The organism is Weissella sp. MSCH1 (genome assembly GCF_045799135.1).
In the GTDB taxonomy this organism is placed as follows: Bacteria; Bacillota; Bacilli; order Lactobacillales; family Lactobacillaceae; genus Weissella.
The window spans coordinates 1-57,671 of sequence record NZ_JBJMBA010000032.1 but is presented as its reverse complement, the minus strand read 5'-3'; the positions used below and the strand labels follow the sequence as shown (position 1 = coordinate 57,671).

The following is a 57,671-nucleotide window of genomic DNA, read 5'->3' as shown; positions in this document are numbered from 1 at the left end:
ATCAACCATATGAATTTCGCCATAAACCTGTGTCATATAGTCTTGCAAATCAGCGCGTAGCTCGCCATACCCATTCAAGCGGTACATGCTGTCGGCAGAAAAGGCAATAATACCGTCCTTTGGTGAAACATCCACCAAAATTTGTTCCAACTCAGTTAGTGTGGCTGGGTCAATCGTGCGCAATGTCGTCGTTTCCGTCCCACGCACGTGCCATGCAGCACCGTTATTGGTCACCAGATGAACACGGTCAGCTAAAGCACCAAACTTTGTGCGCACCCACTTCGCTTCTCGCCCAGTAGCAATGGCAAATTGGTCGCCTTGCGCATCCAACTTATCCAAAATAGTCGTAAAACGATCAGCATCAAACGTCTTATCCTCGTGTAAGAAAGTTTGATCTAAGTCAGTTACGTACAATCGTGTCATCTATGTTCACCTCTACTTATCATTTGTCACTTACAGTGTATCAAAGGTATTTGGGGATAGATACCCAAAAGTACAAAAGACAGCCAACTTCATTGCACAGTTAGCTGTCTCAACAACATCTATTATTTATTTTTAGTCACACCAAGATTATCGCACCAAGCCGTGCGCATTATACGCGTCTTGCGATGGTCGAAGCATGAACAGGCTGATTAACAAAAGTGGTCCAAAATACATTACCAACTCATGCCAGGGCATCATTGTAGCCGTACCACCACTATAATCACCTGTAAAATCAGTTAGGATGTGCAGGATAATTCCTGGCCACATTGAGCCCGTACGATAATAAAGCGCCGCAAACGCCAAACCGATGATAAAAGCGTAAATAACTTGCTGGATTGTTGCTTCCAGTGTTTGTCCACCGGCTAAGTTAATGAAGTGCAGACTACCAAACACAAGGCTTGAGATAACCGCCGCTTTCAGCGCTCTTGTTCCCGAGGCGTTTAAAGCATACAGTAAAATTGCAAGTAGGCCACCTCGAATTAAGATTTCCTCAAAAGTTCCGGGTAAAATACCATTCAGTAAGTGTCCAAAATTTCTAGAAAGACTTTCATGCCCCACTGACTTAAACGTATCAACTGTCTGATCAAAAAGCACCCAGCCATATGCTAAAACTAGGGGGATTAACGCCACCCAGCGTACATCCTCTCGTAAGGTAAACCGAATTCGGAAAGGTACCCATCGCTTGACTAGCCATACGGTTAACACAGCCAACAGAATTCCCCACACATTATATACAACGCCGCCCCAAACTGTTGCCACGTTACCATGCACTAAGTGAAGGGCCTTACCGGCAACAGAAAACACACCCTCTCGCGCAACTACAACAATTACAATAATCAAGTATGCCAGGATACTAATTCCTGTTAACTTCAAAAAGTGTTTCATGTGACCTTCTCCAATCTCTATGGTTATGTCAGTATAGACAATGCGATTGTAGCCCTTATGTAAAAAATGACGATGCTTGTCAAAATTTACTTTCCAATCAGCTAAACAACAAAAAAGGCGATTGCTTTCGCAATCGCCTTTTTAATCAGTATAGCTCATCAGGGAGTCGAACCCTGGATGCCGGTGTGAAAAACCGGAGTCTTAACCGCTTGACCAATGAGCCATTATGTCGCTTCGTTGCCTCAACAACATAATATATATTACCAGGATAATTATCTCTTGGCAACCCTTTTTTTAAATTAATTTTCGCCCCATGTACGTGCCGTTTTATTGATCACTAAAACACCCCGCCCTGGTACTGTGATTGTTGACAGTTGATCACAATCTTCAAATTGTGACAGAGCCGTCACCCAAATTGCCGCATCTGTTAAGTCTGGCAGCATCACTGCCGCTACCCCATCGATTAATTCATGCGTTGCAATGGCCCCCGAATGAATCGGTACTTCTAGATACGGATCGACATCATCCGTCTTATCAAAAACTTCAAACGTCCAAAACCAATCTTGATCCTCCGGCTTCGTCTCAACGCGACGCATGCCGCCACCTTCCAATGAGACGGCCGTGACTTCGGGTAGCGCCAGCAACGGTCGCAAATGTTGTTCAAACGCCTGCTCAACTGCCCAGCCCTGCACTAATGCACCTGGATGATAATTTGGCATTTCACCAGCAGCATATAACTGATTAGTCATCTGCTCCCCATAAGTTGCCGCTGCTAATACCGTCCGAAATTGGGGCGACACCTCATGAATCGACAGTTCACCTGCATTGAATCGATTCAAAGTCGACATTGGTCGCTTTTCTGAAAACTCACGAAAGACCCAGTCAAACCAATACTGCATTTGCACTTCGGCCAAATTGCCGTGCTCAGCAATCGCTTGTCGGGCCGGTTCACCACCTTTAAACGCTATCTTCGCCTCATACATGACACCGTCTTTTTCCACTGACAAACCCGCAAGCCAATACTTTGCATTAATTGGTTGTACAAACATTTGGTAGCCCCCTTCATTTGGTTACTAAAAGTTTAGCTGTTCAGGCTTAACCCCACCTTGATTTAAACTTACCGGTTCTTCACGTATAATGAAATAGACAAGAGGATAAACAATATGACAACTAAACAATTAGCTCATCCGAAGCTACTGCTATTCTTTGAGACGTTGACGGCTATCGGGGTCGTCGTTGCACTATTACGTTTTCTCGCCAGTATCATTAATGCGATTTATAAGCATACAACTGGCAATGAATTAACGTTTGTCACAACTATTCGTGATAATGCCTGGCAAAATTATTTAACGCTAGCGCTATTAATCATTGGTATTATTGGCACTCGCATCTTAAAGCGCCGTTTCAAGTAAAATAAAGCCGCAACCTCATCTGAAGTTGCGGCTTTGTTTTATTCAAATTCAGCATTCTTTTTCATGGTTGCTTGAATAGCGTCAGCCACCAACCCATTTAAGTTGCCTTGTTCAAGTGTTTCCCAACCAGCTGCTGTAGAACCACCCGGTGTCATCACTTCATGGGCCAAGGTCATGGGATCCTTCTTTAAATCACCCATGTGACGAGCCGTACCAACAACCGTTTGTTCTGCCAAACGTGCGGCTGTATCCGGTGCGATACCAGCCTGAATACCCGCTTGCGTCATTGCTTCCGCAAACGCTGCAACAAAGGCTGGTCCCGAACCTGCTAATGCGCTAACAGCGCCAAACTGTTCTTCTGGCAATTCGTCTGTCCGACCCAACTCCAGGAACAACGCTGCGATTGCGCCCTTCACATCTTGATCCATATCCGTATCAAAGGCCAACGCTGTGTAGCCATACTTCAATGCCACATTCACATTTGGTAACGTGCGTGCGACCATAACGTGCTCACCAAAGGCTGCATGCAAGGTTGCCAATGACACACCACCCAACACAGATGCCACAATCACACTTGGCTTCATCATAATCCCAAGTTGCAACTCTTTTGCGACAGATTCAAGTTGCGCAGGCGGTATAGCCAACACGACCATATCTGATTCAGCCCAGACATCTAAGGCCGATTGTTTCGCTTCCAAGCCTAATTCCGCAGCCACTTGGGCACCGGAATTAGGTGAATAAACTACTTGACGAATATCTGCATTGCCTGACCAGCCTTGCATCATCGCTTTGGCCATATTACCTGCGCCAATAAAACCGATTGTTAACATCTCACACCTCATTTATCACATTGTTATTAGTCATATCATAACATAGCCAAATCACTCGCATCGGCTCAAAATAGTTTTAAAATTTCGGATAAAGAAAAAGGTCTAGCAATTGCCAGACCTTTATTATTGACTCTATGAGAAACCTTGTCGTTCTGATAATGAGAATGACCGGTTATGATAACGCATCGACATTATCAGACCGATACCAATCATATTTCCGACTAACGCCGAACCACCTTGCGAAATGAATGGCAATGGAATACCCGTCAATGGTACCAATCCAATGTTCATCCCAATATTTTCGAAAATGTGGAAGAGTAGCATCATCACAACACCAGCTGCAATATAAGCATAGAATTGGTTTGATGTATCGTAAACAACTTGGAAGATTTGGTAAATCAACAAGAAGTACAAAATCAATAACAAGATGCTTCCCACGAAACCGAAGTTTTCTCCAATAACTGAGAAAATCATATCAGATTCACGCACTGGCACAGCCACGTGTGATACGTTAAAACCTGTACCACTCAAGCCACCCGAACCAATTGCTTTCATTGATTGCCACAACTGATAAGCGCTGTTTGATGTATCGCCAGATGGCTTCAACCAAGCATCGACACGTGCAAACTGGTACGCTTCAAATCCTACCTTTTCCAGAATATGGCGTCCCCAGGTTTGGGTAACGAACAAAATTGCTGTCGTTCCCAACGCTCCAGCAACCCCGATGATTGGTCCAAGGATTTTCCAACTCAAACCAGATACAAGCGTCATACCAAAAACGATTGCCAAGAACACCATCATGGTTCCAAAGTCGTGTTGGGCAAGCACCAAAACAACTACCGGTGCCGACCAAGCAATGATTTTTAAGAGCAACATCTTATCTGAACGCCAATCGTGAACTGGATTATTCAGATTGTGTTGCGAAATAACGCGGGCCAACATCACGATGAAGGCCGGCTTCATAAATTCAGCTGGTTGAAAAGTTAACGGTCCAAAGGCGAACCACATACCACCAGTCCTTGCATAATACGCACGTGAATAAAACACCAACACGGCCAACATCAAGAAAACACCAAATCCAAAGATGTAAGGTGCTACTCGCCATAGCTGTTCCGAGTCAAAGCGCATAATAATCATGACGACAACAATACCTGCAAAATAGTAGGCCGCCTGCATAATCACCATTCGCGTCACGTTCACACCAACTGTATCGTGTGTTCCCGCCACATATAAGGATGCCAAACCAATCAACGCTAGCATCATGACAACGAAGATGATCGACCAGTCGACCTCACCTTCGTGTGCAAAAAAGCGTTTGATCATGTTTTACCTCTTAACCTGCAATTAGTGGTGCAAATTGAATTCTGCAATCAACATTTCCATTGCATCATCAAAGTCCTTAGCCGTTACTGAACGGTTATCAGAAAAACGCACCGTCAATGGCGTCGTTGATTCATCAATCGTTCCCAAACGAACCTTGTTAATCTTTACTTCTGAGAGGTTATCTCCCATATCGTTAATTTCTACTGAAACTGGCTTATTATTCCGTGACATAATTACTTCCCTTGTGATCCGTGCATGTGTTCTAGCAACTTTCCAGCACCCTTGGCAACATTATCCAATGGGCTTTCTGAAATCATAACGGGTACGCCTAAGTGATCTGAAATCAACTTATCCATCCCGCGTAGGAGGGCACCACCACCAGTTAGCACGATACCACGATCAATGATATCAGAAGCTAATTCTGGTTGAATGCGAGCCAATACTTGGTGTGCCGCATCGACGATTTGCGCCAATGCATCGTGCATCGCCGCCTCAACTTCATTAGCATTCAACGTAATCGTACGTGGCATACCTGAGAAGTTATCACGTCCACGGACTTCCATCTCTTCTGGCTCGTCTAATGGTGTTGCCGTCCCAATCTTAATCTTAATTGTTTCAGCTGTACGCTCACCGATTTGCAAACCGTGGTCTCGCTTGACCATGTTGGCAATGTCTGCGTTCATCTTATCACCGGCAACGCGAATTGATTCAGATGCCACGATATCACCAAGTGACAACACGGCAATATCAGACGTACCACCACCCATGTCGATAACCATTGACGCAATTGGTGAGAAGATATCCAAACCAGCACCAACCGCCGCAACCTTTGGCTCGTACTCTAGGTAGACCTTACCACCACCAGACTTTTCGGCAGCACCGATAATCGCCTTACGCTCAATTTCTGTGATATTCGTTGGGGCGCACACCATAATGTTTGGTCGTGACATGATGCCCTTTGCGTTCAACTTTGACATAAAGTATGACAACATCGCTTCCGTCATATCGAAGTCTGAAATAACACCATCCTTCAATGGACGAACTGCGCGAATGTTACCTGGCGTACGACCAACCATTTGGTAGGCTTCAGTTCCCACAGCCAAAACCTTATCTGTTTTGGTATCAATTGCGACAACAGAAGGTTCGTTAAGGACGATTCCTTCACCCTCAACATAAATTAGGACGTTTGCCGTTCCTAAATCAACGCCGATTTCCTTGGCCATGATTTTCCACCTCTTATTTTACTTGCGCATACTCGCTTTAATTCTTAAATATGTATCTTTAATAGTATACAACAAAATCCGCCTTAAATTGACCCCAGTTTGCTTTCCAGCGTAAAATAGGGGTGACAAAAAATAAAGGACATTATTACCTATGAAACTGACATTGCAAGAAATGGCAACGGCCATCAACGCGGAAATTATCAACGCGGCCGATGTCGCTGTTACCAGTACCACATTCGACTCACGTAAAGCTGAGGCCGGTAGTTTATTCGTCCCCCTTGTTGCTGCAAATGACGGTCACGATTACGTTGCTAGCGCTGTTGCTAATGGTGCCACAGTTACCTTATGGCAAGCTGACCACCCTAACGTACCAACTGACGTGCCAACATTGGTCGTGGCCGATACCCTCGTGGCCTTCCAACAATTAGCCGTCTACTACTTAAAGCAAGTTCAACCAAAAGTTGTTGCGATTTCAGGTTCAAACGGTAAGACAACGACAAAAGATTTTGTTGCTGCAATCGGCGCCTCGACATTCAAAACCGTCAAAACGCCAGCCAACTTCAACAACGAAATCGGCGTCCCTACGACCATCCTATCGATGCCCGCAGATACTGAATTGTTAGTCATCGAATTTGGGATGGATCGTCCGGGCGACTTAACCTTCCTTTCTGAAATGGTCCACCCCGACATCGCCGTCTTGACGATGATTGGTGAGGCCCACATTGAATTCTTCAAAACACGTGAACGCATCGCTGACGGTAAGATGGAAATCATTGCTGGGTTGCAATCTAATGGCGTCCTTGTGTACAACGGTGACGAACCATTGCTTCGTGAGCGTGCAGGTCAGCATGCCTTCTTACACACCGCCACCTTTGGCCTCAATACTGACAACGATTTGTATGCGTCAACAATTGCTATGAATCCCGTCGGTGCAACTTTCCAAACGGATAAATCAGCAATGACTTATCACATTCCATTGACAGGTCGCTACAACGTTTCTAACGCCTTGGCCGCCATTTCAGTCGGCATCTTGTTGGGAATTTCAGACGACAAGATTGCACAAGCCCTTGCCGAAGCCCCAATCACTGAAAACCGTACTGAATGGTTAGCTGGTAATTTTGGCGGTAAGATTTTGTCTGATGTTTACAACTCAAATCCAACTGCTGCTAAGGAGGTCTTGCACTTCTTTGCTGAGACACCTGTCGCAGGCCGCCGTATTGCTGTTTTGGGTGATATGCTCGAACTTGGTGAAGCTGGTCCGGACTTACATGCCAGTCTCGCTGAAAAGCTTGATCCAACAACGATTCAACACGTTTACCTCGTGGGTGACATCATGGCCAGCCTCGAAGATGCCTTAAAGACTAACTACCCAGCTGGTACCGTTAAACGCTACAGCAAAGATGACAAAGCAACCCTGATTGCTGATCTCCAAGCTGATTTAACGGCTGATGATGCGGTCCTGCTGAAAGGGTCACATGGCATTCACCTTGAAGAAGTGGTAACTGCCTTGGTTTAATCCAACAATAATAAAAAGCGATGCAGACATTCGAATGTCGCATCGCTTTTTATTATTGTCATTAGACTGACTTAATATAGTTCACACCGTCTGCCGCTGGGGCCTTTGACTTGGCGAAGAAGACAACCAAAATCAAAACCGTGAAGACGTATGGCGCAACTTGTAGGTAAACCGCTGGCACTTGGTTCAACAATGGCAATTGTGCACCGACGATCGCCATTGATTGTGAGAAGCCGAAGAACAACGCGGCCGCCATGGCACCAACTGGATTCCAACGACCAAAAATCATGGCCGCCATCGACATAAATCCTTGTCCAACAATTGTTGATGCTGAGAAGTTACCCGCGATTGATTGGGCGAACAACGCCCCACCAATTCCACCAAGGACACCTGAAATCAGCACACCGGTATAACGCAAAGCATAAACATTCAAACCAAGCGTATCCGCAGCTTGTGGGTTTTCACCAACTGAACGCAAGCGCAACCCAAAGCGGGTCTTAAACAATACCCATGAAGCTACAAAGGCTACGATAATCGCAACCCACGCTGTGGCAGAAGTCTTCGTGAAGAAGATTGTGCCGATAACTGGGATCTTTGCCAAACCAGGTACATTCCAGTAACCAAAGTTTTCAGCAATCATTGATGTTTGACCCTTACCGTACATCAACTTAATCAAGTAAACACCCAAAGCTGGGGCCATCAAGTTCATCACCGTACCTGACACAATGTGGTCAGCACGCAAAGTCACCGTTGCGACCGCGTGTAGCAATGAGAAAATCAAGCCAATGACTGCACCAGCAATCAAACCAAGCCATGGCGTCAAAGCCCCAAATTGGCTTGCAAACGTTAAATTAAAGACAACGCCGGCAAAAGCGCCCATAATCATGGTTCCTTCTAACCCAACGTTAACAACTCCAGCACGTTCTGAGAACGTACCCCCTAATGCAGTGAAAATCAAAGGCGCTGAGTAAACCAACGTACTTGAAATCACCAATTGCAAGATCGTTTCCAAACTCATGGTTACTCTGCCTCCTTCTCTACTTTCTTGTCTTTACGACCCTTTTTCTGAGGGCCGGCCAATTTCTTGGCTTTTTGCTTTGCATCATCTTCATCGATCTTAACCAAAATCAAACGAATCAAGTAGTTCGCACCGATAAAGAAGATAATTGATGCTGTCACAACAGAAACCAATTCAGTTGGGACACCAGAAGCCAATGGCATTCCTAATCCACCAACAGACAAAATAGAGAACAACAAGGCAGCAAAGAAGATACCCAAGAATGAACCTGATGCCAACAAGGCAACCGCCATACCATCGTATCCAACTTGTGGTGCACCAGTTTGCGAGAAGATGTTCAAGTACGTTCCCAAACCTTCAGTTGCACCAGCTAACCCAGCTAACAAGCCGGAAATCGTCATGGCTGTCACTGCTGTGCGCTTTGCCGACATCCCCGCATAACGAGCTGCGTCGGGGTTCAAACCAACCGCACGGATTTCAAAACCAAGCGTTGTCCGCTTCATAATGAACCAAATGGCTACCAGCGCCACAATCGCAATGATAAACCCAATGTTCAAACGTGACCCACCCGTTAAGTTCGCAAGCAAGTCCCAACGTAGTGAATCTTCCGTTGGTAACGTAACTGTCATATCAGTTGTCGTCATCAACTTCTTAGGCAACCCTTGCACAAAGGCGTTTCCACCATATAAAGCAATGTAATTCAACATGATTGTTGTAATAACTTCCGATGCACCAAACTGGGCTCGCAGCCACCCTGGCAAGGCACCCATCAAAGCACCAGCAAGGGCTCCGATGATAACTGCCAACGGAATTGACAACCATGGTGTCATTGATTGGTTAACCAACACAAACCACGTTGATGCAATCCAACCAACCCAAACTTGACCAGCAAGTCCGATGTTGAAGAAACCAGCTGATTGCGCAACCAAGAAACCAGCTGCCGTTAGAATCAGCGGTGTCATTGATCGCAACACTTCACCGATATTCAATGATGACCCAAGTGCGGATTGCACCAAGCTCACATAACCAGTCACTGGATTAAACCCAGAGACCAACATGATGATCGCACCGACCATCAATCCAAAGAAGACAGCCAGGCCTGCAACGAGACCTGTACCGTATGAATTAATTTTATTCACCAGTCTACTCCCCCGCTAATTGCGCACGCGCTTCAGCCAATGACATTCCTGCCATCAACAATCCAAGCTCATTCTTTGACGTTTCATTTGCGTCAACGACACCTGTAATCTCACCATGTGAAATAACGGCGATGCGGTCAGCGACATTCAAAATTTCGTCCAATTCAAAGCTAACCAACATGACAGCTTTACCAGCATCACGTTGATTAATGAGTTGCTGGTGAATATATTCAATTGCACCAACGTCCAAACCACGCGTTGGCTGAGCCGCGATTACGAAATCAGCATCACGGTCCAACTCACGAGCGATAATTGCCTTTTGTTGGTTACCACCTGACAAAGCACTAGCCGGCACTAATTCGTTCACTGTACGAACGTCGAACTTTTCAATCAACTCACGAGCGTGGGCATTGATTTTGTCATAATCCAGCACACCCGCCTTTGACATCGGTGCCTTGTAGTACGTTTGTAGCGCAATGTTCTCAGCCAGCGTCATATCCAATTCCAACCCAAAACGGTGACGGTCTTCTGGAATGTGACCAACACCACTCTCGGTGATTTGGCGAGGCTTCTTATTGGTAATATCCTTACCCTTAAGTGTCACTTTACCTGACGCTGATGGCATTAATCCAGTCAAAGCAGAAATAAATTCTGATTGTCCGTTACCATCAATACCCGCGATACCCACAACTTCACCAGCGCGGAAATCCAAGCTCAAGTTTTTCACAACTTCAACACCACGAGCGTCCTTAACCGTCAAATCCGACACAGACAAAATCGTGTCAGTTGGGTGAGCAGGCTCCTTTTCAGTTGAGAAGAGTGATACTGAGCGACCAACCATGATATCAGCCAGTTCTTGTGATGACACACCAGCAACAGGGAATGAGTCAATTGACTTTCCTCGACGGATAACCGTCACTTGGTCAGCCACCGCCTTGATTTCATCAAGCTTGTGCGTAATCAAAATGACTGACTTACCTTCAGCGGCTAAGCCCTTCAAAATCGTCATCAACTCATCAATTTCTTGGGGCGTCAACACGGCTGTTGGCTCATCAAAAATCAAAATATCAGCGCCACGGTACAACGTCTTCAAAATTTCTACACGTTGTTGCATACCGACCGAAATGTCCCCTGCCAAGGCGTTCGGATCAACATCCAGCCCATATTGTTCAGATAACTTTTTAATTTCAGTCGCGGCAGCTTTCGTATTTAACTTCAACCCATTAACGGGCTCTGAGCCCAAAATAATGTTTTCTGTAACTGTAAATGCATCAATCAACATAAAGTGTTGGTGCACCATTCCGATTCCTAATTCAGCGGCTTTGGAAGGGCTATCAACAATAACCTTTTGACCGTTAATCAAAATATCGCCGGCAGTCGGTTGTAGTAACCCTGACAATTGATTCATCAGCGTTGACTTTCCAGCTCCGTTTTCCCCTAACAAGGCATGAATTTGGCCTCGCTTCACTTGCAAATTAATTTGATCATTCGCACGGAATTCACCAAATTGCTTCACAATGTCGCGCATTTCTAGCACGATTGGCTGATCTGCCATAGCACATTTCTCCCAGACATTTTTCTCGTCACATCTTCATCAAGACTATGACGTAATAGGTATATTTTACCTACTTTTTACTAAATTTTCTAGTCTATGCAATCGTTATTATTCGTCTATTAACATGGTTGTAATACAAAAATCGATTAACTAGAATTTTTCAACACATAAAAACAGGACGTTCGTTCAAATGTCCTGTTTTAAGTTCGTTTTTTAAACGTTTTACTTCATTGTGCTTGGCACAGTCACATCACCAGACTTGATTGCCTTTTCGGCCTTCTCAACTGCAGACTTCTCTTCAGCATCCAAGTTCTTCTTTGTGATTGCGACACCGCCATCCTTCAAACCGTAAGTCGTCGTCTTACCACCAGGGAACTTACCGTCCATTGATTGGTTAGCAACCTTTTCGATTGAGCTAGCAATTTCCTTAATTGCTGACGTCAATGTGAAGTTGTCGCTCTTGCCATCCTTCGTCTTGTAGTTACCTTGGTCGTTTTGATCCATATCAACACCGATGACCCAAGCCTTATCCTTTGAACCAGCATTCAATCCCGTGTTAATGTCCTTGGCAGCCGTAAACACAGCGTTACCTGCAGGGCCAGCAGCTTGGAAGATAACGTGTGCGCCTGACGTGTAAATGGCGCTAGCGATTGTCTTAGCCTTAGCCGTATCAGTAAATGACTCCGCAAATTGGGCATCAACCTTCATATTTGGGTCAACTGACTTTACACCGGCGATGTAACCCGCCTCAAATGATTGAATAACCGCTGAATTCATACCACCGATGAACCCAACCTTGCTGTCACCCAACTCCTTGGCCTTCGTTGCCGCAGCAACACCAGCTAGATATGATGCTTCTTGTTGCTTAAACGTCAATGAAGCGATGTTCTTATATTGCTTTGATGCCACGTCGTCGACCAACACGTAGTCAGTCTTTGGGTTTTGCTTAGCTGATGCAACCAATGCATCATTCGTCGCGTAGCCCACACCAATCAACATGCTGTACTTTGCTGATACACCTTGTTGGAAATTCGTCGCAAAATCAGCATTTGTCTTTGATGCAAAGTAGTCATAACCATTTGCACCCTTCTTCAAATCGTGTGACTTTCCCCAAGCTTTCACACCATTCCAAGCTGACTCGTTAAATGACTTATCGTCGACACCACCAACGTCAGTAACCATCGCTACTGAGAAATTCTTCTTGTTTGAATCTGATCCGTTGTTTCCGGCGACTGCGGCCCCAATACCCACAGCAGCAACAACAACGACACCACCAATAATCAAATTACGACGTGAAACCATTTCTCATATCCTCCAAAGTAACAAACTGTATGTTCCTAGTTTAATCGCTTGGTTAACAAAACGTTTAACTGTTAACCTGACTTGCTGTGATTAGTATATAAGGTTCTTTTAATAAAAACAATGAACAAAGTGTGAATTTCGTTCGTTTACACCCCAAAAAGTTAAACGTTTTACCTCATTTCGGGACCATTATACACAAAATACACGAACGATAAATCCAAAAATTAATAAAACGTTTTTGGTAAAAACGTTTTACTTTTAAATTATCCATTGGTTAAATGACTTATTTTCGTCACAATTTCTTCTTTACAATTTAATTACAAAAAAACTATCTCACGTATACGCAACGCGAGATAGCTTTTTATCGTTAATGTTATTTGAAGTTCACTTTACTGAAACCCATTCAAGTTATCGTCACCATCAACAGTGTTATGATCGATAGCTTTACCAGCCGCACGCTTGGCTTCAGCGATTACACCCATCTCACCCAATCGGTTTGCCACTGAGTATGGCAAATTGATTTCTGATTCGAAGTACGTGTCCAGGAATGCTAATTCTGTAACCGTTAGCCCTGAAGAAACTGCGTGTGACAATGTGGTAATCACTTCAGCTGCCGCTGGCGCGTTAGTTGAAATTTGCGCACCATACACGATGCCTGACTCATAGTCATAAATCAGCGATGCCACAATGTCCGTTTGTTCACCCAACGCATGAATTGTGGCGGGCGTGTGAATATCGAGACGCTCGATGTGATCACCGATACGCTCCTTCGCTGCTTCAACGGTCAACCCTGTCTTATAGAAGAAGCGATCAAAAACCGAGAATCCGATTGTACGCAAGATTGGTTGGATCTTAACGTCCAAGCCAGCCACCGCATAACCAGCCACGCGGCCCATCTTCAATGCAGCTGACATCAATGGGAAGTATTGATCAAACTTACCATCAACCACAGCCGAATCACCGATAGCGTAAATATCAGGGTTTGATGACTTCATTGTGTCGTCGACCACAATCGCGCCGTTTTCACGCATATCGACCTGACCAGCTAACAACATCGTATTAGGCTGCAAACCGGCCGCGATGGCCATGAAGTCGAACACTTCCGACGTACCATTGTTAAAGTTAACTTCAATCTTCTTACCTTGATTATCAACTGAAACGACTTCTTGGCCCTTGCGCAAGACAACCTTGTTATCAGTCAACGTCTTTTCCAAGTCCTCTTGAATTGCTTGGTCAAAGTAGCGCGTCATTAAACGCTTTGAGCGGGTCACAAATGTGACATGAACCCCTGAATGCGCCAACGCGGCCGCCAATTCAGTTGAAACTGGTCCACCACCGTAAACCAAGGCCCGCTTGCGGAAACCCTTAGCAAACTTATTGATATCCACGGCATCTTGCTCGTCTTTCACGAAGACAACCCGGTCCAAATCAGCCCCCACAAATGATGGTACGCGTGCTGATGACCCCAAGGCATAAATCAACTTATCGTATTATTCCTCGATAATTGAACCATTATCAATGGTACGAGCATAAACTTTCTTAGTTGCGGCATCAACTCGTTCAACTAAAACGCCTGAGCGATATGTTGTATTGGGTTGACCCTCAAAATGCTCAAAATTCACTTGTTCAGCACTTGTCACGCGGCCATTCAACGCCAACTTGATTCCCGCCGAAATAAATGGTCGTTCGCGTAAATTCTTTTCTAAGATGACAACTTCATCTGTTTCATTCACTTGACGGAACGCATTGACGGCCGATAAGCCAGCGTGCGCGCCTCCAATCACAACAATTTTCATACTTAATATCTTCCCTTTTAACCAATTCTACCTATTAACTTAAACACGCTTTTCGGGGAAACTTGCCCCAAACAATCGGAACCACTCTGACGCAAACAATGATTGACGACGTGTACGTTGCAACATCAATTGCGTATCCAAGCGACGTTCAATCTCAACCCATGAAATTTCAGGTTCAGCCACAACCATCTCGTGCGCTTCTGCCAATAATTGCTTATCAATTAAGCGCGCGTCCAATGGTATCGCGTCCAAAAATGGCGCTGATAATAATGACCGAATTTCTGTATCCATGCGTGAAATTTTCGTATCAACCGGTTGTAACCGCTTTTTGACCCACTTCTGTCGTGAAAAACGATCACGATTCAAAATTGAGTAATAAATCAATAAGTACAGCGTCGTAAAGAACGCCACCGCAGTTCCCACAACATAGGCTATAATCTTATCAATTGGCAAGAATGGCAAGCCAAAAAATGCCAAAACAGCTGCAAGCGCCGTCAACACGAATGAGAGAATAAACGTCACTGTATTCTTGAGTTGGCCCAAACGAACGCGACGTTCAGCACGCAGCCGTCGGCGCCGTGCTGACAATCGGGTAAGCGTATCATTCAGCTGGCGCAAGTGCTCCAGCAAAACAAGCTTTTCGTTATTGCCATCCATAACTCAAACAATCCTCATCTCACTATAATTCAACATACTATAAGGTAGTATAGCGGGTTTATTTAACAAAAACCACCATAACGGCTTCTTTCGCTTACTTTTAATGTGTGCATTTTTACGAACGAATGCGGTAAACTATGAAGTATGGAATTATCAGAAGAAATATTTTTAAAAGAGCAAGAGGCTCTCAAAATCGCCAAACTCCTCGCCAATGATTTGCGTCTGCAAATTCTTTGCCTATTGCAGGAAAACGGTGCTGCTACTGTCACTGAAATCATGACTGCTTTGCATGCTGAACAATCCCGGGTGTCACACCAATTATCAGCTTTACGTGAGTATCAGATGATTTCTGCCACTCGAGAAGGTCGCACTATCACATACGCTTTAACTGACCCGCACATGATGGAATTGCTCCAAGATTTGCTTGATCACGCTAATCACGTGCGCCTTCACCGCAATCATAATGACATTTAAAGCGTAGCCATGGGTTGCGCTTTTTTTGTGATTTGTGACTATAATAGTAGAAACCACAAAAAGGAAGTAACAATGAAAGAAGTCAAAGCGTTTATTTTGCGCAATGATGTCCAGCGGTATATCGCCCTGGCCTTTATCGTGCTCTTATTGTTTATTGTCCATGACCTTATCAGCATCTTGTTGCTAACCGCCATTCTCGGCTATCTCGCTGTCAAGGGTGCTAATAACGTCCAACGGTGGACTAAAATCCCCTACGGATTCTCAGTGTTAATCGTGTACCTATTGAGTATCTTCGTGGTTGTGATGGCATTTGTCTACATCGTACCAGCTTTGGTCGATCAATTTGCCGTCATCCCCAACGAGGTCAACAAGCTCATCAAAGAGTATCCCGTCATTAAGCAGTACTTCAATGAAACCTATCAAAAGCTAGACCTGCTGAGTGAATTTTCAAAAAATTGGAAATCCCTTTTGGCTAGCGGATGGGATACTATCAGCACTGTCGTGACCGCATTCTCACAAATCATCCTATCGATTTTCTTGAGCTTCGTGCTGGCATTGACTTGGCAACGCCTACGCGTCTTTGGATCACAATTTCTCCACTCAAGCTACCCTAAGTTTTTCAAGAATGTCTATGAACTTGGTAGCACGTTCGTTCTCATTTTAGGTAGCGTCATCGAGGTCCAATTACTAATCGCCTTCATCAACACAATCTTAATGATGATCGGTTTGAGCATTCTGGGCGTGCCAAGTGTCTTGGTAATGGGGTTGATGATTTTCATCCTAGGCTTAATTCCAATTGCCGGTGTGATTATCTCACTACTACCGCTCAGTGTTATGGCTTTCGCAGCTCTCGGCTGGATCGGCATGATTGAGGTCTGGATTCTAATCGCTGTTATTCACATGTTTGAATCTTATTTTTTACACCCACGTTTGATGGCTAGCCGAACAGAGTTACCAGTGTTCTTCACATTTGCAACAATCATCGTGATGGAGCATCTGCTTGGCGCCTGGGGCTTGATTATTGGTGTCCCAATCGTCGCCTTTATCTTGAGCGTCCTTGGCGTGCAAGATGCTAACATTACCCGTAGTGCAAAATCTGAATAATCAAAAAAGCAGCGCATCAATTTGCGCTGCTTTTTTGATTAGTTATGATTAAATACCAAATGTGCCACCATGAACCTCGTGGACATTGGTCGTCACAATAAACGCATTCTGGTCAATATCATGCACGCGGCGTAACATACGACCGTAATTCGCGTTATCCACCATTACCATAAGCATTTCTTTGTTGTTATCAGTGTAGCCACCACGTACATCAAAGACGGTTAAACTCTGATCTTCTTGGAGCAACATCGTTTGAATGTCAGCCAATCGTTCATTACTCATAATCGTTACCTGGTGCTTTAAATCAAGCCCAGTCTCAATATAACGCATCACAATCGACGTAATGACCAATGAAAAGGCAGCCAAAAAGAACGCATTGGTGCCTGAAACCAACAAATTAAACAAAGTCACTACCATATCAATAGCTAACAATGACAAAGCGGAATTAATTTTAAAATACTTTTTCAAAATCATTGGCGGTACGGTTGTACCACCACTTGACGCTTCAAGCCGGTATAAAATGGCGATGCCCGATGCAAAAACAGCGCCACCAATAATGACCGCTAGTACCGCATCTTCAACAAGCCGATGACTAGGCGTAATGTACATTAATACCGGTAATAAAAAGCTACCAAATGCAATATTTCGCACCGTACTTTTATCTAAGAAAATCGCGGCTAAAATAATCATGGCAATATTAATGACCAACACCGTTAGCGCTCGGTTAATACCAAACGCAGCATCCAGCAAAATGGCGACCCCGGTTGCGCCACCAGCAGCAACGTTAATCGGGGCATAGAAAAAGTTAATAGATAGTGCAATAATTTCAAGCGTAATCACAAGCATGAGCACTCGAAACCAGCCCTGTTGACTCAGTCTTCTCGGCATATGGGTCTCCTTTGGGTTGGAAATGTATATCTGTTACCTTTCTAGCATACCATTTAACGATATTTCATGTATGACACTTGTGTGAATTCATTCCGTTTCGGCATACCATTCATCTACCAGTTGCGTTCGGAGCGGCAAAAAATGCGCTTCATCACGTTGCCCAACTGACTCACCGTCGATAGAGACAACCCGACCAGCCATCATCGTTGAACTCGTGATGAACACCTCGTCAGCCGTTTTTAACTCCGCCACCGTGAAGGCGCGTTCCTCAACTGGCATCCCCAATGAACGGGCGGCCTGCAATAAATGTTGCCGAGCAATGCCCGGTAAAATCAACTTATCCGTTGGTGCCGTAATTAGCTTGCCCGCCTTAATCATATGGACATTCGTTTTAGAACCTTCAGTCACTCGGGTGTCACCGTCCTCAGTCATCCGGTAAAAAACAGTTTCATCAACCGATTCTTGCATCGCCCGCTGCGCGGCAAGCACATTCGGTAGTAAGTTAATCGTCTTCACATGCGTTAGCCCTGAGCGAATATCCAATTCGGTCCGTAAACGGTATGGACGTTCTTGTTTGCCCCGATCTAACGACATAGGCGTTATCATCACTGCCAAATTAGGCGTCGCATCCAGTGGGAAACTATGGCTACGTCGCCCCGTTCCTCGGGTTACCTGCCAATAAATCATATAAGCTTCCCCTGTCACGTTGGTGAGTAAATCATTCAAAATGTTGGTTAACTCTTCACGCGTAAAGTTAGGCGTTATCATCACTGCAGTCATACTCCGCCAAAAACGATATAAGTGCTCATCTAACGCAAAAATCTTTTGATTGCGCGCCATGGTCGCATCGTAAACACCATCACCAAACGTAAAACCACGGTCAGTCATCGGAATCATCATGTCATCGATTTCCGATATCTTACCGTTATAGTAAGCTACAGTTTCCATACTATCCCCACCGTTCCTAATCTTTTACTCATAATAGCACCTTTTTGCGCACAAAAAACGCCCGAAGTGCAATTAGCATTCGGACGTTCATTAACTATTTCTTTTGCAACTTAACAGCCGTACCGTAAGCAGCCACCATGTTCATATCAGCACCCATTGATCCTGAATCAAAACGCATCATAATCACTGCATCGGCACCCATTTTAGCCGCGTTATCACGTAACCGTTCCAAAGATGAATTACGTGTCTCTTCAAGCAATGACGTATAGGCTTTGATTTCACCACCCACGATGGTCTTTAAACCCGCTCCAATATCTGCAACAACGTTCTTTGAACGTGTCGTTAGGCCGAAGACCTCACCTAGTGTTTCCACCACTTCATAACCCGCAATATTTTCTGTCGTCGCAATGATAATATCATTTGCATTTGCCATGTTTGTTTATCCCCCTTGGTGTCATGACTTGATTATACCCGAAATGTTATGTTTTAACTGGTAATAGCTATTTACTTTGTAGCCGCGAGCGCACGTTCAATATCCTTAACCATCTTGCTTGGCGCTGTCGTCGGCGCATAGCGTGCGATGAGTTGGCCATCGCGTCCAACCAAAAATTTCGTGTAATTCCACTTGATACGACCGTGACCAGACTCAGCCTTCAAGTAGTCGAACAACGGTGCTGTCTCATCCCCGTTAACTGCCATCATTTCTGTCATTGGAAATGTGACGCCATAATTTTTTTGGCAAAATGCGCCAATTTCAGAAGCATCATCCAATTCTTGTTTGAATTGATTAGATGGGCAACCAATAATCGTAAAGCCTTCATCCTGATATTGATCATACAGCGCTTGGAGCTCTGTTAATTGCGGTGCTAGTCCACACTTGCTTGCCGTATTAACAATCACCATCACGTCCCCTGCAAATTGTTGCAAGTCTAGTTCTTGGCCCCCTTGGGTACGTTCTTTAAAATCGTAAACAGTCGTCATATTATTTCCCCCATATAATCATTCCTGTGCAATCGCTTCTACAATTATTGTAACCGTTTTCCTTTGGCAGATTTATTATATTTTTGGCGCCATTATTAAATAATGTAGATTAAAAAAAGACGCCATCAACATCACTGTCGATAGCGTCTTTTTCAATTACTTATTAAGCTTCTGGCTTCAAAACCTTCTTTGAAACAACTGACAAACCATCTGCCAAGTCGTATACCAAAGGCTCACCGTTAGCGATTTCAACACCCAAGATATCATCATCTGAGATACCTTCGATGTGCTTTACCAAGGCACGCAATGAGTTACCGTGGGCGGCAATCACAACGTTCTTACCTGCTGCCAAGTCCTTTGAGATGTTTGACTCCCAGAATGGCAATACACGTTCCAAAGTAACCTTTAAGTTTTCGCCGAATGGCAATTCACCTTCAGGTACATCAGCGTAACGACGGTCGAAGGCTGGGTATTCCTTACCCAAAACTTCAACAGTCTCCGTTTGCTCTTCTAGCAATGGAGGCAAAACGTCGTATGAACGACGCCATTGCAAAACTTGCTCGTCGCCCCACTTTTCAGCGGCGTCGGCCTTGTTCAAACCTTGCAAAGCACCGTAGTGACGCTCGTTCAAACGCCATGACTTCATTTCAGGAATCCACAATTGACCAGCTTCTTCCAAAGCGTAGTGCAATGTCGTGATCGCACGCGTCAAAACTGACGTGTATGCTTGGTCGAATTGGATGCCTTCCTTAGCCAACAATTCACCTGCAGTACGAGCTTGGGCAATACCCTTGTCGCTCAACTTCGTGTCTACCCAACCATTGAACAAGTTCAATGCGTTCCATTCACTTTGACCGTGACGGATCAAAACCAACTTTGCCATTGGTGATACCTCTTTTGTATTAGAATATTTCGTTACTATTGTAACAAAATTTCAGCATAATTAGTAGTGATTAATTAGTCCCCACCAGAATCTTGACTAGCATAAACATCATAGGCACCGCATACACACCGGCAATCCACATCATCACGCGCATTGACTTATCGACACTTTTACTCAACGAATCTACCTTGTCAGTCAGGTGATCAATTCGCAAATTAACCGCCTTTAATTCACCTCGAACTTCTTCACGAAAACTGACAAACTCTACTTGCAACTCACGCACATCGACTTGGAGTTCACGTACATCGACCTGTAGCTCACGAACATCCGAGCGTAGTGCTTCAAACTCACCATCGCGAAATGCTTGAAACTCTAATTTTGTGACGTACTTTTCATCCATTTTGATTCCTCCGTTAATTGGTTAACATTGGTAACATTTCCCCTAATACGACAACAGAGGTACCGCATAGTTGCGATACCTCTGTTAAAAATCGTTTTAATTGTTACGTCCAATATACCGGATTACAGACCAATTAACAAGCTTTTAGCGCTTGATTTCACCATTCTCAATAACCAAACCTGATGAGTGAACAGGACCTTGGCGATCTGGGTAGATACGCTTGATAATACTGTTCACAGCCGTTGGCACTTCACCAAAACCAGTTGCAATCAATTCCGCCTTACCAGGGTATTCGGCCACATCACCAACCGCAAACAAACCTGGCACCGTCGTTTCCATCTCTTGGCTAACCGTGAACTTCTGACGTTCGACTTCAGGTTGGACAGTCCAGCCAGCAACAATCTTGTTCTCTGATGTAAAGCCGTAGTTGACCATCAAATCATCAACATTCAAAACCTTCTTTTCATCTTCACGGACCTTAGCCAAAGTCACATTCAATGAACCATCTTCAGCCTTTTCAACCGTTTCGATGTTATATGGTGTCTCAATAGCAACGCGTGACTTTTGCAACTCAGATACAGCGTGCTCCATCGCACGGAACTTATCACGGCGGTGCGTCAAGTGAACCTCTGCTGCAACTGTATCCAACAATGTTGACATATCAACAGCTGAATCTCCACCACCAGCAACCAGCACGCGGTGATCACGGAAGTCTTCAACGTCGTTCAAGAAGTAGTGGATGCCTTGACCTTCAAGACCATTTTCAACTGCTTCTGGCAAACGGCGTGGCTCAAATGCGCCCTTACCGGTTGCAACAATCACAGACTTCGTGTGGAATGATCCCTTATCAGTCGTAATATCAAATTCAGTCCCATTAGGCTGAACATCAATAACCGTTGTATCAAGATACAAATCTTGTGGGAATTGACGCATTTGCTTGTCCAATTCCTTGATAATCTCAGCACCGGTTGTGTTCACATAACCAGCGATATCCAAAATCGTCTTTTGTGGGTAAAGGTTAGCAACTTGGCCACCAACACTCTCCAAGCTTTCGATAACTGTAACATCCAATTCACGCAAACCAGCGTAAAAGGCGGCAAACATTCCTACTGGTCCCGCACCAATAATTGTTAAATCTGTATCCTTAAATTCCGTCATGATTGTTTCCGTTCCGTTTCTATCGGTTTCATTATTTTTCTTAATTACGAGTGTTATTATACGCCAACAAAAAATCCCCTGCACGGTATAAAGGAACCAGCAGGGGCATTTCAATTACAAATTCCGGTCGTACAAACTCGTGAATTCTGACAAATCCACGTCAAAATCAGCTGCCGCGACAATATCGACCGCACTGCCTTCTTCGCCAGCCTTCTCTTCAAACGCCTTAGCAAAACGTGGGTATAATTCTTGGAATGCATCCTTGTCAGGACCATCCACGACCAACAAATAATTAGCTGCGTTTGTCGCCCCATTCGTCAACCACAACAAGTGCATGTGCTCTACTGCACCCATGGCGTCATCTGCTAAACCAATCAATTCGTAACGCAATGGCGTTGGAATGATGTCTTCAGCAGATGCAATTTGCATCTCGGCATCGCCATCCCCTTCTTGCGCTGCCACCATGCCGGCAATGTAAGCCAGGTTATCACGAGTGATTGGCATACCATTCGTGAATGGGTTCAAGGCCAAACCTTCAATATTCTCTGAATCATCGTTTTGCAACAATGGCAAGTAATCAGCCAATGACATCGCCCAAGGGTGTACCGGATCTTCTGAGTCAATTGGACCGGCATTGAAGGCATCCAAATCCGTAAAGATTGGGAATACCGAGTGGCCGTTTTCCATCTCAAACGTCAACAAGCGCATCTCTGATCCTTCTGGAATCTCAACGTCACCGTTTTCCTTAATAATTGGTGCTTCAGTGAAGTTAACTGGCGCAACAAAAACTGCCTCTACAAGCCCTTGAACAAATGCTTGTTCATTAGCTGGATTTTGTTCTTCGCGGAAAGCTTCCAACGCAGCTAAAAGCTCGTCGTTACGCAATACTTCTTCTTGGTTATCCATTGTCGTACTACCCCTATCAGTTCTCGTTATTTGTTACTAAGTATAACGGATATTCACCCCTTTGTCAGTGAAATCCGATGGCTAACAAAAAACCGCATCTCAAGCGGATGCGGTTTTTGTATCAATTAGTTAGCCTTGTTGTAAATTGGCGTGAAGGCGGCTGCACGTGGGTAACCGATTTCTTCAACGCTCAATACATTTGAAAATGCTGGGGCATTGTTAATCGTTGCAAATGCAAAGAATTGTGCCTTAGCTTCTTCTGGATCACCTTCAGTGTGGATCACGTAAATCAATGTACGTTCTGGTGCACGAACCAACCTTACGATTCATGACTAACCCCTATTTTGTAAAATAAATTAATTGAAAGTTCGTGTTTTGCGCTAATTAAACGTTTTAATTAACCAACTCCACAATGATAACCCGAACAAAACGTTTTGTAAACATAATCATTCGTTTTTAGGCGATAAATTCCAGGATAAAACATAGCAAACAGTGTAAAATACGAATAAAAAGCACTCATCACGCCTTATGATGAGTGATTTTCGAACTTTAAATTACTTCGCAGGTACTTCTACCTTACCGTCGATGATTTGCTTCTTAGCCGCTTGAACAGCATCCCAAGTTGCTGCCGACATGTGACCACGAGTCACGGCAACACCCTTATCGTCTAGCCCGTAAACCAAGTGCTCACCACCAGGGAACTTATCCTTAGCTGCCTTTTCAGTGACATCAACAACAGCCTTGCCAACCTTCTTTACTGATGACGTCAACGTAAAGTTTGACTTGCCATCCTTAGCCGTGTAAGCACCGTCTGCGTTTTGATCACGGTCAACACCGATAACCCAAACCTTATCAGCCGCCTTCTTTTCACTGTTCAAATCCTTAGCTTCTGTGAAGACACCGGCACCAGCTCCACCAGCCGCTGCGAAAATAACATCAGCGCCGTTTTGGTACATTGATGCGGCAATCGTCTTACCCTTACCGGCATCAGTAAAGCTACCAACGTATTGCGCATCGACCTGAATGTCCGGGTTAACTGACTTCGCTCCAGCCGTAAAACCAGCTTCGAAAGTCTTCACTACGGCTGATTCCATGCCACCGACGAATCCTAACTTATTCGTCTTAGTTGTCTTGGCGGCTGCAACACCAGCCAAGTATGATGACTGTTCAGACTTGAACGTTACTGACACCACATTCTTTTGCGTCTTCGCAACATCATCGACAATCATATAGTTTGTCTTGGGGTGCTTCTTAGCTTCCTCATTAATGGTTGACGTCAATTGGAAGCCAATCCCATAAATATTTTTGAATCCGGCTGCTGCCGCTTGATCGTAGTTCGTCTTGAAGTCAGCGTTCGTCTTTGACTGGTAGTATGTGTAACCACCCTTGCCTTGCTTAACGCCGTTCTCCTTACCCCACTTTTTCAAGCCTTCCCAAGCTGATTGTTGGAAAGACTTGTCATCGACACCCCCACCATCAGTTACCAAAGCCACTGATGTCTTGTCGGATTCGCCTGAAGCTGACTTGTTTCCAGATAGAGCGGCATAGGCGCCACCAGCAATAACCAGCACCGCAGCACCAGCAAGCAACATCTTTACGTTTGAAGCCATGTTTATTATTCCCCTTTATGAATAAAACCCTATAATTTTCGATAACTTTGTCATCTGTGTGAATAATATAACTGACTTTCGTGACCTTGTAAACCCTTTCGTTCGTGTTTTATCCAAATATAACGTATTTACTTTTTGTAATGTTCATTTTTAAAAGGTTAAACGTTTAAATATCGAATGTTCGTTCGTTAAATGAACATTTAACGAGAACAAAAAAGAAGCAATCATATCTGACTGCTTCTCTATGACTTAATTTACAAGTCGCACCATATACGTTTCGGGCACAAAGCCACGTACAGCATTGTAAATCCGCTTTGCACGCGACGCTTTATCGGTAATTGCGAAAACGGTCGGCCCAGTACCTGACATTTGAACCGCTTCAGCCCCAAATTTAAGCATTTTTTCTTTTAATTTGATAATTTCCGGATACTTCGAGGCAGTAACCGGTTCAAGCACATTGAACATGTTATGAAAAGCCGTCTTAAAGTCACCAGCTTCAACCGCTGCCATTAAGCCGCCCATATCACCATGCACCAAACTATCATAATCAATCATTTTCAAAATTTTCGGTGTTGAAACACTTACAGCAGGTTTCGAGACCACCAGCCAAAGTGGCGGGAATTTTTGCGTTAGCGGATCGACCACTTCACCACGGCCGGTCACTCGGGCAGGGCGCGAGTAGACACAAAAGGGCACATCGGCATCAATCTTTAAACCGATTTCGGCTAACTGGGCTTCTGTTAAGCCCAGTTGCCAAATTTTATTGAGCCCTCTTAAGACAGCGGCTGCATCTGAAGAACCACCGCCCATTCCTGCCGCAACTGGAATATGCTTATCGATATGAATTTCCACACCGTCCGCAACGCCAGCCCGCTGCCGCATCAGTTCTGCCGCTTGATAGGCCAGGTTTTTCTCATTCAACGGCAACAAGCCACTTGTCGAATCGACGATGATATTCGTATGCGCCGTAGTCGTTCTGATTGTCACCGTATCGGCCAAATCAATTGCGACCATCAACATGTCCCACTCTTGTTCACCGTCTGCGTGGGCAAACGGGGTATCAAGGCTAATATTGAGCTTTGCGTAGGCACGTTCCAATATCTCCATGGTCATGGCATCCTTTCGAGTCTTTTGTTTCATTATAGCAACTTTATAAGGGTTTGCGAAATTCTACCGTACCGGTCGATTTTCCCTTTTGTCGGACTGTTATCCTTGCTATACTGAAACTACTATCCAAAAGGACATTGATTTATGCGCTATTTATACATATTGGCTGGTCTGATTACCTTTGGCATCGGAACCGTCACAATTTGGGTGCCTGGGATACCAACCACCCCATTTTACTTACTAACCGCCTTCTTTTGGGGTCGTTCATCAGAGCGGCTACACAGCTGGCTGATTAACAATAAACACTATAAGACGTACATTCATGAAGGTATCTATCAACGCAAACTCTCACAACGAGGACGCATTGTGATTTACTTGGTGACCGCCGCGATGATGAGCATTCCGTTCTTTACATCTGGTAAACTATGGCTCCAAATCACCTTGGTTCTTGCCTCATTGTCACAGATTATTTCCATGGAAGGTTTCTACCGTGGTTGGTGGATGAACAACTGGTTCCTTGTGAAAGAGGACGACGAAGCTTAAAAAGCCGTGTCATTACGACACGGCTTTTTAAGTTAGCCTTACATATCAAAGCGACTCTTTAAACTAGTCACCACATCAGGCGTCAATCGCATACTATTTTGTTGGATAAACTGTTGCACATCCGCAAACGTATCAAATCGTTGTCTAACTGGTTGTACCAAGTCAGCTTGCAACAATGCTTCCGCGAACTGGACATCAGCCATATTAATTGTTGTCATCCCCCAGGGTTGTGATAACAATAAATCTTCCCAAGCCCCCTTAATTAACGCTTCCGCCCGTTCATAACGACGGTCCTTATTAATAAATGATCGTAAATCAATGGGGTTCAAATCAGTTTCGGCCATCAGTCCACTCCTTTATCCAAGCAACGGCGTCATCGCTTAGCCATTGCTGATTTGTTTCTAAAAATTCTGCTGACGTATCGCGCAATGCCGCTTCCGCAACCAAATCAGCATCAAGCAAAGCAGTTGCAAATTGCGCATCATCAAGTGCAATTGTCGTTGGTGAAATCGGATGACTGACGACAAACCGATTCCACTCGTTCCATAATAGCGCTACTGCACGTTCGTATTGTGGTGCTCGTAAAATGACGGCACGCAACATTAATGGATCTAACACACTAGTCCTCCCACTTTGTTAATCGCACGACCTGACCGAACGGTTCGGTCAATGATAAGTCCACGCCCTCGGGCAGCACCCAGACCAAACGGCGATACTTCGGCTGTGCCATTTCATGCTCGCCATCACCATCGGTAAATATCACGACAACCGTACTTTCAGGACGATAACGATCTTGTTGCAGTTGTTCAAATATCGGTGCAAATGCAGTACCACCACCCGCACGGCGTTGACCCTTGGCCAGCCATTGTTTATCAATTGGTGTTGCAACTGTATCAAAGGCATAAAAATGGACACTCGCCGCCAATTGCTTCTGCATTTGAGTAACTTCAGCCATAAAACGCATCGCCGTCTCGTCTGAAATTGACGCTGAATTATCAATAAATACAACGACATTTGTTTGTGTGGCATCAATTTTTCCGGCCAGTTCCATCCGATATGGTTGACGACGATTAAATCGCGCGCGGCTATCTTGTTTATCTGCCGGCACATTACTAATAGCCTTCCGCAATAAGCCTCGCCAATTACGACGCGGTGCTAATAGTTGCTCGATTTGCCGTTCAACTTCGCCTGACATCGTCCCACGACCAGCAACCAAGGCATCATGATTAGCATCTGCAACAACATTCCGCAAGGCGGCTTCTGCTTCTTCGCCAGCCTCAGCCCCGGTTGACCATCCCTTATGATCATCACCTGGCAACTGCGAACTTGCACCTTCATTATCAATTGTATCCATCAACGGATGCAACAAATTGTAATAGGTGCTTGAATCTGCATATTCCGGCAGTTGCAAGTCAATCATATCTGTCACCTCTTGCAAGGTATGCGCCCCCGGGAACCCACCACGGATATATTGGTTAACCGCTAAGTCAGTTGCTAGACCAACCATTTTGGCTTCAGCTGCGTTCTCATTCATTTTATCTGCATATCGAATTGGGTGTTCCCACACCATGTGTAGCACCTGATGCGTGAGGGCCCCCTTTACTTCGGCAACCGTATGATAAACTTCTTCAAATAAAATCGGATTAATTCGCAATTCCCAAAACGGCGCCTGCCATGACAAACCCATCGTGCCCCCAACTGTTTCATCGTAGACCCGATTTAATCGCAAGACGACTTCACCATAAAATCGGCTTTCATCAAGCAATTTCATTGTGGCTTTCTGAACCAATTCATCAATCTTCTGATAAGTCATAGGCCGCAACCTTCGTAATCAATTGATACAACGCCTTCGCTGATTCATCATCTGCGCCATAAAGTTTTTCTAAGACATCACCAGCAGCCAATTGCTTCACAATCGCATACTGACCATCCTTGGCTGTTGCCGTTAAAATTTGTGCGAATCGCCCGGCATTATCTGGCTGGGCAACATCAATTGCGACCAAAGTTGACTTAAGCAAGGCCAACTTTTGCACTTCTGGTAAACCTTGGTACGTTTGCATCACCTTTTCGGGCACTACCGGACCCCAAGGTTGACTCACAAAAATATCCATTGGCGTCAATGTTTCTTGATTGGTTTGCATGAATTGCACAAAACGTTGCGCTGCAACTTCACCCAAATCACCCGCGACCAAATCAAAAACCAAAGCTTGTTGCGTCTCCTCCGGCAATACCAGCAACTCAAACAAATTATCCGAGACACGCTGCCAAGCACGAGGGGTTGGATTCAAATCGTCTCCTCGCTCAACAGGATACAATTGGGTCGCATCCTCTTGGAGATAACGTTGTATCAAATCATGAATATGTGGACGTTGCTTTTGTGCATCTTCTTCAGCAGCCCAGGCAAGCCAATCGGCTACATCAACCTTCATCACCAATCGCACCGTACGATCCTTGATCGCTGCATCACCAGCAACAACCCCATAATCTGCATTTTCAAATCCAGTCATCGTTTCATCCGGGTTCTCAGCAATCACTAACTTTACTTCCTCAGGCAACACCAACGAATTGATTTGCCGTTGCAACACTAGATTCATCAATTCACTTTGCACCGCTTGTGACCCACGATTAAATTCATCCAAGAACCACAAAATTGGGCGACCTGGGTGCGCTTGTGCGGTTTCAATAATTTCAATCAATGTGTGAGTGTAGCCATACTGCACATCGGCTAACGAACCATACTTTTCTGTTTCGACATAAGCCTCGCTTGTCAAAGGTGGCACAGGAATTGCCAAGTCACCTTTTTCTGACAATGACACAACCGTCGTAAACAAAGTTGCCCCCATTTGACGGGCCACTTCAGCAACTAAGGCTGACTTACCAATTCCTGCTTCACCGACAATATTTGGAACGTTACCACCCCGCAATACCACAGGTACTGCCGTCAATAACTCTTTAAATGATAATGCCATTTGTGCCACCTCAACCCTTTTAATCTTGCTTCTAGTTTACGCTGTTTAATCGGCTTTTGCTTATGAAAAGTTATTCGGTCGATTGTAGTTTGTATCGGTCGTCGCGTTGCGACGAAGCATGGTGGGCGGGGTGTGACTTCGCCAAAGATTGGCCGGCGGAGTTTCCCACTGTCATCTTTGTCGGAGCCAATCCCCCACGCCCACGCGTCGTGCGCTAGCACGACACCACCAACGCCACATCCAACAAAAAAACCAGCAAACGTCTAGCTGGCGTTTGCTGGTTACCATGGTGTTTCGGTTGTCTTTCAGTCTGCAATCGCTTAATCATTCACCAAGAACAAGGACACAGGTTCGTCCATCTGTTCGCTTCTTATCCAAGGAAGGCCTCGTCTCGGTAAATAATTAGGTTTAGGCACTCACGTTTGCGCGTTTGGTGTGAGTGGCTGACATATCGATTGGCAATCAAAGCATCAATTCATAAATGAATTATACAGACCCCATCCATATTCGCCTATCAAAAAGGGAACTTATTGGAGATATTGTTTTGCAATTGCTTCGTAGAGGCCAACCATATCCAAATATGCTTGGCGTTCAACGTACTCATCAGCCTTATGTGCTGTCGCGTTACCTGGTCCGATGACAGCAAGTTCTAAGTTCGGATTGGCTTTGATAAACTGTGAAGCGTCCGTTCCCAAAGATACCGCAATGGCTGGTGCAGCCATTGGTTCAGGCAAGTAGTCTGGCACCAACCGTTGAATCAATTGAATCAGTTGACTATCTTTTGGTGTCACCACCGCATCATCATAAGCGCTCACATGCAAGGCCAATTGCATGGTTTCATCAGTTGCATTTACATCCGCAACCAGTTGCTCTAATCGTGCAATCAATTCTTTTGGCGGTAACTCTGGAATGATTCGGGTTAACACCGTTAAAGTTGCTGAGTCAGGCACTGAATTCTGTTGTTGCCCACCCCGAATGACATCCGGCCCGTACAACGTCCGATCCAACACTGGACTAACCTCTGGCAAGGCGTCGTAGAATGCCTTCTCGGCTAAGTAGTAGGTTACCAAGTGGTCAATCGCATTCACGCCGAGCTTGGGCATTGAACTGTGTGCAGCTTTTCCCGTCGCCGTTACTTCATACGCCAAAAAGCCCTTGTGCGCGTGAAAGATGAAGTGTTGCTCCGGTGCTGTCGCAGTTGCAATCGCTGCTTGCAATTCCGTCAAGGTCGCTTCATCAATTACTGCACCACCACTTTGGAAATAGTCTGTAATATCTGGCAAAGCAACCCCTGTCGGCTCGGCGATGACCATCGCATCGATATCATCCGCATAACCCCGCTCAGCTAACAGGCGTGCACCGGCTTCAGTCTTTTCCTCATCAACCGTCACTAACAAACGTAACGTGCCATGGAGTGGGACAGCTTGTTCATGCAGTTCAATCATCGCAATCACATATTCTGCCAAACCACCCTTCATATCAGTCGTACCACGACCATATAAACGGCCGTCTTGTTCAACCAGCGTAAACGGATCTGTTGACCAGGTCGTTAAATCACCTTAGTGAACCGTATCTGCGTGGCCAGCAAATGCCAATACCGGTCCTTGACCATCCCCAATTTCGGCCACCAAATTGGCACGCTTCGTATTATCGTCTGTCACCAATTGTGCATCAATCCCATTCTTACGCAATAGGTCCTGTAAATAGATTGCAACCGATGTTTCATTATCCGCAACTGTATTTAGCGCAATCAAATCACGCAAAATGGTTAACTTATCTTGTTCCCGCATACTTGTATCCCCACACACTTAGTTTTCTCATGTAATTCTAATATAAGTTGCGGTAATATGCAAAAAAAGCCTGGATTAACAACCCATTCAGGTCACTAAGCCAGACTTTTCGATCATCATTTTTTACTATGCCGTTGGCGATCAGCCAAATCAGCCGCAATCGTAGCTGCGTCACGCGGATGAACGCCAATGTTCATCACAATTGCAATCACGGTACCTAAGAACGTATCAAAGACACGTTCAATAGCATACATATAGCTGGCTCCTTCAGGAATCGTTAACGAAATCATCAAGAAGGCCGCTACAGAACCAATTAATCCCTTATTGTTATTCAAGCCATCATTAATTGAAATCAATAGCATCAATAATAGCGGTACCACGATAATTGTGACCCACTGCGATTCATGCAGTAAATCAAAAACGAAAAAATAGGTAATCGCAAAAATACCACCAATGGCGTTTCCGATTACACGCGACTTACCAAATTCTAACGTTGTTTCAAAGTCCTGTCGCAATGAAAATACGGCAGCCAATGAGGCAATCATCGGATTACCACGATGTAAAAACGCAAACAAAGCGATGATAACCATCACCGATAGTCCCGTTTTAAACGTCCGCATCCCCAATCGGAACATCCCTAATTTCATTGCAGACCCTCACTTTATTCATATTGCGTGGCGTGGCGATAGCCGATCATTATCATGATCGCTACCCCAATAAAGGCAATAAACACAACGCCTGCTCCACCATAGAACATAGTACCATATCCGCTTTGTTCTATGACAGCACCACCAATCAACGGTCCCACTGCGCGACCAACAGATGGGGCGGCAGCCGTCATCCCCTGATAACGCCCCTTCAACTCTATTGGCGATAACTCATTAACTAATGCTGGAATCATTGGGAAGGCCGTTGCTTCACCAATGGTTGTCACAACCATTGCAATCGCAAAGCCAGTAAACGTCTTTGCAAACGGCAAAATCATAAAGGCAAGGCCAAACATAATCAGCCCGGCATAAATCTGAATGAACATTGATTTACGGTTTGCCGATAGGTTCAGGGCATTCATTCCCAATTGAATAATTGCAATCAAAATACCGTTAATGGTCCACAGCATTGAATACTGCCAAACCGGCAGTTTCAGGATGCTCGACATGTAAATTGACAGATTTCCCTGCCACTGCGAATAAGAAATCCACAAAACGCCTAACCCAATAACACCCGTGTAAATTAAGCGGACATTCCACTTAGGCAAGCGCAGGGTTTGTTTTTGCTCAGTTTGTTGGGTACGCGCCACCTTAATTTTGAAGGTAAACTGTACAATTGCCATTAGTACTAAATACATGACGAGCGCCAACCAGAATAGCCAGGTAATGCCAAAATTATAAATTGGCCCAACTGCAGCGGTCGCAAACACCATCCCAAAATTACTAATAAAGTACAACATATTGAAGACAAAACGGCCATCATGACTCCGTACATATGTCCCGTAAGAATTAATCGTTGCCGTATTCCAACCACCGAAGAAACCGGCTAACGTCAAAATAACGGCATAACTTGGCCAGCCATGGAAGAAGATGAAGAGCAAATTAATGACAATCATCATCAGCGTACCGAACTGCATCAATTTACGGGGTTCAAATCGGTCAAACAATCGGCCACTTACTAGTGAACCAACCGCCTGGCCAATCGCGTTAGCCATCATGACCCAACCGATAACAACCAAGGTCTGATACAGTTGGTCATGTAGATAAATTGAAGTTAAGGGCCAGATAAATCCATAAGCCACGTTATTAATAAAACTTGCCGTTAATAACCAGCGAAGTGACATGCCGGCTTGTTGTGTTTGCATGATAACTGTATCTCCTTTTTTCCAAAAATAAGAACGAGGTTACCAAGTTGGTAACCCCGTTAATAACCGATATTGTTTAACCGAATCCGCCCGGTTCTTCAGCGTGGAACTCAATGTTTGAGAACTTATTGTATGACTTAACAAACAATAAGCGTGCCGTTCCACGCGCACCAGAACGGTTCTTTTCCAAGATAACTTCAATTTCTCCCACGTCCTGTTGTTCTTCATCGCGCGGGTCATTGGGGTTATCTGAATCATCGTTGGCCTTCTCATAGTAGTCTTCACGATACAAGAAAGCAACGATGTCGGCGTCCTGCTCGATTGATCCAGATTCACGAATATCTGACAGCATTGGGCGCTTATCTTGACGCTGTTCCACACTACGTGACAACTGCGATAGCGCAATAATCGGCACATCCATTTCCATCGCCATCATCTTAATGGCACGTGAAATGGCTGACACTTCTTGCTGACGACCTTCACTACCCGTTCCTTCAATCAGCTGCAAGTAATCAATAATGACCAATCCCAGCTTACCTTCACGCTTATAAAGACGGCGTAACTTTGAACGAATTTCCGTTACCTTAATTCCAGCCGTATCATCGATATAGATTTTTGTATTCGCCAACGATCCCATCGCGACCGCCAAAGCATTCCATTCTTCAGAATCAAGTTGACCGGTACGCATATGCTGTGAATTAATATTTCCTTCAGCCGCCAGCATACGATTAACCAGTGACGTATCCGGCATTTCCAGTGAGAACACAACAACTGGTAAATCTGGATCAGCCACAGCCACCTTCTGGGCGATGTTCAAGACGAACGCGGTCTTACCAACGGCAGGACGCGCAGCCACGATAATCATTTCACCACCGTGAAAACCAGTTGTTAGATTATCCAAAGCCGGATAACCGGACGCCAATCCCGTCACCGTTTCTGTCGTGCGGGAGTTTTGTTCAATTTGTTCAAATGACTTCTCAACCACGTCCGCGATATTCTTAAAGTCAGCGCTCTTTTCGCCACCGTTAATCATATCCAACTTGGTTGATAATTCGGCAACCGCGTCATCGACCGAATCAGCGCCTTCATACGTTTGCGTCAAACTGCTTTGCAACGTATCAATCATATTGCGACGAATTGACTTCTCACGGACAATTCGGGCGTAGTACAACGCATTACCAGCAACCGGCACCGTCGAGGCCAGCTCCGCCAGATAGGCCATTCCACCAACGTTCTCGACTTGATTGTCTTTATTCAATTCATCGACAATTGTCAATATATCGATTGCGCGTTGCGATTCATCAAGCTTCAAAATTGCCGCATAAATCAAACGATGGGCCGTGCGATAGAAATCAGACGGTTCCAAAATCGTCATCAAATCGGCAATTAAATCTTGCGGATCTGTCGACAATAAAATTGATCCCAACACTGCCTGTTCAGCTGTGATATCTTGTGGCACGCTCAACGCGACAGTTTCTGTTTCATCTGCCATGGAATGACCTCCTTTTTTTATCAGTACTAACTATTGTAACAGATATCGCCACATCTATCCGCGTTAACATCAAGAAAAAAGCACCGAGGCCGTTTAGCCCAGTGCTTTTTCATGTTTCTTACAATTCGTCGGTGTGGATACGAATCTTGGCGTCAACGTCGTGGTGCAACTTCACCGTCACGTTACGGTAGCCCAAGGCACGAATTGGTTCCTTCATATCCATCTTACGCTTATCGATTTTCAAACCGAATTGGTCGTTCAAAGCTTCAACAACTTGCTTTGATGAGATGGCCCCAAACAAACGACCGTCAGTTCCGGCCTTTGCCTTCAACTCAACCACCGTCTTATCATCTTCCAACTTCATCTTCAATGCTTCAGCCGCAGCCTTCTCTTCGGCTGCTTCGCGATCAGCAGCCTTCTTTTGGCCACGCATTGCTGATACATTCGCATTTGTTGCTGGTTCAGCCTTCTTGTTTTTAATCAAAAAGTTGTTCGCATAGCCATCAGGAACTTCTTTAACTTCGCCCTTCTTACCGCGACCCTTAACATCTTCTAAGAAAATAACCTTCATGATTATCGACCTCTACTTTATTAATTTTCTTCTGCTTCACTATCGTCTGATGCTTCAAGTATCGACAATAGTTGGCTGTAAACATCGTTTGTTGCGACGTCTGCAACCTGGGTAGCTGCGTTACTTAAGTGACCGCCACCACCCATTGCTTCCATTACTAATTGTACATTAACTGACCCAGTTGAGCGCGCTGAAACGGCAACCATTTTATCATCGCGTCGCGTAATGACGTATGATGACTCAATACCAATCATCTGCAATAATGCGTCAGCCGCTTGAGCTGCCACCACTGAGTCATATTGTACATCATTCTCACCAACAACAATCGCTGCGGTGTCATGAATCTCTGCCCGTTCAATCAAGTGGGCCCGCTTACGATACGATGACACAGTTTCTTTCATAAAGTCCTGTAACATCTTACCATCAGCGCCCACCGAACGTAGGTAACTAGCCGCGTCAAACGTACGCGTACCAGAACGTAGGGTAAAGGACTTTGTATCCACTTGAATACCAGCCAGCATAGCTGTTGATTCAATCTTCGACAAGCCCTTTGCCCGACGAGGCTGGTACTCAAACAATTCCGTAACTAATTCTGACGTTGATGATGCATAAGATTCAATGTAAACCAATTGTGGCTCTTCAGGGAATTCCTCGCCCCGACGGTGGTGATCAATAATCACCACTCGACCGGCCAAATGGTTGTACACATCCCGCGATTCAGAAATTGATGGCTTCGAGTGATCCACCATCACCAGCAAACTGCGCTCAGTCGCTTCGGTAATCACTTGGCTTGGCGTCATCATCGCCGTCTCGTCAGCGGGGTCATGCTTTAACTCATGTAGCAACAACTGAATATCTGAGTGCTCATGACCAGTCTCTTCGTACACAACCCATGCTGGCTTACCTAGCATCTGGGCCAAACGACGCACACCCAAGGCCGCCCCAAACGAGTCCATATCAGACCGTTTGTGACCCATGATAAGGATTTGATCTGCTTGCGTCATCAAATCCGCCAACGCCTGAGAAATCACACGCGCTCGAACACGCGTACGCTTCGCCATTGGATTAGTATTACCACCATAGAAGCGAGCATCCCCCGTTGGTGACTTGACCACAACCTGATCACCACCACGGCCCAATGCCAAGTCCAAATTTGCTTGGGCATTTTCAGCTAGCACACTAATCGCCTCTTCTTTATAGGCAATGCCGATACTCAACGTAATCGGTGCGTTTTGCATTGACGTCGCTTCACGGACTGTCGTCAGGACATTAAACTTATCTGACTCTGCAGCTCGTAGGCCACTACGGTAACCAATCAACATATAACGATCCACCGATAAACGGCGTACATATATCGCATGGTCAGACATCCAATCTGAAAGGGTCTTCGTTACGAATGTACGCAACGCTGACGCATCTGAATCGCTCATGCCTTCAGTCACTTCATCATAATTATCCAGCGACACAATTCCCACAAAGAGACGGTGCGCTTCATAATCTGATGATAATTGCACAGATGACGTCGCATCAAGCAAATAGACCGCCCGTAATTCAGGCTGAACTTGCACATCAAAAGTGCGGTCTAACCAAGTTAGGCGGGTTACCCGCTTATCTTCATCAGGCCAACGCTTAATCACATCAGCAAGCTTAGCCGAAACATCTGTTAGCGTGCGACCAACAATGATTTCTTCCCCAAGATAACTCTGCAGATATGGATTAACCCAATCAATCTCGGCTTGTTCATTAAACAAAATCACCCCAAGTGGCATTTGAATAATGGCTTCTTGTTCACCACGATTAACTCGGTAAGACAAATTTTCAATATAATGCGCGGTATCTTCCCCAATAATTTGCAACGTTTTAAAGATGACGATTAAGGCAAAGACTACCAACCCTAACCAGACTAATCCAATTAGCCAATTGACCATGAACCCTAATATCGCGCCCATCAATGCCATCAATGAAACTAAGACGGCAACCCAAGCAAGGCGCCGATTTTGAAAGAATGCCGGCAAAGCATCCAACTTTTTCACGTGATTCACCTAACCTAACTCCGTTTAATTTAATACTTTCTTAAGTATACCATGAACGACCATAGGACTTATACCGCTATTCAATGAGTTTTCCATGTTTAATTGATGGATAAGAAAAACGATTCGATGCTCGCTGTCATCGAATCGTTTTGCTAGTTAATCAATCAAGCCGGCCTCACGGGCACGATCTTGATACATTTGAATTTCATTTTCCGCCGCCCAAACAAAGTGGTCAGGTGCGATTTCAACCATCGTACGGTCGCGACCATCCATCTCATCAGTTGGGTCATAAACAATTGGCTCACGGGCCGTTTCAACTGATGGATCTGGTACTGGAATCGCACTCAACAATGAGCGCGTGTAATCGTGCAACGGTTGGTTATAAACCTCATCCGCTGGTCCGATTTCAACCATCTTGCCCCAGTGCATCACCCCAATACGGTCTGAGATGTACTTCACCATCGACAAGTCGTGAGCAATGAATAGGTATGTTAAGCCCTTATCCTTTTGCAGTTGCTTCATCAAGTTAACAACTTGCGCCTGGATAGAAACGTCCAATGCCGAGATTGGTTCGTCAGCGATAATAAACTTAGGTTGCACTGCCAAAGCACGTGCAATACCGATACGTTGCCGTTGCCCACCTGAGAATTCGTGTGGGTATCGATTTGAGTGGTCACGGTTCAAGCCAACGATTTCAAGCAAGTCTTCAACTCGTTGTGAGCGTTCCGCATCCGACTTAGCCAAATGGTTCACATCAATTCCCTCGGCAACAATGTCCTTAACCTTCATACGGAGATTCAATGATGCTTGTGGATCTTGAAAAATCATTTGCACGTTTTGCCGGAAGTTTGACAAGTCACTCTTCTTTTTCAACTTCGCAATATCTTGCCCGTCGAACAATACCTCACCGGCAGATGGATCATACAACTTCATAATCGTACGTCCAATTGTCGTCTTACCTGAACCTGACTCACCGACCAAGCCAAACGTTTCACCTTCGTAAATATCCAAAGTGGCATTTTGAACGGCTTTCGTCTCATTACTACGGCCCTTGTTAAAAGTGATATCAAGTCCTTTGATTTCAACTAACTTCTTCTTTGCTTCAGCCATTAGTTGTTGTCCTCCGTTCCAAGAACTGCCGTTGCGTCGACGGCGACTGCCTGCTTACGGTCAGCCTCTGGGTGCGCCGCTTGATAACGGGCCCAACGCTTTTGTACTTCCAATGGTGGCACAACTTCTGGTGCTCGTGCATCCAACAACCACGTTGCCGCAAAGTGTGTTGGTGACAATTGGAAGAATGGTGGCTTCTGCTCTTCGTCGATTGCCAAAGCATACTTGTTACGTGCCGCAAACGGATCACCAACAGGTGGCTCCAACAAATCTGGTGGCGTACCAGGAATTGCTTCCAATTCGCCACGTTCCGTCTCTGTCGTTGGCATTGAGTTTAGCAAGCCCCATGTATATGGGTGTTGTGGGAAGTTAAACACTTCATCCACTGTACCAATTTCAATAATCTGGCCCGCATACATAACCGCAACACGATCAGCCATACCGGCCACCACACCCAAATCGTGGGTAATAAAGATAATTGATGAATTGATTTCCTTTTGAACCTTCTTCATCAAGTCCAAGATTTGTGCTTGAATCGTCACGTCCAACGCGGTCGTTGGCTCGTCGGCAATCAACACTTCAGGGCGGTTAATCATCGCAATTGCAATCACGATACGTTGACGCATACCACCTGAGAATTGGTGTGGGTAGTCATTGATGTGAGCCTCGGCATTTGGAATACCAACTAGCTTCATCATTTCCAACGCCTCGCCCCAAGCTTCCTTCTTGCTCATCTTCTTGTGCTTGATAAGCGGCTCCGCAATTTGTTGGCCAATCTTCATCGTTGGATCCAATGATGTCATTGGGTCTTGGAAAATCATCGCAATTTCAGCCCCACGCAACTTTTGCATTTGGTCTTCTGACTTACCGATAATTTCATCGCCACGGAACTTAATTGAACCGTGCTCCACTTCCGCATTCTTGGCCAACAAGCCCATTAGTGAACGTGTCGTGACAGACTTACCTGACCCAGACTCACCAACGATAGCCAATGTCTCACCCTTGTACAAATCAAATGAAATGTCGCGGATGGCTTGCACCTTACCGTTGTAAGTCCTGAAATTAATTTTTAGGTCTTCAACCTCAAGAATTTTTTCTGCCATTTGCTAACTCTCTTTCATTAATCCTTTGTACGAGGATCAAAGGCATCACGCAATCCATCACCCAACAAGTTAAAGGCAATCATAATAACCGCCAAAATTACCGCTGGAATAACCAATTGATATGGATAGAATTGTAGCGCCTTTTGACCATCGTTAAGCAACGTTCCCAAAGATGCCATTGGCACTGGAATTCCCAACCCAATAAATGACAAGAGGGCCTCGAAGAAGATTGCTGATGGAATCGTGAACATCAATTGCACGATAATGGTTGAACTCAAATTTGGCACCAAGTGACGTAAACCGATACGCCATGCTGACGAGCCCAGTGTGCGGGCAGCCAAGATGTAATCTTGCTCTTTAATCGTCAACACCTGCGCTCGAATCAAACGCGCCATTGATGTCCAAGATGTCATGGCAATTCCCAAAGCAATTGAGAACATACCGGGCTTCAAAATCAAAATCAACAAGACGAACACAACCAGGTTCGGAATTGATGAGATGATTTCGATGATTCGTTGCATCACAACATCAGTCTTACCACCGCGCCAGCCGGAAATGATTCCGTATGTCACACCGAAGACCAAGTCCATTGCAGCCGCAATCAACGCCACTTGCAATGAGATACGTGTACCGTACAACACACGCTTGAAGATATCACGACCAAATTGGTCAGTTCCAAACCAGAAGTTCTTCTTCTTTGAAACACCCGCTGAGTCATATGAATCAATCTTCACACCATCTAACTTTGCGTGCCCCGTAAATCCTGGAATATCACCCAAAACACCTGGCAAACGTGGTGGTAGGTTTTGCAGTGTCACATCTTGATGAGATGTGGCTTTTGAATTTGCAATTGGTGTTGAACCAAAAGCAACAACGAACACAGCAACCAGTACCCACAATGAGATAAAGGCACCCTTGTTCTTCTTTAGTCGACGCCAAGCGTCTTTTGCGAAGCTCAATGAAGGCTTCATAATTTTTTCGTTATCAACATGACGATCAGCTGGGAGCAGCTTAAAATCATCTGCCGTCAAATTTACTTGTTCAGCCATGCGCTTCTCCTTACTTAGCCAAACGGATACGTGGATCAATCAATCCATACAAGATATCCGTAATCAACAACACAACCATCAACATCATGGCGTAGACGATCGTTGTTCCCATAATGATTTGATAATCATTCGTCAAGATTGAGCTAACGAATTGACTACCAATTCCAGGAATTGAAAAGATTTGCTCGATAACAATTGAACCCGTCATCAAGTTAACTGCCATCGGACCAATCAATGTTACCAATGGGATCAATGAATTACGCATTGCGTGCTTCCAAATAATTTCACGTTTTGACAATCCCTTGGCACGTGCCAATTCGATGTAATCAGATCCCAAGACATCAACCATTTCAGTTCGAATGAATCGCGCTGACACAGCCAATGGGCTCATCCCCAAAGCAATTGTTGGCAAAATAGTTGATGCAAAGCCCTTCCAACCGGCGATTGGCAACCAACCCAACTTCAAACCAATCCAGTATTGGAGCAATGCAGCGAAAACGAATGATGGAATTGAAATTCCCAAGACGGCCAAGATTGACAACGCCGTATCCGTCTTTGTGTTACGACGTACCGCCGCAGCTGAACCCAAACCGATTCCGGCAATCACACCGAAAATCAAAGCTTGGATACCCAATTGTGCTGAAGGTCCCATACGTTGTGCAATCAACGTTGAAACTTCTTGGTTAGCAAATTGGAATGAGACCCCAAAGTCGAAGTGCAAGGCATCCCACAAGTATGTGACGTATTGAATGAAGATTGGCTTATCCAAGCCGTATTGTGCTTCAATCAACTTTCGTTGCGCTTCAGACAAGCGCTCGGCGTTAGCCAATGGTGATCCTGGCATCAACTTCATCAAGAAAAATGTCGCTGAGATAACCAGCACCAGCGTCAGCAAGATGATTGCTAGACGCTTTAGAATATATTTGATCATAGCGATGACCTTCCCCTACTATTTTGCTTTCTACTTCTAATATGAAAGAATCAAGTTGCTTATGAGATATAAGCGTTTGGTTTCTTACAAAACTTGTAGCTTTTATTAGACTTTTATCATTTTAACAGAGATATCTACAATGTAAAAGGCTTTGTCAGCTAATATCACATGAGACTCTCATTTTCTTAATAATTTTGAAGTTGTTTGCGTTTACATACGTTCGATATCACAAAAACATTCATTCTTTGTAGTGGGCTAGATTTGTGTGTCGTCGCGTTGCAACGAGGCATGGTGGGTGCGACTTCGCCAAAGATTGGCCGGGGTAAACTCCGCCGGCGTGAGCACCGGCTAGTGCCCAAATAATTGTGCGAAGAGCCAAGGTCCGTAACGTCTTATCTAACCGGCGGTCGGCCGAACTTGTGAGTTCCCCCCAGCCAATCACTACGTCACACCCCACCCACCATGCCAGTAGCCGAGATATTCTCAATTCGTTTGATAGACATCGTTAAGTTAGCTGTTGCATGTTGTCCTACCGTTATATTTAGTAGCACGACCAAACACTAAAAGAAATCACATCGCAGCAAATGCTACGATGTGATTTCTAATGGATTTAGTTCTTGTATGCCCACTTCCAGTCGTATGGTGCACCAGCTGGGTTTGTGACAACACCCTTAACTGATGTACGGAACAACGTTGCATATGAACGGTAGTACAATGGCGCCACACCGACTTCCTTGTCGATGATTTGCTCTGCTTGCTTGTAATCGTCATAACGCTTCTTTTCATCGTTCACGTCAGTCGTCTTAGCAGCTGACATCAACTTGTTGTATTCAGCGTTATCCCATGAACCGTTGTTGAATGAAGAATCCTTCGTGTACAAGTCCAAGAACGTTGATGGATCACCGTAATCGGCACCCCAAGCAGTGATTACCAAATCAAACTTCTTGTCTTGTGACAAAGCCAAACGTTGCTTAAATGGTACGACCTTAACGTCGATATCCAAGCCGTCCAACTTTTCCATTTGTGATTGCAAGAATTGTGCTGAACGCTTAGCTGCATCACTGTCATCAGTGACCATTTGCAACTTCAACTTCTTCTCGCCAACTTCCTTCATACCTTCCTTGAACAACTTCTTAGCCTTAGCCTTGTCGTAGGCAATGGCACCCTTTACTTCAGCTGCCTTAGCAAAGTCCTTGCCAGTGTTAGGATCTTGCGCCAACTTAGTTGAAGTAAACGTTGTCGCAGGTGTAGCCGTTCCCGTCAAAATCTTATCTGACAACGTCTTACGGTCGATTGAGTATGACAAAGCTTGACGAATCTTTGTGTTGGCCAACGCCTTCACCTTCTTCTCGTTAAACTCCATGTAGAACGTTGAAGCTTGTGGGATAACCTTATAAGCCTTGTTCTTCTTTGAAGCCTTCACTTGATCAGGTGACAAGTTCGTAAAGTCAACCTTGCCTGACTTGTACAAGTTGTAGCCCGTGTTTTGGTCCTTGATAGTTTCCACAACAACCTTAGGCGTCTTCACAACCTTAGCATCATAGTACTTGTCGTTCTTAACCAATGAGTACTTGTTGTTTGACCCAGTCCAGCCCTTCAAGATGAATGGACCTGAAGACAACGTGTACTTTGCAGCGGTACCGTACTTCTTACCTGACTTCTCCACAAACTTTTGGTTTTGTGGGTAGAAAGGTGCCATCGTCAAAACTGATTCAAGTTGTGGCATTGGCTTTTCCAACGTCACTTCCAACGTTGTATTGTCAACGGCGTTAACACCCAACGTTGACAAGTCCTTTTCTTCACCAGATTGAATGGCATCTGCATTCTTAATTCCTGAGAACAAGTAGGCATATTGTGATGCCGTCTTAGGGTCATTCGTACGTTGCCAACCATAAACAAAATCGTGCGCTGTCAAAGCGTCACCGTTTGACCACTTCAAACCAGAACGCAACTTGAACGTGTATGACAACCCATCATCAGACTTTTCAACTGATTCAGCCAAAGCAAGCGCAGGCTTGTTTGACTTATCATTACGGTACAAACCGTCACCAGTTGCTTGCAATGCGTCAAAATCAACCGCAGCCGTAGACTTTGATGGATCCATCGTGCCCAAATCAGCCCCTTCAGTCCAGTTGATCGTCTTGTACTTGGCTGCGTCAGCCGTAATTGGTGCCAACGTTGAGCCCAAAATCAACGCTGTCGACAACAATGCTGATGTCTTCAATACCTTATTCATAAAAAACTCCCCATTTCGAAAATAGTAAATAATGCCTTTCAATGTTTAGTATCATAGCCTGGACAAAAATGAGAAGCAACGCCATTTTTTAATACAAACTGTGAACTAAATTTGAACACGAGCCATTAAAACGTTTAAACCATGCGTTTTTCTACGTTTCTTAAAATGAGAGTTTCACTCATTTACAGGCAAAAAAACCAGGAAACCATCCGCATTTTTCTTACTGTTAACCGGTTCTGCTTTGCGTCTCACAAATAATCTAAAACCGCTCGGCTGCCGACATGAGTGTGGGGGAGTGGCGTAGCGATGACAGCTGGGGAACTCACAAGTTCGGCCGACCGCCGGTTAGATAAGACGTACGGACCCAGATTCTTAATCCCATTAGTTGGGTGCTAGCCGGTGCTCGCGCCGGCGAAGTTTCCCAGCTGTCATCTTTGTCGGAGCCACTCCCCCACACTCATGTCTCGTGCGATAGCACGACACACACCAACACAACAAAAAACCACCAGCACAAAAGTACTGGTGGTTTAGTCAGTTTAAATTAAGCTGCCATTCGACGGTCCAAAATACGACCAATCTTTGAAATCACGTAATTCAACGCGAAGTACAACACGGCCAATGCGAAGAACATCGCCACAATGGCATTTGGCTCTTGCGCATAAATGATTTGTGCACGGTATGTCACTTCTGGCAACATGATAATCGTTGCCAAAGACGTATCCTTAATCAATGACACAAATTGTGACACGATTGGTGGAATCATCTTCTTGTAAGCCTGTGGCAAAATAATGTGCCACAAGGCTTGCTTAAAGCTCAATCCGTTCGACAAAGCACCTTCTAATTGCCCCTTTGGTACGGCGACAATTCCTGATCGAATAACTTCTGCCAACATCGCTGACTCAAAAATCGTCAATGCGAAAATCGTTGACGTCATAACGCCCAAGTGAATGCCAATCTTTGGCAATGCAAAGTACGTAAAGAAGATAATCAACAACAGTGGTAGGTTACGAATCACGTCAATGATAAAACCAACAATGCGTGATAGATATGGAATCTTGACGTAACGGATAACCCCAAGTAATGAACCAATAATAAAACTCAAAATGACCGAGACAACCGCTACTTCGATAGTGACCCATAGTCCCATCAACAAGAAGCGGATGTTAATCCATGAGAACGCTGATAAGAATTCTGCCATGATTATCCCTCCTTATTCAACTTGGTTTCCAAGTAGCGCATGTAGTAACTCATTGGCATCGTCAAAATCAAATAGAAGATAGCAACGATGATAAATGGCCCAAACGTATCAAATGTTTCTTGCGAAATCATATTTGCTTGGTACATCAAATCCATGCCGGCCACGAAAGCTAGCACTGATGAGTTCTTAATCAAATTAATAAATTGGTTTCCAAGTGGTGGAATAACCAGCTTAAACGCCTGTGGCAATACCACGTAACGCATTCCTTGCCACCAAGACAAGCCATTGGAAAGTGCACCCTCCAATTGACCATGTGGCACAGCGTTAATTCCCGCGCGCACTGTCTCAGCAATAAAGGCTGACGTATATAGTGTTAGTCCCAACGTTCCAGCTGCAAACCCGCTAATTTTTACAACGTTTGCAATTACCACATAGAAGAACATCGTAATAACCAACAATGGAATATTACGAAGTACTTCAATATAAATACGCCCAATAATATTGGCCGCCTTATTTGGCACAACTTCCATCAAAGCAAAAACAGTTCCCAGAATCAGTGAACCAATCAATGCCAACACTGACGAGGCGATTGTCCAACCAAATCCAGTTAGGAAGTCATGAGCGTGTGTTTGAAATAATGACAACATTACTTAGCCAACTCCTTCCAATCCATTCCCTTAACACCAGCGAACCACTTCTTGGCTAGCTTGGCGTAAGTCCCGTCTGATTTGATATCATCAATCGCCTTATTAACAGCCTTGACTAACTTAGGGTTGTTTTCATCCATAGCAACGCCATATGGTTCCTTAGTAAAGGGACCACCGACAACTTCCAAACTCTTCGAGCCGGCCGCCATACCATACAAGATACCATTATCAGTCGTCAATGCATCTCCTTGACCGGCCTTTAATGCTGTTAAAGCAGTTGCATAATCAGACAAAGCAACAACCTTAGCCTTAGGCGCGAACTTCTTAACAACCACCGCTGACGTCGAACCAGCAACGGCCAAAATACGTGCTCCCGGCTTGTTCAAATCGTAGATATCCTTAATGCCACTACCCTTTTTAACCAAGATAGCTTGCCCAGCATTAAAGTAAGGCTTTGAAAAATCAACAACCTTCTCACGATCTGGCGTAATTGACATCGTAGCAATAATCGCATCAATATTACCGTTCAACAACATCGGAATACGTGTTCCAGATGTAATTTGCGTCAATTCAACCTTCGCTTTTGGATTAACACGCTTCGTAATTTGCTTCGCCATATCAACGTCGAAGCCTTCCAACTTACCAGTCTTGATGTTCATCAAGCCCATTAACTTTGTATCACCCTTAACACCCCAGACCATCTTGTCTGACTTCATGATACGATTGTAAGCTTCGTTTTTCTTATCGCTGGCATGCACTGGGGTGGCAACCACACTCCCTGCTAGCAAAGCGACGGCGGCACCAGCAAGAACCGCACGCCAAGTACGCTTAAACTTGCGACTCATACTCCGCACCTCCTAGTGAATGATTTGTGACAAGAATTGACGTGCACGTGGCTCCTTAGGATTTGCAAAGAATTCTTCGGTAGGAGAATCTTCCAAAATTTGACCATCTGCCATAAAAATAACACGATCGGCAACTTGCTTAGCAAAGCCCATTTCGTGTGTCACAACCAACATTGTCATACTTGAATCTGCCGCGATTTCGCGCATAATCTTCAAAACGTCGTTAACCATTTCTGGGTCCAAAGCTGACGTTGGTTCATCAAACAACAAGGCCTTTGGCTTCATTGCCAATGAACGTGCAATCGCAATACGTTGTTGTTGCCCACCTGAAAGCGTTGAAGGCATCTTGTCAGCCTTGTCAGCAAGACCAACTCGCTCCAACAATTCCATTGCAATCTTCTTGTTTTCTGCTTCATCACGCTTCAATACCAAACGTGGGGCCAACATAATGTTTTCCAAAACCGTCTTGTTCGCATACAAGTTAAAGTGTTGGAAAACCATGCCAACATTCTTACGCGTACGGTTCATATCAGTTTGTGGGTTAGCCAAGTCTTGACCGTTAACAATTAATTGGCCTTCTTGAACAGGCTCCAAACCATTTACGGTGCGAATCAACGTTGATTTTCCTGAACCAGATGGGCCAAGCAAAACGACCGTTTCACCAGCTTCCACGTCAAGGTTAATATCCTTCAAAGCATGGAAATCTCCATAGTACTTTTCGACGTCCTTAAATTCGATCATCGACATAATGGTGTTCCTCCTTATTGACAATTTCCTCAAAAATCATCATTCAATATAAAATGACCCGTCGCGATTTTTCGTGACGGGTCGCTATGTTTAATAATAGTCTGTAAGTAAGACCGGTGTCAATTATCTTGTCAGGTTTCTTGACAATCACCTGACAGACTTACTTTTGCTTATAAGCTAGCTCAACGGCTAGTTGATAAGGCTTCGTTGTTTCTTGTAGGTTTACGCGACCACGTGCATGGCCAACACCACCCGTAATTACCGCCGATGCAATAAACAAATCATAATTTTCGAGGGCTAACTCAACTGGTTGCAGCCCAACCGTTTTAATCCTGGCAACGCGCTGCGCAAACATCTCGTTCAAGCCACCGTAAACGGCCAAGCCACCACGCTCATGCTCCAAGCGGAAGTATGGCAATGGTGTCCCCGGATGATTAGCATAGATGACCTCGTTACCAGCCGCCAAATAGGCTAACTGATCAGTCTCTGACATGCCGTTATAGTCTTGTTGGAACATCCCACTAGCTTGTAACTGCTCGGCAACTTTCGTTAATTCTGCTTGCATATCAGCGTCAGAAATTGCCGTTGCTGGTAACACATTTTCCTTGGCGTATAATCCGTTTGCTGGTACATAAGGCATTGCTGCTTTAGTAGTCTGACTTTCCTCAGCAGGCTGGCCACCCAAAACCTTTTCAATCTTTGGCGAAATATCCCACTTCACCGTTTTCTTCGTGTAGTAGTACACCATATTCAGAACCGCAAAATAGGCAATCACAATGAAGGCGAGCATCAATACTACCCCACGAAGGTAGGCCCCATTTTCAATGTGCTTTACGCCCAAGTACAAGACATAAAAGTCTCCCGCTGTGGCCAAAATTGAATATACTTGCCCTTTCCACTTGGTATTAACATTAAAGAACCCCAGATAGTGGTTTAACAAATCTAAAATAGTCAGCATTAGTTTGTTGCACCTCCGTTTGCTGTCGATGGTGTCGTTGCTGGCGCAGTTGAACTAGCCGTTGATGAACTCGTTGCGCTTGAGGCCGGGGCACTTGAAGCACTCGACGTGACGGCACTTGAACTGCTTGCCGGGCGACTTGAAACACTCGACGAACTCACTCGACTATCAGTCGTGTCTTTATTTGTTGACGCCGTACTTGCTGATGACGACTCCTCTTGTTTACGAGTCGACTCTGTTGTGGCAGACGAGTCTGTCTGACTATCACTGACAACCCGACTCGTCGACGTTTCAGCAGTGTCAGCGGACTTACTTTCTTCAGACTTAGCTGGTGCACTTGTTGATGTCGATGATGACACGACGCTTGACGAAATTTTTGCACCATTCGATGTATTCGTTGAAACATTAACAATTGCGTTAGCTGCACTCAACGCCAAAATAATTGAAACTAGTGCAACCGGCGTGATAACGGGTGGTGTTCGATATGCCATAATGCTCCTCCTACCGTGGCCAATTATTCTTGGACAACTTGCTTAACAATTTGATTGATTTCTTCTTTGGTGGTTTCCCAATCATCATTAATCACGACGTGGGCAACGCCGCGTAACGCATCAGGCAATGCGGCATCGCGTTGATATTCTTGACTGGCTAAACGCTCCTTAACCGCGGTTACATCATCCCCACGCTTTTCTAAACGCGTTAACAAATCATTTTCTTCGCTAACAGTGAGATAGATAATAACTGCCTCGTCACCCAATTCTTGCGCATATGTCATCGCGCCAGCCGTATCCAACACGATGGTAATGAATGGATTCTTCTCCCACGCCCTAGCTAATCCTTCGTGGGATGACCCATAGTGATAATTTGAATACGTCACACTCTCTAAGTAATGATTTTGTTTAAAACTTGCTTCAGTTTCAAAATAATAATCAACTTGATCAACTTCACCTTCGCGTGGTGCTCGAGTTGTGTGTGTAATAACTTTTGGCATTTCAAAGAATTCATTGAGGTAATTTGCAACAGTGGTTTTGCCAGTACCGGTATTTCCAGTTAGCACAAATACTTTACGATTCATGGGTTTTAACGACTCTCTTTAAACTTAATTATTTCCATTATAAAACCCCGAACTTAAGTTGGCTTAAGTTCGGGGTAAAACGTTAATATTCCTTACCGATTGGGAGACGCATCACCCGACCAATCATCGTCGCCAAAGCAACAACAATGACAACTTTGATTAAAGTTGGAATGATGAAGGCCACCAATCCGGTAGCCATTGCATTCGCCAACGGCATCTTAGCTGCTACTGCCAACCAAACCGTACCGAATCCCAACTGCAAAAACGCTGCAATTAAGTTCCACGCTGTCAACGCATACCACTTGGCGCTCAACTTGATTCCCCACCCAATAATAAGCGGGAACAGAAGCATGCCAATAAGGTAGCCACCCGTTGGCCCAATAACGATACCAACACCAGAGGTCCATCCTGCAAATACAGGCATCCCGACCACCCCTAGCAGTAAGTAAACTGCCACGGCCGACAACGAAATTGGTAGTAATGTCACCGATGCAACTAACGGCACAATCATCGTTTGTAGGGTTAACGGCACAATCCCCGTTGGAATTGACAACGGCGCCAATACCGCAATCATTGCTGCAAAGACGGCTGCCAACACAAGCTGTCGTGTTTTCATGAAATAGTCCATCCTGTCATATTTAATTTCGTGATTTCACCAGAATAGAAAGTTTGTGGGCCAGCGGCTGTTTGCACAAACAAGCCACCATCATCCAGCACATCTTGAACACGCCCCTGGATGGTTTGCTTACCAACAACCAGCTCAACCTGTTGACCGATTACGAGTGATAATTTGCGATAGTCGCGCATCACATCACGGGCATCTAACGAAAAATAGCGAACGAAATAATTTAATAACGATGCCACCAGCTGTTCCCGATCAACTTGTTGATCAGTTAACGCACCGGCCTTTGCTTGGATGTCAACCGGATAATCGGTTGGGTTAATATTCAAACCGATGCCAATAATCAAATGATTACCGACCGATTCAACTAAAATACCGGCCACCTTTTTATGTTGATAGTACAAATCATTGACCCATTTAATACCAACTTGCACACCCAATTCAACTGACAATGCAGTGGCAGCTGCCACCGCCACGCTGGTTGTCACCTGACCAGGGTTGAGTGTTCGACTATCAGCCACTGGCCAAACCAAAGTTAGATAAATACCAACTTGATCTGGCGAAAAATACTGCCGACCATGCCGACCATACCCTGCCGTTTGTTCATCTGCCACAATCGCTACTGGCGCCTTTAATTGTGTATTATCAATCAGCCGTTTTGCAGCAGTATTAGTTGAATCAATCGTGGCATAACTTGTAATTGTCACTGGACTTAAGGTTGTCAATCGTAATTGATCCATGGTCCATCCCTCCAAACTTTCTAGTCCCCATTATCACAGTTAGTCATGGTGTTCTCTACCAGCACAACCAACTGTTCCTATCATACCATGTACGCACACTGGTCAGGTTACCCGCTTTAACCCAAAAGGACTAGCCCAGAAATCTCTGCACTAGTCCTTTTTAGGTTAATTATTCTAATGAAGCTTGTTTTTCATAAAAGCGAACCCGATCGACAATCGGTTGCACTAATTGACGATAACGACCCACTAAATCAATTTGATTTGTTGTCGTTTCCTCTAATTCTTTCACGTGTTCTTCCGCAATCGCGCGACCAATCTTTTTAATCCACCACACCGATAGTCGATGCCAACGCCCCATTTTGTCATGGTTTGTCGCCCCCCGTAGCTGAAAGAAATCAGCATACTGTTGGACAAGGTAATTAAAATTATCAACACAAATGTGTTTAAAATAAGTCGCATCAATCGGATGGAGGCCCACCGTGAACAACAAAATATGCTTATCATACAGCGCCGGAATCAGTGTATTGACTAGGTTAGCAATTTTAACGCGGCCATGAAATACTGGGCCACCAAAAACAATCGTATCGTACGTCGTTAAATCCAACGCGCCGATTTCATCTAGGCGATACAAACTAACCTGCAACTCATTTGCAATCCAGCGGGCATATTTTTCAGTATGCCCGTAGTGACTGTCATAAATCACAACTGCACTCATTCACGTGTCCTCCCCATCTATCTTTCTGCCACTATCATACGAGTTGTAAGTTGGTGACGTGTGCAAAAGTTTCGAAGATAGTGTGAAGTCTGACAAAAATCATTACTTATTCAATAAACCCTTGAAAAAGTTAACAATTGGATTCCAAATGTTCGTGACGAACCAATTAGCGGCTTGCTTAACATCCTCTGAATTCGCAAAATCCTTCGCCTTAGCCATCGCATCTCCAGCTGAGTTTTCAAGCTTATTTGATAGGCTCTTAGCATTATCAACGAAGGTAGATGAGTCAGAAATAGGTGCGTCTGCAACCCCTACCAACGCTTGCGCCATCGTTTGTACCGCCGTATCAGACGTCTTTTCGGCAATACCTTGCTTATCCAAGTTAATATTTAATTGATCAACTGCAATATTAATTGTAATGTTTTGTCCGTCTTGCTTTTTCTCAGCCAGTTCGCTAGCTGTGTTCGTTACCGCTGACGTTAACTTACCTGGGTAGGCCTTATCGTCTTTGTTATCATTCACGGCATCCGTCGTAGCGGCTAGCATGTTATTAGCTGCAGACGTATTTTGTTCGTTCAGCGCAATCCCATCTGTATCCAAAGCCTTATAAACACCAGCCAAGGCTGCTTGCCCAGAAACTTGTTGGTTGGCTGTTACCGTAATAATCACATCTTTTACACCGGCCATCGTGGCTGCCATCGCATACTGTTGTGAGGTCACTTGCGTAATATTATCCTTACCATCAAAGTTCTTAATGTTTACCAATGTGCCCGTACCAGGTTCAGCCGGTGCAATGGCAACAGAACTAATCATCGCACTATCTGCCACTCCCGAAAGGCCAATATATGATGCGTCAGCCCCGGTTGTAGTTAGTTTTTCATAACTGTCTGTCACACCAAGTGTTGTTGCAAGAGCACTTTGATCTGAGGCCCCAGCCCCATAAACAACATACGACTTTGACAAGGCCCGTGTTTGCACATTCGTTGTTGCTGCTTGCACAACGTTCGGTTGCACCAGAACGGTCGCAGTCACCGTTGACGCCCCTAGCAAGGCAGTTGCTAGCAACGTCGTCGTTATAATTTTCTTAGTTTGCATCGTTATTTCCTCCGATACCATCGTTTTCATTGTCACATAATTGTAACATATCGTGCCTTAAACAGAACTTCAAAACGCAACGCGCTTAGTTTGTGAATTTATTGTGAACAGTTTGCACGAAGTTTGTGTATTCCGCTCACAAACAAGGAAGAAAAGAGTACTATTATAAGGTAATATCTCGTTTAGAAAGTGAGGCAATTGTGACATGGCGATTCAAAAATCAAGTTTGTTAACAGCATCCATTTTATTGGCTAGCGTCTTATTCGCTACCCCTGTGTTTGCTGATGACACGGCAACCCCCGCAACAGTATCATCATCCGTCAGTGTCGTTAGTGGCGATACCGCAGACTCTGCGACAAGCACGCCAACGATAGATGAATCAACGCCAGCCACACCAATTGTTTTACCAGCATCAGCCAAGTCTGAAGAAGAAGCCAGCACGGCCAATGAAACAACTGCTACGCCAGAAACGTTAGAGGCGTGCGTACCAAACACACCGGTCGTATTACCTGAAGAAACAATTACCGATTATGTGTCCCCTGTTACCGAAACACCCACTGAAAGCAACACTTCTGATAGTAACAAGGCCAGTGAAGTCGTTTCGTCAGAGTCAGTTGGGCAAGCCACAACGCCAACTGAAACCGACTTGGCTAATAAGGTGACAACTTCAGAAACACCGGTCCAACCTATTACTGACCAATCCGTTACCCAAACACAAAAGGTCACGACTAGTAAAACGTCTGACGCACGGACTGCCACAACTTATCGAACAGCAAGCGCCACTACACAGCGCGCTTCGGTCACTGCACCAACGACAGTCACAACTAGTCAAACTACAAATCAACCAGTTACCGCTGTTAACAGTAGTGATGCAGAAACTGCACAGCCAGTTGCGCAGACCACATCAGTTGCGCAAGAGCCAACCGATGTCGCACCAACAACAAACCAAACGGCACAAGAAATGGCTAGCTCAACAGTTAAAGCGGCTGTTACAACTGCCTCAACGCATGAAGCAGCCACCCTTGGCACACCGTCAGAAAGCCAAGCTAATACCGTTGCGCAAGAGCCAACCACAGCAGCCACAGCAATTCATGAGGTGGCTGTCCGCGCTGGTCAAATGGCTGACGACATGTTGCCGCCTAGTGCTTACCAAATGAACTGGGGCCCGGTTGCAATCACAACATTTTCAGTTGCTTTAGCTTCTTGGATTATTGCCTACTACGCAATCCGCCGACGTCAAGCCGACCGTGAACGTGACATTCTTAGTCATTAATTTTTGAATAACTAATAAAAACCGCAATGATTTTGTCGTCATTGCGGTTTTTATTGTTATTAATCTTCAACGTTAGCCAATTCGTACATTGATTGTCCGAAAATAGCCATCGCACGTGTCAAATCTGACACTGGGTAGAATTCGTCAGCTTGGTGCATCGTGTCAGGCACACCTTCGAACATTGCTCCAAAGGCAACACCACGCTTCAACAAACGTCCAAACGTACCACCACCGATAACTTGCTCACCTGCTGGCAAACCTGTTTGCTCACGGTAAACTTGCAACAACGTCTTAACTAGTGGATCATCACCAGGTACGTAGTGAGGCACTTGTGCGTGACCTTCTTGCTTGGCCGTTGCATCAAAACCAGCAGGCAATGATGCCGCTACGTGACCTTCAATTTCTTCAGCCGTTGTGTTTTGTGGGTAACGGAAGTTAGCATTTACAAAGCCATCTTCGCCATCAGTAAAGCGTTGGATACCAACGTTCATTGACAAGTCGTGCATCAAATCGTCGTGCGTCTTTGCACCAATCTTCTCAGCAACCGTGTCATCGTGCAATTGCGTTCCCAAGAACGTCAAGAAGCCCTTAGCGTTACCGCCAAAGTCTTGGTCTTGCAAGAAGTTAGCCAAGTAAGTACCGGCGTTTTCACCGGTTTCAGGCATCGCACCGTGAACTTGCTTTCCATAGAAAGTAAACGTTACTTGGTTACCATCAACCTTAGCTTCACCCTTAACACGCTTTTCAGCGGCCAAGTAAGCATCCATAGCTGAAACCAAAGCAGCCGTATCTGCAGCCTCAACAACGGCAACAGCAGTTCCAGGTACCATGTTTGGACGTGAACCAGCTGAGAATGAAACCAACTTCAATGAACCACCTTGCGTACCAGCAAAGCGCGTTACGATTGAAACGTTACCCTTCTCACCGTTGATAATTGGGAACTCAGCGTCAGGTGAGAATCCCATCGTTGGCATACCATACTCCTCAAAGAAGTCATCCATACCAGTCCAGTCAGACTCTTCATCAATTCCCATCACCAAAACTAGCTTGCGCTTCAAGTCCAAGTTCAAGTCCTTGATCATCTTCATTGCGTAGTAAGCCGTAAATGAAGGTCCCTTGTCGTCTGATGCACCACGCGCATACAAACGGCCGTCTTCGATAACTGGTGACCATGGATCCTTTGTCCAACCGTCACCAGCTGGCATAACATCCAAGTGACCAATAATGGCAACTGTTTCGTCAGCGTCTTCAGGTCCCAATTCTGCATAGGCAACCAAGTTCTTGTAGTTACCAACACGGAAACCGTCACGCTTTGCGAATTCTTCGAACTTTAGCAAAGCTTCCTTAGGACCAGGTCCCAAAGGTGCGTCCTCAGTCGCTGCCTCATCATCACGAACTGACTTGATGGCCAACATTTCCTTCAAGTCAGTCAACAATGCATCTTCATACTTCAATGCTTCTGCACGCCATTGCGTTGTCATATCTCATTGACCTCCACTGTCATATTGGTTGTAATTATACGCCATTTTACAAATCTTTGCAGAATTTAATCATGATTCGCCTGGTCAACTTCCCTTTTGATAGTCTTATTTTCATCATAGAACAGCTAAAATGTGAACGCTTACAGAACGCTTTGTAAATTCCGGCTTTTTCGTATTTTTTAGTGATATTATGAGCATGCATTAAGCAATTACATTTCTATATTTTGAGGGGTTTGTTCTTATGGATGCAAATACGCAATCTGTTAAAAAGGACGAATTTGCTAAGTTGACATTAATGGATCGTATTGCCTATGGTTTGGGTGATTTTGCCCAAAACTTGGTTTTCGGTACTGTTGGTGGATTCTTGCTATTCTTCCTGACAACTGTTAACGGTATTTCAGCTGCGGCTGGTGCCACTATTTTCTTGGTCGTTCGTTGGATCAACGTTGTGTGGGATCCTTGGGTTGGTGCCACAGTCGACAAAGCACATCCTAAGGGTGGTAAGTACTTGCCATACCTTCGTAACTTCGGTATTCCGCTAGTTATCTTGGCTGCCTGCTTGTTCTTGCCAGTTGGTCAATGGTTCCCTGCTTTCAAGGTGCCATATGCCTTCTTGTCATATATGGCAACAGCCATGGTTTACTCATTCGTTAACATTCCATACGGTGCCTTGAACGCATCATTGACACGTGATAACGATGAAATTGCCAAGTTGACAACGGTTCGTATGACGTTGGCTAACATCGCAAACTTGTTGGTTTACACATGCTTCCCTATCTTCGTGCAATTGGCAACATCAGTTGACCGTTCATCAAAGGATATCGGAATGTTCGGTATCCACATGAACTTGGGTGACTACTCATCAGCACAATCTGCTGGCGCTTGGTTCAAGGTTTATGCCGTCTACATGGTCATCGGATTCATCGCTTTGATGGTAACGTACGCTAAGACGAAGGAACGTGTTTTGCCTGCTGAAGATGAGCCTGAAGTAAAGTACTCAGACTTGTTCGCTGAATTGAAGCGTAACAAGCCTTTGCGAATCTTGGGATTGTTCTTCTTGGTCGGCTTTACATTTATGTTCTTCGGAAACACAGTATGGCCATTCTTCTTGCAATACAACATTGGTCACTCAGAATGGAACGGTTCAATCTCATTGCTTGGATCAATTCCTGGAATCTTCTTGGTCTTCCTTTGGCCTAAGATTCGTGCCAAGGTTGGTAAGAAGCAATTCTTTGCTCTGTTCCTAGCCATCTTCATGGTCGGATCAATTGTCTTGTGGATTTGGACGAAGTCACCTGAAAACATTGCTTTGGGTTACATCGGACGTTTCTTGCAACAATGGGGATTGACTTCAGCCACTGGATTCATTTGGTCATTGGTTCCTGAAGTTGTCTCATACGGTGAATACACTTCTGGTAAGCGTGTTGCTGGTATCATCAACGCCATCATGGGCTTGTTCTTCAAGATTGGTTTGGCTTTGGGTGGTATCATTCCTGGTTACATCAATGCCGCTACTGGCTTCGATGGTACTAAGAAGGTTCAATCTGCTGCCGCTTTGATGGGATTGCAATGGTCAATGATCTGGTTGCCAATTATCATGGCTGTACTTGCTATCTTGGTCATCATGAAGTACCCATTGACTGACGAAGAAGTTAACAAGATGAACCACGAAATTGAGGCTCGTCACAAGTAATTTCAATCGGTTAATCAAAATACCGCCACTCAGTTGCGAGTGACGGTATTTTTTTGTCTATAAGTTGGATTGAATGCGTGCCATGTAGTTTGGCAAAGAATCCGCAATAAATGTTGGCTTCACCACATAACTGTGTCCGGCCATCTCTTGGGCAATAGCTGAATGCGCGTATACCGCCGCCTCAACGGCTTTAGTCGTATTAGCTTTGAATTGACCGGCAAAACCAGCCACAATTCCAGCCAACACATCACCCATTCCCCCAGTCGCCTGGTAAGCCCCACCAATTTGAAGTTGCTTTTGCTCAGTCTCGGTATAAATGAGTGTATGGTGTTGCTTAAGTACTAAGACATTTAGGTTCAAAATCTGTCGTTGAACTTCATTCAGCTGGTGATTGTCTTGGTAATTGAGTTGGACACCACTCAAGCGGGCCCACTCCATTTGATGTGGTGTTGCAACCGTGAAAGTATCGCGGGGGAATGTCAGATTGTGCTCGGCCATCACCGTTAGTGCTGATCCGTCAGCGATTAAAATTTGGTCCTTGCTAACTGATGTCAACACCTTACGCACCAGTTGCGTCGCAAATTCATCCGTGCCCAAGCCAGGCCCAATCAAAATCACATCGTTCGTTTGAATGGCTGTTGTCAATTGCTCATCATTACGCCAATCCACGAACATCGCTTCTGGTGTACGAGAACGCAATGCTGTTAAGTTAATTAAATCCGTGGCCACGGTTGTCAAACCAGCACCTGATCCAACTGTCGCCTGTGTGGCCATCAAAATAGCCCCACCATATTGAATGTTACCGCCAATTAACAGCACCCGGCCAAAATTGCCTTTGTGACTGTCGTCTGGACGGCGCAAGATAACCTCATGTAAAATTTCTGATTTTAGTTCACTAAGCATGGCGCGTCTCCGAATTTATTAATAGTAACTTCATTATACCGCGCGAAACCCGAATTGCGGAACATTCTCCATCCGCTGTAATTCGTCACAAAATAACCAAGGGTTTTTAATTGCAAGCGCTTACATCGAGTGTTATTATAATCATGTACCAAAGGAAAGGCAGGTAATTGAATTGCAGGAAGAATTCATTTCAACCTCTATCATCTCTCTACCTACCAACATCCATGCGGGCGTGTCACAGTAATGACGCAAGATAACAAAACGTATCAATTTAAGAGATAAACACTTTAGTCATGATTTGACATCTCTTGCGGTCATTAGCATCGGTTACTTCGAGGACGTACGATAATCCAATTTGGATGTAAGCCTGTACAGAGTTCGAAGGCTGCTCCCGACACGGTT

At 44.9% G+C, this 57,671-nt stretch carries 60 protein-coding genes, 1 tRNA gene and 1 pseudogene (1 of these 62 running past the window's edge); 7 read left to right on the top strand and 55 right to left on the bottom strand.

Annotated elements, in window-relative coordinates; all coding sequences use genetic code 11:
* The 4 genes from ACJ28U_RS03315 to ACJ28U_RS03300 form a co-directional block, all read right to left on the bottom strand.
* Nucleotides 1-423, bottom strand: the 5' portion of a protein-coding gene (locus ACJ28U_RS03315; protein WP_407618367.1) for an HAD hydrolase family protein. 381 nt of this gene lie to the left of the window's left edge; the window shows 423 of its 804 coding nt (coding positions 1-423); the start codon lies at nucleotides 421-423; the stop codon falls past the left edge of the window.
* A gap of 147 nt (nucleotides 424-570) precedes the next feature.
* The gene (locus ACJ28U_RS03310) at nucleotides 571-1,368 is read right to left on the bottom strand and encodes a CPBP family intramembrane glutamic endopeptidase (protein ID WP_407618366.1); all 798 of its coding nucleotides are present in this window, start codon (nucleotides 1,366-1,368) and stop codon (nucleotides 571-573) included.
* A 151-nt stretch (nucleotides 1,369-1,519) separates the two neighbouring features.
* Nucleotides 1,520-1,591, bottom strand: a tRNA-Glu gene (locus tag ACJ28U_RS03305).
* Nucleotides 1,592-1,667: 76 nt separating this feature from the next.
* Entirely contained in the window at nucleotides 1,668-2,417 is a 750-nt protein-coding gene (locus tag ACJ28U_RS03300; protein WP_407618365.1) for a hypothetical protein, read from the bottom strand.
* A gap of 114 nt (nucleotides 2,418-2,531) precedes the next feature.
* On the opposite strand from ACJ28U_RS03300, the gene ACJ28U_RS03295 reads away from it, so the two are divergent.
* Nucleotides 2,532-2,780 (top strand): hypothetical protein, encoded by a 249-nt coding sequence (locus ACJ28U_RS03295; protein ID WP_010371399.1) that lies wholly within the window; start codon nucleotides 2,532-2,534, stop codon nucleotides 2,778-2,780.
* A gap of 38 nt (nucleotides 2,781-2,818) precedes the next feature.
* Here ACJ28U_RS03295 and proC read toward each other — a convergent pair whose 3' ends face one another.
* The 4 genes from proC to ACJ28U_RS03275 form a co-directional block, all read right to left on the bottom strand.
* A complete protein-coding gene (gene proC / locus ACJ28U_RS03290; RefSeq protein WP_407618364.1) occupies nucleotides 2,819-3,610 on the bottom strand; it encodes a pyrroline-5-carboxylate reductase in 792 nt (263 codons plus the stop codon).
* A 132-nt stretch (nucleotides 3,611-3,742) separates the two neighbouring features.
* A complete protein-coding gene (locus ACJ28U_RS03285) occupies nucleotides 3,743-4,933 on the bottom strand; it encodes an FtsW/RodA/SpoVE family cell cycle protein (protein ID WP_099088752.1) in 1,191 nt (396 codons plus the stop codon).
* 21 nt (nucleotides 4,934-4,954) lie between these two features.
* A complete protein-coding gene (locus ACJ28U_RS03280) occupies nucleotides 4,955-5,164 on the bottom strand; it encodes a DUF2969 domain-containing protein (RefSeq protein ID WP_010371407.1) in 210 nt (69 codons plus the stop codon).
* A 2-nt stretch (nucleotides 5,165-5,166) separates the two neighbouring features.
* Nucleotides 5,167-6,156 carry a rod shape-determining protein gene (locus ACJ28U_RS03275; RefSeq protein ID WP_010371409.1) on the bottom strand — a complete coding sequence of 330 codons (990 nt, stop codon included), beginning with the start codon at nucleotides 6,154-6,156 and terminating at the stop codon, nucleotides 5,167-5,169.
* Between the two features lie 151 nt (nucleotides 6,157-6,307).
* On the opposite strand from ACJ28U_RS03275, the gene murF reads away from it, so the two are divergent.
* Complete coding sequence (gene murF / locus ACJ28U_RS03270; protein WP_407618363.1) at nucleotides 6,308-7,672, top strand: UDP-N-acetylmuramoyl-tripeptide--D-alanyl-D-alanine ligase; 1,365 nt, start codon at nucleotides 6,308-6,310, stop codon at nucleotides 7,670-7,672.
* A 61-nt stretch (nucleotides 7,673-7,733) separates the two neighbouring features.
* Here murF and ACJ28U_RS03265 read toward each other — a convergent pair whose 3' ends face one another.
* From ACJ28U_RS03265 to ACJ28U_RS03235, 7 genes are all read right to left on the bottom strand, one after another.
* Nucleotides 7,734-8,690: an ABC transporter permease gene (locus ACJ28U_RS03265; protein ID WP_099088750.1), complete on the bottom strand. Its 957-nt coding sequence runs from the start codon at nucleotides 8,688-8,690 to the stop codon at nucleotides 7,734-7,736.
* Between the two features lie 2 nt (nucleotides 8,691-8,692).
* Nucleotides 8,693-9,829, bottom strand: a complete 1,137-nt coding sequence (locus ACJ28U_RS03260) for an ABC transporter permease (protein ID WP_172397630.1) — start codon at nucleotides 9,827-9,829, stop codon at nucleotides 8,693-8,695.
* Nucleotides 9,830-9,833: 4 nt separating this feature from the next.
* Nucleotides 9,834-11,384 (bottom strand): ABC transporter ATP-binding protein, encoded by a 1,551-nt coding sequence (locus tag ACJ28U_RS03255; RefSeq protein WP_085639564.1) that lies wholly within the window; start codon nucleotides 11,382-11,384, stop codon nucleotides 9,834-9,836.
* Nucleotides 11,385-11,606: 222 nt separating this feature from the next.
* Nucleotides 11,607-12,686, bottom strand: a complete 1,080-nt coding sequence (locus tag ACJ28U_RS03250; protein WP_010371428.1) for a BMP family protein — start codon at nucleotides 12,684-12,686, stop codon at nucleotides 11,607-11,609.
* A gap of 389 nt (nucleotides 12,687-13,075) precedes the next feature.
* On the bottom strand, nucleotides 13,076-14,167 hold the full coding sequence (locus ACJ28U_RS03245) for an FAD-dependent oxidoreductase (protein ID WP_407618362.1): 1,092 nt from the start codon (nucleotides 14,165-14,167) through the stop codon (nucleotides 13,076-13,078).
* Nucleotides 14,168-14,176: 9 nt separating this feature from the next.
* Nucleotides 14,177-14,482, bottom strand: coding sequence for a hypothetical protein (locus ACJ28U_RS03240; protein WP_407618361.1), 306 nt, complete (start codon nucleotides 14,480-14,482; stop codon nucleotides 14,177-14,179).
* A 39-nt stretch (nucleotides 14,483-14,521) separates the two neighbouring features.
* A complete protein-coding gene (locus ACJ28U_RS03235; protein ID WP_099088746.1) occupies nucleotides 14,522-15,139 on the bottom strand; it encodes a hypothetical protein in 618 nt (205 codons plus the stop codon).
* 144 nt (nucleotides 15,140-15,283) lie between these two features.
* Here ACJ28U_RS03235 and ACJ28U_RS03230 point away from each other — a divergent pair, with 144 nt between their 5' ends.
* Together ACJ28U_RS03230 and ACJ28U_RS03225 are read left to right on the top strand one after the other, a co-directional pair.
* Nucleotides 15,284-15,613: a helix-turn-helix transcriptional regulator gene (locus ACJ28U_RS03230; protein WP_010371446.1), complete on the top strand. Its 330-nt coding sequence runs from the start codon at nucleotides 15,284-15,286 to the stop codon at nucleotides 15,611-15,613.
* A 72-nt stretch (nucleotides 15,614-15,685) separates the two neighbouring features.
* Complete coding sequence (locus tag ACJ28U_RS03225) at nucleotides 15,686-16,717, top strand: AI-2E family transporter (protein WP_407618360.1); 1,032 nt, start codon at nucleotides 15,686-15,688, stop codon at nucleotides 16,715-16,717.
* 48 nt (nucleotides 16,718-16,765) lie between these two features.
* On the opposite strand, the gene ACJ28U_RS03220 is transcribed toward ACJ28U_RS03225, so the two are convergent.
* The 11 genes from ACJ28U_RS03220 to ispE form a co-directional block, all read right to left on the bottom strand.
* On the bottom strand, nucleotides 16,766-17,605 hold the full coding sequence (locus tag ACJ28U_RS03220) for a YitT family protein (RefSeq protein ID WP_407618359.1): 840 nt from the start codon (nucleotides 17,603-17,605) through the stop codon (nucleotides 16,766-16,768).
* Between the two features lie 87 nt (nucleotides 17,606-17,692).
* Nucleotides 17,693-18,553, bottom strand: a complete 861-nt coding sequence (locus ACJ28U_RS03215) for an aminotransferase class IV (RefSeq protein WP_407618358.1) — start codon at nucleotides 18,551-18,553, stop codon at nucleotides 17,693-17,695.
* A 94-nt stretch (nucleotides 18,554-18,647) separates the two neighbouring features.
* Nucleotides 18,648-18,986: a heavy metal-binding domain-containing protein gene (locus tag ACJ28U_RS03210; protein ID WP_010371450.1), complete on the bottom strand. Its 339-nt coding sequence runs from the start codon at nucleotides 18,984-18,986 to the stop codon at nucleotides 18,648-18,650.
* 71 nt (nucleotides 18,987-19,057) lie between these two features.
* Nucleotides 19,058-19,534, bottom strand: a complete 477-nt coding sequence (locus tag ACJ28U_RS03205) for a glutathione peroxidase (protein WP_099088742.1) — start codon at nucleotides 19,532-19,534, stop codon at nucleotides 19,058-19,060.
* A 163-nt stretch (nucleotides 19,535-19,697) separates the two neighbouring features.
* The gene (gene gpmA, locus ACJ28U_RS03200) at nucleotides 19,698-20,417 is read right to left on the bottom strand and encodes a 2,3-diphosphoglycerate-dependent phosphoglycerate mutase (RefSeq protein WP_407618357.1); all 720 of its coding nucleotides are present in this window, start codon (nucleotides 20,415-20,417) and stop codon (nucleotides 19,698-19,700) included.
* 70 nt (nucleotides 20,418-20,487) lie between these two features.
* Nucleotides 20,488-20,817, bottom strand: a complete 330-nt coding sequence (locus tag ACJ28U_RS03195; protein WP_063084071.1) for a hypothetical protein — start codon at nucleotides 20,815-20,817, stop codon at nucleotides 20,488-20,490.
* A gap of 144 nt (nucleotides 20,818-20,961) precedes the next feature.
* A complete protein-coding gene (locus ACJ28U_RS03190; protein WP_010371466.1) occupies nucleotides 20,962-21,975 on the bottom strand; it encodes an NAD(P)/FAD-dependent oxidoreductase in 1,014 nt (337 codons plus the stop codon).
* 114 nt (nucleotides 21,976-22,089) lie between these two features.
* Nucleotides 22,090-22,881: an SseB family protein gene (locus tag ACJ28U_RS03185; RefSeq protein ID WP_010371468.1), complete on the bottom strand. Its 792-nt coding sequence runs from the start codon at nucleotides 22,879-22,881 to the stop codon at nucleotides 22,090-22,092.
* A 125-nt stretch (nucleotides 22,882-23,006) separates the two neighbouring features.
* A complete protein-coding gene (locus ACJ28U_RS03180; RefSeq protein ID WP_407618356.1) occupies nucleotides 23,007-23,165 on the bottom strand; it encodes a hypothetical protein in 159 nt (52 codons plus the stop codon).
* A gap of 270 nt (nucleotides 23,166-23,435) precedes the next feature.
* Nucleotides 23,436-24,491: a BMP family protein gene (locus tag ACJ28U_RS03175; protein WP_010371485.1), complete on the bottom strand. Its 1,056-nt coding sequence runs from the start codon at nucleotides 24,489-24,491 to the stop codon at nucleotides 23,436-23,438.
* Between the two features lie 249 nt (nucleotides 24,492-24,740).
* Entirely contained in the window at nucleotides 24,741-25,598 is an 858-nt protein-coding gene (gene ispE, locus ACJ28U_RS03170) for a 4-(cytidine 5'-diphospho)-2-C-methyl-D-erythritol kinase (protein ID WP_010371487.1), read from the bottom strand.
* 144 nt (nucleotides 25,599-25,742) lie between these two features.
* Here ispE and ACJ28U_RS03165 point away from each other — a divergent pair, with 144 nt between their 5' ends.
* The gene (locus ACJ28U_RS03165) at nucleotides 25,743-26,141 is read left to right on the top strand and encodes a YbaN family protein (protein WP_010371490.1); all 399 of its coding nucleotides are present in this window, start codon (nucleotides 25,743-25,745) and stop codon (nucleotides 26,139-26,141) included.
* 38 nt (nucleotides 26,142-26,179) lie between these two features.
* Here the strand turns inward: ACJ28U_RS03165 and ACJ28U_RS03160 are convergent, their stop codons facing one another.
* The 27 genes and pseudogenes from ACJ28U_RS03160 to ACJ28U_RS03030 form a co-directional block, all read right to left on the bottom strand.
* Nucleotides 26,180-26,485: a hypothetical protein gene (locus tag ACJ28U_RS03160; RefSeq protein WP_010371493.1), complete on the bottom strand. Its 306-nt coding sequence runs from the start codon at nucleotides 26,483-26,485 to the stop codon at nucleotides 26,180-26,182.
* On the bottom strand, nucleotides 26,472-26,759 hold the full coding sequence (locus tag ACJ28U_RS03155; RefSeq protein ID WP_099088736.1) for a hypothetical protein: 288 nt from the start codon (nucleotides 26,757-26,759) through the stop codon (nucleotides 26,472-26,474). Before ACJ28U_RS03155 ends, ACJ28U_RS03160 begins: the two co-directional genes overlap by 14 nt.
* Before the next feature lies 1 nt (nucleotide 26,760).
* A complete protein-coding gene (locus ACJ28U_RS03150; RefSeq protein ID WP_407618355.1) occupies nucleotides 26,761-27,954 on the bottom strand; it encodes a VWA-like domain-containing protein in 1,194 nt (397 codons plus the stop codon).
* Nucleotides 27,935-29,110 carry an ATP-binding protein gene (locus ACJ28U_RS03145; protein ID WP_407618354.1) on the bottom strand — a complete coding sequence of 392 codons (1,176 nt, stop codon included), beginning with the start codon at nucleotides 29,108-29,110 and terminating at the stop codon, nucleotides 27,935-27,937. The genes ACJ28U_RS03150 and ACJ28U_RS03145 overlap by 20 nt, the downstream gene beginning before the upstream one ends.
* Nucleotides 29,111-29,637: 527 nt before the next feature.
* A pseudogene (locus ACJ28U_RS03140) lies at nucleotides 29,638-30,657 on the bottom strand (M20/M25/M40 family metallo-hydrolase); the annotation flags it as partial.
* Nucleotides 30,658-30,669: 12 nt separating this feature from the next.
* Entirely contained in the window at nucleotides 30,670-30,900 is a 231-nt protein-coding gene (locus tag ACJ28U_RS03135) for a hypothetical protein (protein ID WP_407618353.1), read from the bottom strand.
* Between the two features lie 116 nt (nucleotides 30,901-31,016).
* The gene (locus ACJ28U_RS03130; protein ID WP_010371508.1) at nucleotides 31,017-31,547 is read right to left on the bottom strand and encodes an aromatic acid exporter family protein; all 531 of its coding nucleotides are present in this window, start codon (nucleotides 31,545-31,547) and stop codon (nucleotides 31,017-31,019) included.
* A 14-nt stretch (nucleotides 31,548-31,561) separates the two neighbouring features.
* Nucleotides 31,562-32,752, bottom strand: a complete 1,191-nt coding sequence (locus ACJ28U_RS03125) for an MFS transporter (RefSeq protein ID WP_085639529.1) — start codon at nucleotides 32,750-32,752, stop codon at nucleotides 31,562-31,564.
* 76 nt (nucleotides 32,753-32,828) lie between these two features.
* A complete protein-coding gene (gene dnaB, locus ACJ28U_RS03120; RefSeq protein ID WP_010371515.1) occupies nucleotides 32,829-34,244 on the bottom strand; it encodes a replicative DNA helicase in 1,416 nt (471 codons plus the stop codon).
* Nucleotides 34,245-34,362: 118 nt separating this feature from the next.
* Nucleotides 34,363-34,815 (bottom strand): 50S ribosomal protein L9, encoded by a 453-nt coding sequence (gene rplI / locus ACJ28U_RS03115; protein ID WP_099088731.1) that lies wholly within the window; start codon nucleotides 34,813-34,815, stop codon nucleotides 34,363-34,365.
* A gap of 20 nt (nucleotides 34,816-34,835) precedes the next feature.
* Entirely contained in the window at nucleotides 34,836-36,848 is a 2,013-nt protein-coding gene (locus ACJ28U_RS03110; protein WP_407618395.1) for a DHH family phosphoesterase, read from the bottom strand.
* A gap of 156 nt (nucleotides 36,849-37,004) precedes the next feature.
* A complete protein-coding gene (locus tag ACJ28U_RS03105; RefSeq protein WP_407618352.1) occupies nucleotides 37,005-37,958 on the bottom strand; it encodes an ABC transporter ATP-binding protein in 954 nt (317 codons plus the stop codon).
* On the bottom strand, nucleotides 37,958-39,061 hold the full coding sequence (locus ACJ28U_RS03100; protein WP_099088728.1) for an ABC transporter ATP-binding protein: 1,104 nt from the start codon (nucleotides 39,059-39,061) through the stop codon (nucleotides 37,958-37,960). Before ACJ28U_RS03100 ends, ACJ28U_RS03105 begins: the two co-directional genes overlap by 1 nt.
* Before the next feature lie 17 nt (nucleotides 39,062-39,078).
* Entirely contained in the window at nucleotides 39,079-40,110 is a 1,032-nt protein-coding gene (locus ACJ28U_RS03095) for an ABC transporter permease (protein ID WP_060653568.1), read from the bottom strand.
* 10 nt (nucleotides 40,111-40,120) lie between these two features.
* Nucleotides 40,121-41,041, bottom strand: a complete 921-nt coding sequence (locus tag ACJ28U_RS03090) for an ABC transporter permease (protein WP_010371533.1) — start codon at nucleotides 41,039-41,041, stop codon at nucleotides 40,121-40,123.
* Between the two features lie 610 nt (nucleotides 41,042-41,651).
* Nucleotides 41,652-43,277 (bottom strand): peptide ABC transporter substrate-binding protein, encoded by a 1,626-nt coding sequence (locus tag ACJ28U_RS03085; RefSeq protein ID WP_407618351.1) that lies wholly within the window; start codon nucleotides 43,275-43,277, stop codon nucleotides 41,652-41,654.
* 541 nt (nucleotides 43,278-43,818) lie between these two features.
* A complete protein-coding gene (locus ACJ28U_RS03080) occupies nucleotides 43,819-44,475 on the bottom strand; it encodes an amino acid ABC transporter permease (RefSeq protein WP_010371540.1) in 657 nt (218 codons plus the stop codon).
* Between the two features lie 2 nt (nucleotides 44,476-44,477).
* Nucleotides 44,478-45,122, bottom strand: coding sequence for an amino acid ABC transporter permease (locus ACJ28U_RS03075; RefSeq protein ID WP_099088725.1), 645 nt, complete (start codon nucleotides 45,120-45,122; stop codon nucleotides 44,478-44,480).
* Complete coding sequence (locus ACJ28U_RS03070) at nucleotides 45,122-45,967, bottom strand: transporter substrate-binding domain-containing protein (protein ID WP_010371546.1); 846 nt, start codon at nucleotides 45,965-45,967, stop codon at nucleotides 45,122-45,124. Before ACJ28U_RS03070 ends, ACJ28U_RS03075 begins: the two co-directional genes overlap by 1 nt.
* Before the next feature lie 12 nt (nucleotides 45,968-45,979).
* Nucleotides 45,980-46,708 (bottom strand): amino acid ABC transporter ATP-binding protein, encoded by a 729-nt coding sequence (locus ACJ28U_RS03065; protein WP_010371549.1) that lies wholly within the window; start codon nucleotides 46,706-46,708, stop codon nucleotides 45,980-45,982.
* 166 nt (nucleotides 46,709-46,874) lie between these two features.
* Nucleotides 46,875-47,672, bottom strand: coding sequence for a DUF6681 family protein (locus tag ACJ28U_RS03060; RefSeq protein WP_407618350.1), 798 nt, complete (start codon nucleotides 47,670-47,672; stop codon nucleotides 46,875-46,877).
* Nucleotides 47,672-48,163, bottom strand: coding sequence for a hypothetical protein (locus ACJ28U_RS03055; protein WP_407618349.1), 492 nt, complete (start codon nucleotides 48,161-48,163; stop codon nucleotides 47,672-47,674). The genes ACJ28U_RS03060 and ACJ28U_RS03055 overlap by 1 nt, the downstream gene beginning before the upstream one ends.
* Before the next feature lie 23 nt (nucleotides 48,164-48,186).
* Nucleotides 48,187-48,747, bottom strand: a complete 561-nt coding sequence (locus tag ACJ28U_RS03050; RefSeq protein WP_099088721.1) for a guanylate kinase — start codon at nucleotides 48,745-48,747, stop codon at nucleotides 48,187-48,189.
* Between the two features lie 82 nt (nucleotides 48,748-48,829).
* Nucleotides 48,830-49,363, bottom strand: a complete 534-nt coding sequence (locus ACJ28U_RS03045) for a biotin transporter BioY (protein ID WP_407618348.1) — start codon at nucleotides 49,361-49,363, stop codon at nucleotides 48,830-48,832.
* Nucleotides 49,360-50,109, bottom strand: a complete 750-nt coding sequence (locus ACJ28U_RS03040) for a biotin--[acetyl-CoA-carboxylase] ligase (RefSeq protein ID WP_407618347.1) — start codon at nucleotides 50,107-50,109, stop codon at nucleotides 49,360-49,362. Before ACJ28U_RS03040 ends, ACJ28U_RS03045 begins: the two co-directional genes overlap by 4 nt.
* Before the next feature lie 169 nt (nucleotides 50,110-50,278).
* Nucleotides 50,279-50,824 carry a flavodoxin domain-containing protein gene (locus tag ACJ28U_RS03035; protein ID WP_407618346.1) on the bottom strand — a complete coding sequence of 182 codons (546 nt, stop codon included), beginning with the start codon at nucleotides 50,822-50,824 and terminating at the stop codon, nucleotides 50,279-50,281.
* A gap of 102 nt (nucleotides 50,825-50,926) precedes the next feature.
* The gene (locus ACJ28U_RS03030; RefSeq protein ID WP_099088717.1) at nucleotides 50,927-51,919 is read right to left on the bottom strand and encodes a DUF1002 domain-containing protein; all 993 of its coding nucleotides are present in this window, start codon (nucleotides 51,917-51,919) and stop codon (nucleotides 50,927-50,929) included.
* Nucleotides 51,920-52,124: 205 nt separating this feature from the next.
* On the opposite strand from ACJ28U_RS03030, the gene ACJ28U_RS03025 reads away from it, so the two are divergent.
* Nucleotides 52,125-53,192 (top strand): hypothetical protein, encoded by a 1,068-nt coding sequence (locus ACJ28U_RS03025; protein WP_407618345.1) that lies wholly within the window; start codon nucleotides 52,125-52,127, stop codon nucleotides 53,190-53,192.
* Nucleotides 53,193-53,251: 59 nt separating this feature from the next.
* On the opposite strand, the gene pepV is transcribed toward ACJ28U_RS03025, so the two are convergent.
* Nucleotides 53,252-54,673 (bottom strand): dipeptidase PepV, encoded by a 1,422-nt coding sequence (pepV, locus tag ACJ28U_RS03020; protein WP_043941446.1) that lies wholly within the window; start codon nucleotides 54,671-54,673, stop codon nucleotides 53,252-53,254.
* Between the two features lie 241 nt (nucleotides 54,674-54,914).
* On the opposite strand from pepV, the gene ACJ28U_RS03015 reads away from it, so the two are divergent.
* Nucleotides 54,915-56,366 (top strand): MFS transporter, encoded by a 1,452-nt coding sequence (locus ACJ28U_RS03015; RefSeq protein WP_407618344.1) that lies wholly within the window; start codon nucleotides 54,915-54,917, stop codon nucleotides 56,364-56,366.
* A gap of 57 nt (nucleotides 56,367-56,423) precedes the next feature.
* Here ACJ28U_RS03015 and ACJ28U_RS03010 read toward each other — a convergent pair whose 3' ends face one another.
* On the bottom strand, nucleotides 56,424-57,269 hold the full coding sequence (locus tag ACJ28U_RS03010) for an NAD(P)H-hydrate dehydratase (protein ID WP_407618343.1): 846 nt from the start codon (nucleotides 57,267-57,269) through the stop codon (nucleotides 56,424-56,426).
* Nucleotides 57,270-57,671 lie beyond the last annotated feature (402 nt).

Coding starts and splice junctions, on each gene's coding strand:
- ACJ28U_RS03310 (WP_407618366.1), bottom strand. CDS start 1,368: ATGAAACACTTTTTGAAGTTAACAGGAATTAGTATCCTGGCATACTTG.
- ACJ28U_RS03300 (WP_407618365.1), bottom strand. CDS start 2,417: ATGTTTGTACAACCAATTAATGCAAAGTATTGGCTTGCGGGTTTGTCA.
- ACJ28U_RS03295 (WP_010371399.1), top strand. CDS start 2,532: ATGACAACTAAACAATTAGCTCATCCGAAGCTACTGCTATTCTTTGAG.
- proC (WP_407618364.1), bottom strand. CDS start 3,610: ATGTTAACAATCGGTTTTATTGGCGCAGGTAATATGGCCAAAGCGATG.
- ACJ28U_RS03285 (WP_099088752.1), bottom strand. CDS start 4,933: ATGATCAAACGCTTTTTTGCACACGAAGGTGAGGTCGACTGGTCGATC.
- ACJ28U_RS03280 (WP_010371407.1), bottom strand. CDS start 5,164: ATGTCACGGAATAATAAGCCAGTTTCAGTAGAAATTAACGATATGGGA.
- ACJ28U_RS03275 (WP_010371409.1), bottom strand. CDS start 6,156: ATGGCCAAGGAAATCGGCGTTGATTTAGGAACGGCAAACGTCCTAATT.
- murF (WP_407618363.1), top strand. CDS start 6,308: ATGAAACTGACATTGCAAGAAATGGCAACGGCCATCAACGCGGAAATT.
- ACJ28U_RS03265 (WP_099088750.1), bottom strand. CDS start 8,690: ATGAGTTTGGAAACGATCTTGCAATTGGTGATTTCAAGTACGTTGGTT.
- ACJ28U_RS03255 (WP_085639564.1), bottom strand. CDS start 11,384: ATGGCAGATCAGCCAATCGTGCTAGAAATGCGCGACATTGTGAAGCAA.
- ACJ28U_RS03250 (WP_010371428.1), bottom strand. CDS start 12,686: ATGGTTTCACGTCGTAATTTGATTATTGGTGGTGTCGTTGTTGTTGCT.
- ACJ28U_RS03240 (WP_407618361.1), bottom strand. CDS start 14,482: ATGAAAATTGTTGTGATTGGAGGCGCGCACGCTGGCTTATCGGCCGTC.
- ACJ28U_RS03235 (WP_099088746.1), bottom strand. CDS start 15,139: ATGGATGGCAATAACGAAAAGCTTGTTTTGCTGGAGCACTTGCGCCAG.
- ACJ28U_RS03230 (WP_010371446.1), top strand. CDS start 15,284: ATGGAATTATCAGAAGAAATATTTTTAAAAGAGCAAGAGGCTCTCAAA.
- ACJ28U_RS03225 (WP_407618360.1), top strand. CDS start 15,686: ATGAAAGAAGTCAAAGCGTTTATTTTGCGCAATGATGTCCAGCGGTAT.
- ACJ28U_RS03220 (WP_407618359.1), bottom strand. CDS start 17,605: ATGCCGAGAAGACTGAGTCAACAGGGCTGGTTTCGAGTGCTCATGCTT.
- ACJ28U_RS03215 (WP_407618358.1), bottom strand. CDS start 18,553: ATGGAAACTGTAGCTTACTATAACGGTAAGATATCGGAAATCGATGAC.
- ACJ28U_RS03210 (WP_010371450.1), bottom strand. CDS start 18,986: ATGGCAAATGCAAATGATATTATCATTGCGACGACAGAAAATATTGCG.
- ACJ28U_RS03205 (WP_099088742.1), bottom strand. CDS start 19,534: ATGACGACTGTTTACGATTTTAAAGAACGTACCCAAGGGGGCCAAGAA.
- gpmA (WP_407618357.1), bottom strand. CDS start 20,417: ATGGCAAAGTTGGTTTTGATCCGTCACGGTCAAAGTGAATGGAACGCA.
- ACJ28U_RS03195 (WP_063084071.1), bottom strand. CDS start 20,817: ATGGATGAAAAGTACGTCACAAAATTAGAGTTTCAAGCATTTCGCGAT.
- ACJ28U_RS03190 (WP_010371466.1), bottom strand. CDS start 21,975: ATGACGGAATTTAAGGATACAGATTTAACAATTATTGGTGCGGGACCA.
- ACJ28U_RS03185 (WP_010371468.1), bottom strand. CDS start 22,881: ATGGATAACCAAGAAGAAGTATTGCGTAACGACGAGCTTTTAGCTGCG.
- ACJ28U_RS03175 (WP_010371485.1), bottom strand. CDS start 24,491: ATGGCTTCAAACGTAAAGATGTTGCTTGCTGGTGCTGCGGTGCTGGTT.
- ispE (WP_010371487.1), bottom strand. CDS start 25,598: ATGGAGATATTGGAACGTGCCTACGCAAAGCTCAATATTAGCCTTGAT.
- ACJ28U_RS03165 (WP_010371490.1), top strand. CDS start 25,743: ATGCGCTATTTATACATATTGGCTGGTCTGATTACCTTTGGCATCGGA.
- ACJ28U_RS03160 (WP_010371493.1), bottom strand. CDS start 26,485: ATGGCCGAAACTGATTTGAACCCCATTGATTTACGATCATTTATTAAT.
- ACJ28U_RS03150 (WP_407618355.1), bottom strand. CDS start 27,954: ATGACTTATCAGAAGATTGATGAATTGGTTCAGAAAGCCACAATGAAA.
- ACJ28U_RS03145 (WP_407618354.1), bottom strand. CDS start 29,110: ATGGCATTATCATTTAAAGAGTTATTGACGGCAGTACCTGTGGTATTG.
- ACJ28U_RS03135 (WP_407618353.1), bottom strand. CDS start 30,900: ATGCGGGAACAAGATAAGTTAACCATTTTGCGTGATTTGATTGCGCTA.
- ACJ28U_RS03130 (WP_010371508.1), bottom strand. CDS start 31,547: ATGAAATTAGGGATGTTCCGATTGGGGATGCGGACGTTTAAAACGGGA.
- ACJ28U_RS03125 (WP_085639529.1), bottom strand. CDS start 32,752: ATGCAAACACAACAAGCCGGCATGTCACTTCGCTGGTTATTAACGGCA.
- dnaB (WP_010371515.1), bottom strand. CDS start 34,244: ATGGCAGATGAAACAGAAACTGTCGCGTTGAGCGTGCCACAAGATATC.
- rplI (WP_099088731.1), bottom strand. CDS start 34,815: ATGAAGGTTATTTTCTTAGAAGATGTTAAGGGTCGCGGTAAGAAGGGC.
- ACJ28U_RS03105 (WP_407618352.1), bottom strand. CDS start 37,958: ATGGCTGAAGCAAAGAAGAAGTTAGTTGAAATCAAAGGACTTGATATC.
- ACJ28U_RS03100 (WP_099088728.1), bottom strand. CDS start 39,061: ATGGCAGAAAAAATTCTTGAGGTTGAAGACCTAAAAATTAATTTCAGG.
- ACJ28U_RS03095 (WP_060653568.1), bottom strand. CDS start 40,110: ATGGCTGAACAAGTAAATTTGACGGCAGATGATTTTAAGCTGCTCCCA.
- ACJ28U_RS03090 (WP_010371533.1), bottom strand. CDS start 41,041: ATGATCAAATATATTCTAAAGCGTCTAGCAATCATCTTGCTGACGCTG.
- ACJ28U_RS03085 (WP_407618351.1), bottom strand. CDS start 43,277: ATGAATAAGGTATTGAAGACATCAGCATTGTTGTCGACAGCGTTGATT.
- ACJ28U_RS03080 (WP_010371540.1), bottom strand. CDS start 44,475: ATGGCAGAATTCTTATCAGCGTTCTCATGGATTAACATCCGCTTCTTG.
- ACJ28U_RS03075 (WP_099088725.1), bottom strand. CDS start 45,122: ATGTTGTCATTATTTCAAACACACGCTCATGACTTCCTAACTGGATTT.
- ACJ28U_RS03070 (WP_010371546.1), bottom strand. CDS start 45,967: ATGAGTCGCAAGTTTAAGCGTACTTGGCGTGCGGTTCTTGCTGGTGCC.
- ACJ28U_RS03065 (WP_010371549.1), bottom strand. CDS start 46,708: ATGATCGAATTTAAGGACGTCGAAAAGTACTATGGAGATTTCCATGCT.
- ACJ28U_RS03060 (WP_407618350.1), bottom strand. CDS start 47,672: ATGCTGACTATTTTAGATTTGTTAAACCACTATCTGGGGTTCTTTAAT.
- ACJ28U_RS03055 (WP_407618349.1), bottom strand. CDS start 48,163: ATGGCATATCGAACACCACCCGTTATCACGCCGGTTGCACTAGTTTCA.
- ACJ28U_RS03050 (WP_099088721.1), bottom strand. CDS start 48,747: ATGAATCGTAAAGTATTTGTGCTAACTGGAAATACCGGTACTGGCAAA.
- ACJ28U_RS03045 (WP_407618348.1), bottom strand. CDS start 49,363: ATGAAAACACGACAGCTTGTGTTGGCAGCCGTCTTTGCAGCAATGATT.
- ACJ28U_RS03040 (WP_407618347.1), bottom strand. CDS start 50,109: ATGGATCAATTACGATTGACAACCTTAAGTCCAGTGACAATTACAAGT.
- ACJ28U_RS03035 (WP_407618346.1), bottom strand. CDS start 50,824: ATGAGTGCAGTTGTGATTTATGACAGTCACTACGGGCATACTGAAAAA.
- ACJ28U_RS03030 (WP_099088717.1), bottom strand. CDS start 51,919: ATGCAAACTAAGAAAATTATAACGACGACGTTGCTAGCAACTGCCTTG.
- ACJ28U_RS03025 (WP_407618345.1), top strand. CDS start 52,125: ATGGCGATTCAAAAATCAAGTTTGTTAACAGCATCCATTTTATTGGCT.
- pepV (WP_043941446.1), bottom strand. CDS start 54,673: ATGACAACGCAATGGCGTGCAGAAGCATTGAAGTATGAAGATGCATTG.
- ACJ28U_RS03015 (WP_407618344.1), top strand. CDS start 54,915: ATGGATGCAAATACGCAATCTGTTAAAAAGGACGAATTTGCTAAGTTG.
- ACJ28U_RS03010 (WP_407618343.1), bottom strand. CDS start 57,269: ATGCTTAGTGAACTAAAATCAGAAATTTTACATGAGGTTATCTTGCGC.